Annotated in this window: 52 protein-coding genes and 1 pseudogene (1 of these 53 running past the window's edge); 26 read left to right on the forward strand and 27 right to left on the reverse strand. The window is 60.1% G+C overall.

The window, feature by feature from the left end; translation table 11 throughout:
• Positions 1-109 precede the first annotated feature (109 nt).
• The 5 genes from AGR7B_RS12290 to AGR7B_RS12310 are packed head-to-tail and all read right to left on the reverse strand — an operon-like array spanning position 110 to position 5,191.
• Complete coding sequence (locus AGR7B_RS12290; RefSeq protein WP_080856747.1) at positions 110-850, reverse strand: ABC transporter ATP-binding protein; 741 nt, start codon at positions 848-850, stop codon at positions 110-112.
• A complete protein-coding gene (locus AGR7B_RS12295) occupies positions 847-1,677 on the reverse strand; it encodes an ABC transporter ATP-binding protein (RefSeq protein WP_004443518.1) in 831 nt (276 codons plus the stop codon). Before AGR7B_RS12295 ends, AGR7B_RS12290 begins: the two co-directional genes overlap by 4 nt.
• Before the next feature lie 3 nt (positions 1,678-1,680).
• Positions 1,681-2,583: a nickel transporter permease gene (gene nikC / locus AGR7B_RS12300; RefSeq protein ID WP_004433196.1), complete on the reverse strand. Its 903-nt coding sequence runs from the start codon at positions 2,581-2,583 to the stop codon at positions 1,681-1,683.
• The gene (locus AGR7B_RS12305; protein ID WP_065656219.1) at positions 2,580-3,593 is read right to left on the reverse strand and encodes an ABC transporter permease; all 1,014 of its coding nucleotides are present in this window, start codon (positions 3,591-3,593) and stop codon (positions 2,580-2,582) included. Before AGR7B_RS12305 ends, nikC begins: the two co-directional genes overlap by 4 nt.
• A gap of 2 nt (positions 3,594-3,595) precedes the next feature.
• Complete coding sequence (locus AGR7B_RS12310; RefSeq protein WP_065656218.1) at positions 3,596-5,191, reverse strand: ABC transporter substrate-binding protein; 1,596 nt, start codon at positions 5,189-5,191, stop codon at positions 3,596-3,598.
• Between the two features lie 233 nt (positions 5,192-5,424).
• On the opposite strand from AGR7B_RS12310, the gene AGR7B_RS12315 reads away from it, so the two are divergent.
• Positions 5,425-6,465 carry a dipeptidase gene (locus AGR7B_RS12315; RefSeq protein ID WP_080857092.1) on the forward strand — a complete coding sequence of 347 codons (1,041 nt, stop codon included), beginning with the start codon at positions 5,425-5,427 and terminating at the stop codon, positions 6,463-6,465.
• Positions 6,466-6,520: 55 nt separating this feature from the next.
• Here the strand turns inward: AGR7B_RS12315 and AGR7B_RS12320 are convergent, their stop codons facing one another.
• Positions 6,521-6,814: a hypothetical protein gene (locus AGR7B_RS12320; protein WP_078051636.1), complete on the reverse strand. Its 294-nt coding sequence runs from the start codon at positions 6,812-6,814 to the stop codon at positions 6,521-6,523.
• Positions 6,815-7,088: 274 nt separating this feature from the next.
• On the opposite strand from AGR7B_RS12320, the gene mprF reads away from it, so the two are divergent.
• The 3 genes from mprF (at position 7,089) to telA (ending at position 12,621) form a co-directional block, all read left to right on the forward strand.
• Positions 7,089-9,689, forward strand: coding sequence for a bifunctional lysylphosphatidylglycerol flippase/synthetase MprF (gene mprF, locus AGR7B_RS12325; protein WP_080856748.1), 2,601 nt, complete (start codon positions 7,089-7,091; stop codon positions 9,687-9,689).
• Positions 9,686-11,071 carry a virulence factor gene (locus AGR7B_RS12330; protein WP_162934124.1) on the forward strand — a complete coding sequence of 462 codons (1,386 nt, stop codon included), beginning with the start codon at positions 9,686-9,688 and terminating at the stop codon, positions 11,069-11,071. The genes mprF and AGR7B_RS12330 overlap by 4 nt, the downstream gene beginning before the upstream one ends.
• Positions 11,072-11,292: 221 nt before the next feature.
• Positions 11,293-12,621, forward strand: a complete 1,329-nt coding sequence (gene telA, locus AGR7B_RS12335) for a telomere resolvase TelA (RefSeq protein WP_080856750.1) — start codon at positions 11,293-11,295, stop codon at positions 12,619-12,621.
• Between the two features lie 99 nt (positions 12,622-12,720).
• Here telA and AGR7B_RS12340 read toward each other — a convergent pair whose 3' ends face one another.
• From AGR7B_RS12340 to graD, 7 genes are all read right to left on the reverse strand, one after another.
• Positions 12,721-14,007 carry an MFS transporter gene (locus tag AGR7B_RS12340; protein WP_161987859.1) on the reverse strand — a complete coding sequence of 429 codons (1,287 nt, stop codon included), beginning with the start codon at positions 14,005-14,007 and terminating at the stop codon, positions 12,721-12,723.
• Between the two features lie 216 nt (positions 14,008-14,223).
• Entirely contained in the window at positions 14,224-14,562 is a 339-nt protein-coding gene (locus AGR7B_RS12345; protein ID WP_065656212.1) for a YciI family protein, read from the reverse strand.
• The gene (gene graB / locus AGR7B_RS12350) at positions 14,559-15,446 is read right to left on the reverse strand and encodes a hydroxyquinol 1,2-dioxygenase (protein WP_080856752.1); all 888 of its coding nucleotides are present in this window, start codon (positions 15,444-15,446) and stop codon (positions 14,559-14,561) included. Before graB ends, AGR7B_RS12345 begins: the two co-directional genes overlap by 4 nt.
• A 15-nt stretch (positions 15,447-15,461) precedes the next feature.
• On the reverse strand, positions 15,462-16,517 hold the full coding sequence (gene graC, locus AGR7B_RS12355; protein ID WP_080856753.1) for a maleylacetate reductase: 1,056 nt from the start codon (positions 16,515-16,517) through the stop codon (positions 15,462-15,464).
• Between the two features lie 3 nt (positions 16,518-16,520).
• Positions 16,521-17,504, reverse strand: coding sequence for a gamma-resorcylate decarboxylase (gene tsdA, locus AGR7B_RS12360; RefSeq protein ID WP_059755140.1), 984 nt, complete (start codon positions 17,502-17,504; stop codon positions 16,521-16,523).
• 46 nt (positions 17,505-17,550) lie between these two features.
• Entirely contained in the window at positions 17,551-18,780 is a 1,230-nt protein-coding gene (graA, locus tag AGR7B_RS12365) for an FADH(2)-dependent resorcinol hydroxylase oxygenase component (RefSeq protein ID WP_078051628.1), read from the reverse strand.
• A 93-nt stretch (positions 18,781-18,873) separates the two neighbouring features.
• A complete protein-coding gene (gene graD / locus AGR7B_RS12370) occupies positions 18,874-19,413 on the reverse strand; it encodes an FADH(2)-dependent resorcinol hydroxylase reductase component (protein ID WP_020810141.1) in 540 nt (179 codons plus the stop codon).
• A 205-nt stretch (positions 19,414-19,618) separates the two neighbouring features.
• On the opposite strand from graD, the gene AGR7B_RS12375 reads away from it, so the two are divergent.
• Together AGR7B_RS12375 and AGR7B_RS12380 are read left to right on the forward strand one after the other, a co-directional pair.
• Positions 19,619-20,050 (forward strand): MarR family winged helix-turn-helix transcriptional regulator, encoded by a 432-nt coding sequence (locus AGR7B_RS12375; RefSeq protein WP_004433168.1) that lies wholly within the window; start codon positions 19,619-19,621, stop codon positions 20,048-20,050.
• A 123-nt stretch (positions 20,051-20,173) separates the two neighbouring features.
• Positions 20,174-20,563 (forward strand): hypothetical protein, encoded by a 390-nt coding sequence (locus AGR7B_RS12380; protein WP_004433166.1) that lies wholly within the window; start codon positions 20,174-20,176, stop codon positions 20,561-20,563.
• Between the two features lie 132 nt (positions 20,564-20,695).
• On the opposite strand, the gene AGR7B_RS12385 is transcribed toward AGR7B_RS12380, so the two are convergent.
• The 4 genes from AGR7B_RS12385 to AGR7B_RS12400 form a co-directional block, all read right to left on the reverse strand.
• Positions 20,696-21,325, reverse strand: a complete 630-nt coding sequence (locus AGR7B_RS12385) for an outer membrane protein (protein ID WP_078051914.1) — start codon at positions 21,323-21,325, stop codon at positions 20,696-20,698.
• A 253-nt stretch (positions 21,326-21,578) separates the two neighbouring features.
• Positions 21,579-22,973 (reverse strand): sensor histidine kinase, encoded by a 1,395-nt coding sequence (locus AGR7B_RS12390; RefSeq protein ID WP_198939071.1) that lies wholly within the window; start codon positions 22,971-22,973, stop codon positions 21,579-21,581.
• Between the two features lie 35 nt (positions 22,974-23,008).
• Positions 23,009-23,683 (reverse strand): response regulator transcription factor, encoded by a 675-nt coding sequence (locus AGR7B_RS12395; RefSeq protein WP_078051626.1) that lies wholly within the window; start codon positions 23,681-23,683, stop codon positions 23,009-23,011.
• Between the two features lie 160 nt (positions 23,684-23,843).
• Positions 23,844-24,485 carry a TetR/AcrR family transcriptional regulator gene (locus AGR7B_RS12400; protein ID WP_162934125.1) on the reverse strand — a complete coding sequence of 214 codons (642 nt, stop codon included), beginning with the start codon at positions 24,483-24,485 and terminating at the stop codon, positions 23,844-23,846.
• Between the two features lie 141 nt (positions 24,486-24,626).
• Here AGR7B_RS12400 and AGR7B_RS12405 point away from each other — a divergent pair, with 141 nt between their 5' ends.
• On the forward strand, positions 24,627-26,663 hold the full coding sequence (locus tag AGR7B_RS12405) for an NADH:flavin oxidoreductase (protein WP_080856754.1): 2,037 nt from the start codon (positions 24,627-24,629) through the stop codon (positions 26,661-26,663).
• 75 nt (positions 26,664-26,738) lie between these two features.
• On the opposite strand, the gene AGR7B_RS12410 is transcribed toward AGR7B_RS12405, so the two are convergent.
• From AGR7B_RS12410 to AGR7B_RS12425, 4 genes are all read right to left on the reverse strand, one after another.
• Entirely contained in the window at positions 26,739-27,800 is a 1,062-nt protein-coding gene (locus tag AGR7B_RS12410; protein ID WP_080856755.1) for an ABC transporter ATP-binding protein, read from the reverse strand.
• Positions 27,797-30,028, reverse strand: coding sequence for an ABC transporter permease (locus tag AGR7B_RS12415; protein ID WP_080856756.1), 2,232 nt, complete (start codon positions 30,026-30,028; stop codon positions 27,797-27,799). The genes AGR7B_RS12410 and AGR7B_RS12415 overlap by 4 nt, the downstream gene beginning before the upstream one ends.
• An 85-nt stretch (positions 30,029-30,113) precedes the next feature.
• Positions 30,114-31,139: an ABC transporter substrate-binding protein gene (locus AGR7B_RS12420; protein WP_003492136.1), complete on the reverse strand. Its 1,026-nt coding sequence runs from the start codon at positions 31,137-31,139 to the stop codon at positions 30,114-30,116.
• Between the two features lie 113 nt (positions 31,140-31,252).
• Entirely contained in the window at positions 31,253-32,251 is a 999-nt protein-coding gene (locus AGR7B_RS12425; RefSeq protein ID WP_080856757.1) for an ABC transporter substrate-binding protein, read from the reverse strand.
• A 239-nt stretch (positions 32,252-32,490) separates the two neighbouring features.
• Here AGR7B_RS12425 and AGR7B_RS12430 point away from each other — a divergent pair, with 239 nt between their 5' ends.
• Together AGR7B_RS12430 and AGR7B_RS12435 are read left to right on the forward strand one after the other, a co-directional pair.
• Positions 32,491-33,225 carry a response regulator transcription factor gene (locus AGR7B_RS12430; RefSeq protein ID WP_080856758.1) on the forward strand — a complete coding sequence of 245 codons (735 nt, stop codon included), beginning with the start codon at positions 32,491-32,493 and terminating at the stop codon, positions 33,223-33,225.
• Positions 33,222-35,327 carry a sensor histidine kinase gene (locus AGR7B_RS12435; RefSeq protein ID WP_080856759.1) on the forward strand — a complete coding sequence of 702 codons (2,106 nt, stop codon included), beginning with the start codon at positions 33,222-33,224 and terminating at the stop codon, positions 35,325-35,327. The genes AGR7B_RS12430 and AGR7B_RS12435 overlap by 4 nt, the downstream gene beginning before the upstream one ends.
• Here the strand turns inward: AGR7B_RS12435 and AGR7B_RS12440 are convergent.
• Entirely contained in the window at positions 35,324-36,658 is a 1,335-nt protein-coding gene (locus AGR7B_RS12440) for an aspartate aminotransferase family protein (RefSeq protein ID WP_080856760.1), read from the reverse strand. The two genes, AGR7B_RS12435 and AGR7B_RS12440, sit on opposite strands and share 4 nt — an antisense overlap.
• A gap of 103 nt (positions 36,659-36,761) precedes the next feature.
• Between AGR7B_RS12440 and AGR7B_RS12445 the strand changes: the two genes are divergently transcribed.
• Positions 36,762-37,610 carry a LysR family transcriptional regulator gene (locus tag AGR7B_RS12445; protein ID WP_162934126.1) on the forward strand — a complete coding sequence of 283 codons (849 nt, stop codon included), beginning with the start codon at positions 36,762-36,764 and terminating at the stop codon, positions 37,608-37,610.
• 62 nt (positions 37,611-37,672) lie between these two features.
• On the opposite strand, the gene AGR7B_RS12450 is transcribed toward AGR7B_RS12445, so the two are convergent.
• From AGR7B_RS12450 to AGR7B_RS12460, 3 genes are all read right to left on the reverse strand, one after another.
• Complete coding sequence (locus AGR7B_RS12450) at positions 37,673-38,374, reverse strand: L,D-transpeptidase (RefSeq protein ID WP_245317704.1); 702 nt, start codon at positions 38,372-38,374, stop codon at positions 37,673-37,675.
• A gap of 80 nt (positions 38,375-38,454) precedes the next feature.
• Entirely contained in the window at positions 38,455-39,813 is a 1,359-nt protein-coding gene (locus AGR7B_RS12455; RefSeq protein ID WP_080856762.1) for an ATP-binding protein, read from the reverse strand.
• Positions 39,813-40,472 carry a response regulator gene (locus tag AGR7B_RS12460; protein ID WP_065656201.1) on the reverse strand — a complete coding sequence of 220 codons (660 nt, stop codon included), beginning with the start codon at positions 40,470-40,472 and terminating at the stop codon, positions 39,813-39,815. The genes AGR7B_RS12455 and AGR7B_RS12460 overlap by 1 nt, the downstream gene beginning before the upstream one ends.
• A gap of 125 nt (positions 40,473-40,597) precedes the next feature.
• Here AGR7B_RS12460 and dsbD point away from each other — a divergent pair, with 125 nt between their 5' ends.
• Positions 40,598-42,409 carry a protein-disulfide reductase DsbD gene (dsbD, locus tag AGR7B_RS12465; RefSeq protein ID WP_245317705.1) on the forward strand — a complete coding sequence of 604 codons (1,812 nt, stop codon included), beginning with the start codon at positions 40,598-40,600 and terminating at the stop codon, positions 42,407-42,409.
• 62 nt (positions 42,410-42,471) lie between these two features.
• Positions 42,472-43,080, forward strand: coding sequence for a DsbA family protein (locus tag AGR7B_RS12470; RefSeq protein ID WP_078051615.1), 609 nt, complete (start codon positions 42,472-42,474; stop codon positions 43,078-43,080).
• 208 nt (positions 43,081-43,288) lie between these two features.
• On the opposite strand, the gene AGR7B_RS12475 is transcribed toward AGR7B_RS12470, so the two are convergent.
• Both AGR7B_RS12475 and AGR7B_RS12480 read right to left on the reverse strand, forming a co-directional pair.
• Positions 43,289-44,314, reverse strand: coding sequence for an SAM-dependent methyltransferase (locus tag AGR7B_RS12475; RefSeq protein WP_080856764.1), 1,026 nt, complete (start codon positions 44,312-44,314; stop codon positions 43,289-43,291).
• Positions 44,311-45,099 (reverse strand): DUF1295 domain-containing protein, encoded by a 789-nt coding sequence (locus AGR7B_RS12480; protein ID WP_080856765.1) that lies wholly within the window; start codon positions 45,097-45,099, stop codon positions 44,311-44,313. Before AGR7B_RS12480 ends, AGR7B_RS12475 begins: the two co-directional genes overlap by 4 nt.
• A gap of 191 nt (positions 45,100-45,290) precedes the next feature.
• Here AGR7B_RS12480 and AGR7B_RS12485 point away from each other — a divergent pair, with 191 nt between their 5' ends.
• The 14 genes and pseudogenes from AGR7B_RS12485 to AGR7B_RS12550 all read left to right on the forward strand — a co-directional run.
• Complete coding sequence (locus tag AGR7B_RS12485) at positions 45,291-46,661, forward strand: NAD(P)/FAD-dependent oxidoreductase (protein WP_080856766.1); 1,371 nt, start codon at positions 45,291-45,293, stop codon at positions 46,659-46,661.
• Positions 46,658-47,476 (forward strand): DUF1365 domain-containing protein, encoded by an 819-nt coding sequence (locus AGR7B_RS12490; protein WP_080856767.1) that lies wholly within the window; start codon positions 46,658-46,660, stop codon positions 47,474-47,476. Before AGR7B_RS12485 ends, AGR7B_RS12490 begins: the two co-directional genes overlap by 4 nt.
• Positions 47,463-48,695 (forward strand): SAM-dependent methyltransferase, encoded by a 1,233-nt coding sequence (locus AGR7B_RS12495; protein WP_080856768.1) that lies wholly within the window; start codon positions 47,463-47,465, stop codon positions 48,693-48,695. Before AGR7B_RS12490 ends, AGR7B_RS12495 begins: the two co-directional genes overlap by 14 nt.
• Positions 48,696-48,724: 29 nt before the next feature.
• Complete coding sequence (locus AGR7B_RS12500; protein WP_078051609.1) at positions 48,725-49,102, forward strand: DUF2147 domain-containing protein; 378 nt, start codon at positions 48,725-48,727, stop codon at positions 49,100-49,102.
• Positions 49,103-49,171: 69 nt separating this feature from the next.
• Complete coding sequence (locus AGR7B_RS12505) at positions 49,172-49,600, forward strand: DUF2177 family protein (RefSeq protein WP_078051608.1); 429 nt, start codon at positions 49,172-49,174, stop codon at positions 49,598-49,600.
• Positions 49,601-49,740: 140 nt separating this feature from the next.
• Positions 49,741-50,283: a sigma-70 family RNA polymerase sigma factor gene (locus AGR7B_RS12510; RefSeq protein WP_065656274.1), complete on the forward strand. Its 543-nt coding sequence runs from the start codon at positions 49,741-49,743 to the stop codon at positions 50,281-50,283.
• Positions 50,280-50,990 (forward strand): anti-sigma factor, encoded by a 711-nt coding sequence (locus AGR7B_RS12515; RefSeq protein ID WP_065656273.1) that lies wholly within the window; start codon positions 50,280-50,282, stop codon positions 50,988-50,990. Before AGR7B_RS12510 ends, AGR7B_RS12515 begins: the two co-directional genes overlap by 4 nt.
• Before the next feature lie 124 nt (positions 50,991-51,114).
• Positions 51,115-51,412, forward strand: a pseudogene (locus AGR7B_RS26530) (hypothetical protein); the annotation flags it as partial.
• A 12-nt stretch (positions 51,413-51,424) separates the two neighbouring features.
• Positions 51,425-52,579, forward strand: a complete 1,155-nt coding sequence (locus tag AGR7B_RS12525; RefSeq protein WP_080856769.1) for an iron-containing alcohol dehydrogenase — start codon at positions 51,425-51,427, stop codon at positions 52,577-52,579.
• Between the two features lie 192 nt (positions 52,580-52,771).
• Positions 52,772-53,800, forward strand: coding sequence for a LacI family DNA-binding transcriptional regulator (locus AGR7B_RS12530; protein ID WP_080856770.1), 1,029 nt, complete (start codon positions 52,772-52,774; stop codon positions 53,798-53,800).
• Positions 53,801-53,832: 32 nt separating this feature from the next.
• Positions 53,833-54,786 carry an ABC transporter substrate-binding protein gene (locus tag AGR7B_RS12535; protein WP_080856771.1) on the forward strand — a complete coding sequence of 318 codons (954 nt, stop codon included), beginning with the start codon at positions 53,833-53,835 and terminating at the stop codon, positions 54,784-54,786.
• Positions 54,783-55,586, forward strand: a complete 804-nt coding sequence (locus AGR7B_RS12540) for an ATP-binding cassette domain-containing protein (protein WP_065656268.1) — start codon at positions 54,783-54,785, stop codon at positions 55,584-55,586. Before AGR7B_RS12535 ends, AGR7B_RS12540 begins: the two co-directional genes overlap by 4 nt.
• Positions 55,583-56,587: an ABC transporter permease gene (locus tag AGR7B_RS12545; RefSeq protein ID WP_080856772.1), complete on the forward strand. Its 1,005-nt coding sequence runs from the start codon at positions 55,583-55,585 to the stop codon at positions 56,585-56,587. The genes AGR7B_RS12540 and AGR7B_RS12545 overlap by 4 nt, the downstream gene beginning before the upstream one ends.
• 4 nt (positions 56,588-56,591) lie before the next feature.
• Positions 56,592-57,550, forward strand: the 5' portion of a protein-coding gene (locus AGR7B_RS12550; RefSeq protein ID WP_080856773.1) for a phosphotriesterase family protein. The gene runs 109 nt beyond the window's last position; only the first 959 of its 1,068 coding nucleotides appear in the window; its start codon is at positions 56,592-56,594; its stop codon lies beyond the right edge, outside the window.

Genomic DNA, 57,550 nt, shown 5'->3' on the forward strand with positions numbered 1-57,550 from the left:
CAACGGTAGAGATTTACGGGAAGCTTGCCCCCTCATCCCGCTGCCGCGGACTTCTCCCCCTCGGGGAGAAGAAACTCGTGGCGCCCGCTCGATCCTTGGTAGCGGGGACTCAGGCCGGCTCTTCCAGCCGGATGCTCAGGCTGCGCAGCTCTTCCGTATGCGGATGTTTCGTGCGGCCTTCGCGCAGATCGCCAGCGCTCAGTTGCTCCACCATTTCGCCGTTCAGCATCACGCCAACCCGCGGGCACAGATGCGCGATGACCGCCAGATTGTGGCTGACGAGAATATAGGTGAGGTTGCGCGCCGCGCGCAGGTCCTGCAACAGGTTCAGAATTTCCGCCTGCACCGAAACATCGAGCGCCGACGTCGGCTCGTCGAGCAGCAGCACCTGCGGATCGGCGATCAGCGCACGGGCAATGGCCACGCGCTGGCGCTGGCCGCCGGAAAGCTGGTGCGGGAAACGGAAGCGCACCGCCTGCGGCAACGCCACATCCGAGAGCGCCTGCTGGATGCGCTTTTCGATATTGTCCATGCCATGCACCAGCGGCAATTCGCTGAGAATGCGGTCGATGGTCTGGCGCGGATGCAGCGACCCGTAAGGATCCTGAAACACCATCTGCACCTGCCGGAAGAATTCCGGCGTGCGCTTCAGCGGCGCATCCTTGCCGGCAAAGGCGATGCGGCCTTCCCAACTTTCGTTGAGGCCGGCCATGGCGCGCAGGATGGTGGACTTGCCCGAGCCGCTTTCGCCGACGATGCCGAAGCTGCCGCCCTTTTCCACCGAAAAGGACACGCCCTTTACCACTTCGCGGTCGCCGAACTTGATACGGAGATTATCGACGTCGATCATTGGCTGGACCACGCTGCATCACGGTTGAGAACGGGAAGACGCTCGCGCGGATGCGTCAGCGAGGGAATGCAGTTCAGCAGTCCCTGCGTGTAAGGATGCTGGGCTTTCAAAAGCTCGGAAGCCTTCAGTTCCTCCATCACCCGGCCTGAATACATGACAGCGACGCGGTCGCAGAAATGCGACACGAGCGGCAGGTCGTGGCTGATGAGGATGAGGCCCATGCCGCGTTCCGATACCAGCTCCTCGATCAGCCGCAGGATTTCAGCCTGCACCGTGGCGTCAAGCGCGCTGGTCGGTTCGTCGGCGATCAGCAGTTCCGGATCGGGCGCGAGCATCATGGCGATCATCACGCGCTGGCCCATGCCGCCGGAAACCTCATGCGCATAGGATGAGGCAACCTGGCGCGGATTGCGGATCTTCACCTGATCGAGAAGCGCGATGGCCGCTTCCATGGCGGCACGCTTGCTGCCGCCCTTGTGGGTGCGCCAGGCTTCAGCCACCTGCGCGCCGATGGTCTTTACCGGGTTCAGCGAATATTTCGGGTCCTGCAGGATGAAGCCCGCCCGCTTGCCGCGGATCTGGCGCATCTGCCTTTCGCTGGCGGACAACACGTCGATGCCGTCGAAGGCGAGCTTGTCGGCGCGGATATCCGCATTGGAGGGGAGAAGCTTCATTAGCGCACGCGCCGTCAGGCTCTTGCCGGAACCGGACTCGCCGACGATGCCAAGCTTTTCAGTGCCGAGCTTCATGGAAACACCGCGCACGGCCTCGAAACGGCTGGTGCGGGTCTGGAAAGCGATCTTCAGATTTTCGATTTCGACCAGCATGGCTCAATGTCCCTTCGGGTCGAGAACGTCGCGCAGGCCATCGCCAAGGAAATTGAAGGCGAGCGAAACGAGGAAGATGGCGATGCCGGGAATGGTGGCGACCCACCATTGTTCGAAGATGAAGCGCTTGGCTGTCGCAATCATCGCGCCCCATTCCGGCGAAGGCGGCTGCGCGCCCATGCCGAGGAAGCCGAGGCTGGCGGCGGTGATGATGATCGAGCTCATGTCGAGCGTGATGCGCACGATAAGGCTCGGCACGCAGAGCGGCGCGATATGCCGGGCGATGATGCGCCAGGCGGAAGCACCGGTCAGCCTATAAGCCGCAACGAAATCGCTGCCGCGCACCGTCATGGTTTCGGCGCGCGCCAGACGCGCATAGGGCGGCCAGGCGGTGAGCGCGATGGCGAGAATGGCGCTTTCAACGCCGGGCTTCAGCGCCGCGACGAAGGCGAGCGCCAGAATGAGGCGCGGGAAGGCCAGGAATACGTCCGTCACCCGCATCAGCACCGTATCGACGATGCCGCCGAAATAACCGGCGATGCAGCCGATGGCGAGGCCAATGGGTGCGACGAGAACGACGACGGCAATGACCATGCCGAGCGTGACGCGGCCGCCATAGAGAATGCGCGAGAGAATATCGCGACCGAGCTCATCCGTGCCGAACCAGTGTTCGGCGCTCGGAAACGCTAAGCGATTGCCGAGGTTCTGCGTCGCCGGATCGTAAGGGGCAAGCAGCGGCGCCAGCAGCGACAGCGCGATGAAGAGAACGATGATCGTAAGCCCGATCACCGCCAGCGGGTTGGACTTGAGATTGAGCCAGATGCGATACCGGTTGCCCCAGGCAGCCTGTGTTCGCGAATGCGGCGTCTCATCCAGCGCCCAGTTTCTGAAATTAGCTAACATCATCGAACGCGAGGATCCATAACTCTGTAAAGCACGTCTGCGAGCAGGTTGAGGGCGACATAGATGAAGCCGATCAACAGGGTTGCTCCGACGACGGGGTTCATGTCCGCGTTCATGAGCGAGACGGTGAGATATTGGCCGAGACCCGGCCAGCTGAACACGGTTTCCGTCACCACCGCACCTTCGAGAAGACCGGCATAGGTGAGCGCGAGAACCGTGATGAGCTGCACGGCGACCGTCGGGAAGGCATGCCCCCAGATCACGGTCATGGCCGAAAGCCCCTTGGCGCGGGCGGTGATGACATATTCACCCTTCAGCGCGTCGATCATGAAGGCGCGCGTCATGCGGGTGATATAGGCCATGCTGAAATAGGCGAGGATGCAGACCGGCTGCACCATATGGGCGATGGCGTCGTAAAAGGCGTCCCAGTCGCCCGCAAGCAGCGTGTCGACCGTCATCAGGCCGGTAACCTGCGTGATCATGCCGTCATAGATGATGTCCTGCCGGCCCGGCCCCGGCGCGACGCCAAGCGTGGCATAGAACACCAGCAGCGAAATCAGCGCCAGCATGAAGACCGGCACGGAATGGCCGGCAAGGCAGACGACGCGGATGACCTGATCGGTCAGCTTACCCTGCTTGACGGCCGCCCAGACACCGAGCGGAATGCCGATCAGCGCAGCAAGGATGAGAGCTGCGGTGGCAAGTTCGAAGGTGGCGGGGAAAACGCGCTTGATATCGATCCAGACCGGATTGCGGGTCAGGATCGAATTGCCGAAATCGCCATGCAGGACCTGCGAGACATAATGGAAGAACTGCACGACCAGCGGCTGGTCGAGACCCATTTCGGCCCGCACCCGCACGATGACGTCTTCGGGCGCGTTATCGCCGACCGCCGCGATGACGGGATCGACGGGCATCACACGCCCGATCATGAAGGTGATGATCATCAAACCGAACAGCGTCAGAAGGACGCTGCCCAGTATCGACGATATGCTTTTAACGCGCTTGTTCAATGTCACGCTTTCTTCGCATCGTGGTAGGAATTGCCCTCGGAGAGAACGCCGAGTTCGAAGCCGGAAACACCCTTGCGGAAGGCTGCCGTCTTCGTGGTCTGGAACATGAAGACGAAGGGGCTGTTTTCCATGTGCTCGCGTTGCAGGGCTTCATAAAGCTCCACGCGCTTTGCAGGATCCTTCTCGTCACGCGCGGCTTCGGCCTTGGCGGCGAAGTCGTCGTTCTTGAAGCGCGAACGCCACAGGAAGGGCTTCGACTTGGCGTCGTCGCCATTGTCCTTGTTGATGTTGAAGACATCGGCGTTGGAATGCGGATCGAAATAATCCGTGCCCCATGCGGAAAGCGCCATCTGGTGCTCACGCGCGCGCATCTTCGTCAGAACCTGACGATTTTCAGCCGATTGCAGACGCACCTTGATGCCGATATCGGCAAGGTTCGCCTGAATGGCCTGCGCCAGATCCGGGTAAGGCTGGGCGGAATAGTGATCCATGCTGATCTCGAAACCATCGGCAAGACCGGCTTCCGCCATCAGCGCCTTGGCCTTTTCGACGTCGCGCTGGTACGGAATGTCGTTGACGGCGCCGGGGAAGCCCTTCGGCTCGAAGCTCTGGTGGATTTCGTGCGTCAGCGGCACGATGTTTTCCTGCATGCCCTTGTAGTCCAGCGCCCACTTGATGGCCTGCCAGACCTGCGGCTTGGCGAGGTTCTCATTGCCCTGGTTGAGCGAGATCAGCACCAGCGAGGCAATGGACTTGCGCTCCAGTTCGATATTCGCATCGTCCTTGACGGTGCGCAGCTGTTCCGACGTCAGGTCGCGGGCAATGTCGATATCGCCCTTCTGCAGCATCAGCAGCTGGGAAGACGGATCGGTGACGTGGCGCAGGATGATGCGCTTGATATTGCCCTTGTAAGGACCGTTCGGGTTGACGGTGAGCGCAACGCTTTCGCTCGGCTTCCAGGCCTGTAGCACGAAGTCGCCAGAGCCGGCGCTGTTCTTCTGCAGCCAGCCATTGCCGAGGTCTTCGCCCGACGCATTGGCGAGAACCGCCTTCTTTTCGACGATCGCGCCGATATTGGCGGAGAGGCAATAAAGCAGGAAGGAGATGGCGGTCGGCTTTGCCGTCGTCAGCTTCACCGTCTTGTCATCAGTGGCAACGATAGTCGTCTCGGCATTGTCGGGCGTGAAGCCGAACTGGCTGATGATGAAGGCCGGGCTCTTGTTCATCTTGATGGCACGCTGCAGCGAGAAGGCGACGTCTTCCGCCGTGACCTTGGCGCCGCTCGCGAAGGTCGCCTCGTCACTGATCGTGAAGGTGAAGACCTTGCTGTCCGCATCGGCTTCCCAGGATTTCGCGATGACCGGATCGACCTTGGTCGAATCCTCACGGTTGGCGCGCACCAGCTTCTGATACATGTTGGAGATGATTTCACCGCCGACGGCTTCGAAACCTTCATGCGGGTCAAGGCTCGTCATATTGTCCAGCTGCTGCGCAACAACCAGAATATCCTTCGGCGTCGCGGCAAAGGCCGGAATGCGCGCATAAGAAAGGAACGGAACGGCAGCGCCGGCAATCAACAGGTTGCGTCTTGAAATCATCGAAAATCCCCTTTCGGACCTTATTTTTCGGAAAATGGTGGGTTTGCCCCAATCCAGTCGTTTTTTTTATGTTTTCCCGCGATTACCACGAGCAAACGAGGCCCGACCAATTCCAAATTTGGCAGAGCCTATGCACGGATTGCATTTGCTCCCGCCTTGACCTTTCCTCTACCAATTCAGAAAACTCGTCCGCACGCGCGTCCGCGCAATCCCATTTCCGAAGGTGAATGACCATGACCGATCAAAAAACCGTACCCGTCTTCGACGGCCACAACGACGTGCTGCTGCGGTTATGGCGATCGGGCAATGTTTCCCCCGAAACGCTTCTCATCGAAGGGGATACCATCGGCCACATCGACCTGCCCCGCGCCAAGAAAGGCGGGCTGGCCGGTGGCCTCTGCGCCGCCTATGTGCCTTCGCCCAGCATGGACAAGGACGCCAACGGCGACTACCCGACGCCGACCGAGGCGGATGCGCTGAAGGCAACGCTTGCCATGGCCGGCCTTTTGTTCCGGGCCGAAAAACAATCCTCAGGCGCGCTCAAGGTCTGCCGCACGGCCGCCGATATCCGCAACGCCATGGCAGAGGACGCTTTCGCTTCCGTCTTCCATATCGAAGGTGCGGAGGCGATCGGCGCCGATCTGGATGCGCTCCACGTTCTCTACGAAGCGGGCCTGCGCACGCTCGGGCCGGTCTGGAGCCGCCCGAACATCTTCGCTTACGGCGTTCCCTTCCGTTTCCCCTCGACGCCGGATATCGGCCCCGGCCTCACTGATGCCGGCAAGAGGCTGATAAAGACCTGCAACGAGCTGAAGATCATGGTCGACCTGTCGCACATGAACGAGCAGGGTTTCTGGGACATTGCCGGGATTTCCGACGCGCCGCTGGTGGCGTCGCACTCCAACGCCTATGCGCTGTGCAATCACAGCCGCAACCTGACGGATCGTCAACTTGACGCCATCCGCGACACGGGCGGCCTCGCAGGCATCAATTTCGGCGTTCTGTTCCTGCGTCAGGACGGCGTGAAAAATCCGGACACCGATCTCAGCGAACTCGTCCGCCACGTGGACTATATCGTCAACCGCATCGGCATCGATCACGTCGCGCTCGGTTCGGATTTCGACGGCACCACCATTCCCGCCGCCATGAAGGACGCAGCCGACCTGCAATTGCTGGTCGAAGCCCTGCGCAAGGGTGGTTATGACGACGAGGCGCTCGCCAAAATCTGCCACGGCAACTGGATCCGTGTGCTCGAAAAAACCTGGGGCGCGTGAGGCATATTGCAATTTATCTCCGGCGCAAAGCGCCGGAGATGTGAGCGGCAGGCCCTTAAGCCTTTGCCGCTTTTTTCTTGCCGGTCGCCCGGAAAGCCAGAAGCCCGGCGACGACACCGATCAGCGCCCATTTCATCGGCAGCACATCCGCCGTCTCGCTGCGGATCGGCAACACAGTCACGGTGCCCGGACGGGATTCATAACCCATCTGCCCTTTTGCCTTGGCCTCCGCGATCTGTTGCGGCGAAACGACCCATTCGGCGCCGCGCATCTTATCCACCGCCATGTATCCGCCGCCCGCCACAAGGGCGACGACGAGCGAAACGACTATTCTTGTGGGCTTGTTCATTGGCATCTCCTTCAATCGAAAGGAGCGTGTAGTCGCATCAAACGGCACCACCAAGCAACCGCAACGGTCAATTTGGCGTCATTCGGAACAATACCGCCGATCATGCATTCCATAGTTGTATTTTCAGCGCCCAACCGGTGAAATTCACGCATGATCGGACATAAACTTCGCATCGACACTTCATGCTTTTCTGCTAATCACATTTCCTCAACCTAAACGAATTAGCGACACAATCCTGTGGTTCGCCAACAGGAACTGGCGCTGGGCAAAGTAAATGGCAGACAAGAGCGAAATTACACAAACCGATGTTACGGAATCTGCGGTTGAAAGCTTTTTTGCCAGAAACCGACCCTATCTGACCGCGATCGCCATCACGCTGGTCTTTGTGATGATGACTTTCGCCATCTATCACCTGACCTCCGAAGTCCGCTATGACGACGTCATCGATGCGCTGACACAGACCTCGGCCTCGGCGGTGCTGCTCGCCATCGTTTTCACCGCGCTCAGCTTTCTGGCGCTGATATTCTACGACGCCAATGCCATCGAATATATCGGCCGTAAGCTGCCCTTTCCGCCCATGGCGGCAACTGCGTTTGCGGCCTATGCCATTGGCAATACCGCCGGTTTCGGCCCCTTGAGCGGTGGCGCCATCCGCTTTCGTGCCTATTCCCGGCTGGGTCTGTCGCCCGGCGAAATCGCCCGCGTCATCGCCTTCGTCACGCTGTCCTTCGGGCTTGGGCTGCTTTCGGTCAGCGCCATCTCCACCTTCATCGTCGCACCGCGCATCGCCGCCATCATCGGCGTCGATGCCGTTATTCTCAGGGGTGCAGCGCTTGCCATAATCGCAATTCTCGTGGCGGCCGCCTATGTCGGGCGCAACGGGCGCGCCATCCGGCTCGGCGCATGGCGGCTTCGTCTCCCGGACAGCCGGACATCGTCGCGCCAGTTCCTGGTCTCCGCCTTCGATATCGCCGCCTCCGCCTCCGTGCTTTATGTCCTGCTGCCCGACACGCATCTCGGCTGGCCGACATTTTTCGCCATCTACGCCACCGCCGTCGGCCTCGGTGTGCTCAGCCATGTGCCCGCCGGCCTCGGCGTCTTTGAAACCGTCATGGTTGCGGGGCTTGGCAACGCCATCAGCGTCGATCAGCTGCTCGGAAGCCTCGTTCTCTACCGCGTGATCTATCACGTGCTGCCGCTGGTGGTGGCCATTCTGGTCATGCTCGTCTCGGAGATGAAGCAGTTCGCGGCAAAGCCTGTTGTCTCCGATATCAGCCAGCTTGCCGTCAGGCTCGCGCCGCCGCTGCTATCGACCTTCGCGATGATCCTCGGCACCATGCTGATCTTCTCGAGTGTGACGCCGACGCCGGACAGCAATCTGGATTTCCTCTCCAATTTCGTACCGCTTCCCATCGTTGAAGCGGCGCATTTTCTCACGAGCATTCTCGGCCTCGTGCTTGTCGTCGCTTCGCGCGGCCTCGGGCAGCGGCTTGACGGCGCCTGGTGGATTGCGCTGGTCGCCGCCTCGCTGGCGCTGGTCCTCTCGCTCCTCAAGGCCATCGCCGTGTTCGAAGCCGCCATCCTCGGCGTCTTCATTGCGGCCCTCTCCGTCAATATGCGCAGCTTCAACCGCCATGCCTCGCTGGTTAAGCAGGCGCTGGGCCCAAGCTGGCTCGCCGCCATGGCCGTCATCATTGCCGGCGCGGCGACAATCCTGCTCTTCGTTTATCGCGATACGGATTACAGCCAGACATTATGGTGGCAGTTCGAATTCTCCGAGGAAGCGCCGCGCGGATTGCGCGCCCTTCTCGGCCTCGTGCTTGCCTCCTCCACCATCGCCATCTTCAGCCTGATGCGGCCGGTGGCCTTCAGGCCGGACGCCATCAAGGCCGACGACGTCACGAGTGCGACCGGCATCGTCATGAAACAGGATGCGGCCGACGCCAATCTGGTGCGCATGGGCGACAAACACGTGATGTTCTCCGAAAGCGGCAACGCCTTCATCATGTATGGCATCCAGGGCCGCTCATGGATCGCGTTTGCCGATCCGGTCGGCGATGAGGATGATTTTCCGGATCTGGTCTGGCAATTCGTGGAAGCCGCCCGTGGCGCCGGTGCGCGCGCCGCCTTCTACCAGATTTCGCCTTTCCTCCTCTCCCATTGCGCCGATGCGGGCCTGCGCGCCTTCAAGCTCGGCGAACTGGCATTGGTCGATCTCACCGCATTCGAACTGAAGGGCGGCAAGCTCGCCAATCTTCGCCAGTCGCTGAGCCGCGGCGCGCGCGACGGATTGACCTTCGAGGTGGTCGAACAGGCGCAGGTGGCGGATATTCTGGATGAGCTGAAACAGGTCTCCGATGGCTGGCTCGCCCACCACAATACCCGGGAAAAGCGCTTCTCGCTTGGCGCTTTCGAGCCGGATTACATCCTGTCGCAACCCGTCGCCGTGCTGCGCAAGGATGGAAAGATCACCGCCTTCGCCAATCTGATGGTGACGGACACGAAAAAGGAAGCCACCGTCGACCTCATGCGTTTTTCGCCGGATGCGCCGCGCGGCTCGATGGATTTTCTCTTCGTCAGCATCATGCAATATCTGCGCGAGGCGGGCTACGAGAGCTTCAATCTCGGCATGGCCCCCATGTCCGGCATGTCGAAACGCGACGCCGCCCCCGTCTGGGACCGCATCGGCAGCACGCTGTTCGAACACGGCGAACGTTTCTACAACTTCAAGGGACTTCGCGCCTTCAAGGCGAAGTTCCACCCGAAATGGGAACCGCGTTACCTTGCCGTGCAGAACGGCGCAGACGCCGCTCTGGCGCTGATGGACGCGACGGTTCTCATCAGCGGCGGCGTCAGAGGAGTGATCGGAAAATGAGAAAACCCAGCATGCTGAAAGCGGTTCTTGCCGCCTCCGCCCTGTTCGCCTCCCCCTTGTTTGTTTCTGGCGCCGTTTTTGCGCAGGACAAGCCCGCTTACGAGACCGGCATGATCCCTTCCGAGCATATCATGGTGCCGGATGGCGAAATTCTCGCCAGCGTCTTCCTGATTTCTGATGCGGACGGATGGACGGCTGCCGATGAGACCCGCGCCAAGGCGCTGGTGGAAAAGGGCGCAGCCGTGGTCGGTATCGATTTCAAGGAATATCTGAAGGCGCTCGAGGCCGATGATGACGAGTGCATCTATATGATCTCGGACATCGAGTCGCTCTCGCAGCAGATCCAGCGCACCGCCGGCACGAGCAGCTATCGCCAGCCCATCCTCACCGGCATCGGCAAGGGCGGAACGCTGGCGCTGGCGATGATTGCGCAGAGCCCCGTCTCCACCGTCCGGGAAGCCATCGCCGTCGACCCCAAGGCCGGCCTGCCGCTTGAGAAAATCCTCTGCACCCCCGCCACCAAGGACAAGGCGAATGGCGAAACGGTCTATGGCCTGACCGACGGGCCGCTGCCCGCCCCCGTCAGCGTGCTGTTCACGCCTGCTGCGGATCAGAAGGGCCGCGATCACGTCAACGCGCTCGTCAAGCTGCATCCCGATATCGACGTGACGGATGTGGATGACAAGGCGGACGAGGTTCTGACCCAGACCCTGTCCGACCAGATCGACGCCGCGGGCGACACGGACAGCCCGCTCGGCCTGCCGATCAAGGTTCTGGAAACCAGCCCGGTGATGGACACCATGGCGGTGATCTATTCCGGCGATGGCGGCTGGCGCGATCTCGACGAGGAAGTGGGCGGCGCCTTCCAGAAGGAAGGCATACCCGTCATCGGCGTCGATTCGCTCCGCTATTTCTGGAAGGAAAAGAAACCGCAGGAGGTCGCCACAGATCTCGGCCGCATCATCGACACCTATCGCAAGGAATGGAAAGTCCGCAATGTGGTGTTGATCGGCTATTCCTTCGGTGCCGATATTCTTCCCGCCACCTATAATCTGCTGCCGGACCGCGACAAGTCGCATGTCGTGCAACTGACCCTGATGGGACTTTCGACCGAAGTGGATTTCGAGATTTCCGTCGAAGGCTGGCTTGGCGTTGCCGGTGAAGGCAAGGGCGGCAAGACGGTGGATGACATCGCCAAGATTGATCCGAAGCTGGTGCAATGCATCTATGGCACGGAAGAAGAAGATGAAGACCCCTGCCCCGGCCTGAAAGCCAAGGGCGTGGAAGCAGTCGGCATCGAGGGCGGTCACCATTTTGACGAGGACTATGAGGGACTGGCCAAGCGTATCGTGACGTCGCTGAAGACCCGGCTTCCGAAATAACCTGCATCCCCATCGGCCGAAATCCCGCGTCTAGGATGATCTTCGGCGGCGAATGCATCGCCGATGCTTCTTCGCGTCGCGGCCGTGCTTGCGGAATCGCTTAAACTATTATTCAAAAGAAACCGGCCTGCAGTGGATGTTCATCACATTTCCGCAACCGTGCTGCTGTTGATCGCCAACCATGGATTTTATATTTCCGGACGGGTTCAGGGAGCCGCCGCATGCCCGCTTCAAAGCGAAAGACGAAAACACCAGTCCTCGTGGAACGCATCGATCATTTCGTCGGCCAGGTCAAAGAGGCGATGAAGAGCGATGACACGCTGCGCAACAGAAAAATCCGCGATTTGTGGGATGCCGAGGTCCGCTACCATTTCGACAATGGCCGCACCGAAAAGACGCTTGAACTCTACATCATGAAATATCGCAATGCGCTGAAGGCGGAGTTCGGCGTCAAGAGCACGCCGCTTGCCATCTGCAACATGAAAAAGCTGCGCGAGCGGCTGAACACCTATATTGCGCGCGCCGACTATACGAAAACCGGCGTGGCGACCTCCATCGTCGAAAAAATTGAGCGGGCGGAGTTCAATACCGCCGGTCGCAAGCCGACCGTTCTGCTGCGCATCGCGGATTTCATTTCGGCGATGAACGGCATGGGAACGAAAGAAGAGATGCAGTCCCTGTGGAATGCTGAAATCAGCACCATGAAGGGCAGAGCCCAGACAACGATCATCTCCTACATCACCAAATATCGCAACGCCATCCGCGAGGCCTTCGGCGACGACCACCCGATGCTGAAGATCGCCACCGGCGATGCCGCGATGTATGACGATGCGCGCCGGGTGAAGATGGAGAAGATCGCCAGAAAGCACGGCGCGCTGATCACCTTCGAGAATTACCGGCAGGTTCTGAAGATTTGCGCCGATAAGCTCCTGTCCGCCGATCCCCTGATGATCGGCATCGGCCTTATCGGCATGACCGGGCGCCGCCCCTACGAGGTCTTCACCCAGGCCGAATTTTCGCCGGCCCCCTATGGCAAGGGCGTCTCCAAATGGAGCCTCCTGTTCAACGGCCAGGCCAAGACGAAACAGGGCGAAGGAACGAAATTCGGGATTACCTATGAAATCCCGGTGCTTGCCCGCTCGGAAACCATTCTGGCCGCCTATAGGCGCCTGCGCGAAAGCGGACAGGGAAAATTGTGGCATGGCATGTCGATCGACGATTTTTCGTCGGAAACCCGCCTGCTGCTCCGGGACACGGTTTTTAACCTGTTCGAGGATCTCTGGCCGAAGGAAGAGCTGCCCAAGCCCTATGGCCTCCGGCACCTCTATGCCGAGGTGGCCTTTCACAATTTCGCGCCGCCGCATGTGACCAAGAACAGCTACTTCGCCGCCATTCTCGGACATAACAACAACGACCTCGAAACCTCGCTGTCCTATATGACCTATACACTGCCGGAAGATCGCGACGATGCGCTGGCGCGGGCCAAACGCATCAACGAACGGACGTTGCAACAGATGGCGACAATAGCGCCGGTGTCCCGCAAGGCATGATGCGTTAACGTCATTTTCCGGGCGTAAAACTGCTCGGCAGCTTTGGCGGAAATGCTCCGGCCGCGGATTTCAGTTCTCCGCGGCCAGCCGTTTCATTCATCAAACCCGCGCGTCACCGGAGGTGCGGTAAAGCAGGGTCAATACCGTCAGCATCAGCCCCACAAGTGCGACCGAGCCGAAAATGTAGAAGTTCCACTCGGGCGCCAGACCCCGCTGAAGCACGAGGCCGCCGATCATCGGGCCGGCAATGCCGCCGAGCCGCCCAACCGCCAGCGAAAAGCCGAGACCCGTGCCGCGAATATGAACGGGGTAGAGCCGTCCCACCAGAACATTGGCGAGAATCTGCGTGCCGATGGTGCCCGCACCTGCAAGGGCGACGAAGGCATAAAGAAGCGGACCCTTGTTCACCGTCAGGGCGAAGATCGAGGCGGCGCCGATGGCAAACAGGATCGCCACGACCACCTTGACATTGCCCTTATCCGCAAACCGACCGCCGATGAGGATGCCGATCGCAGCCCCGACATTGAGCATGACGGAAAAGCTGAGCGCCGAGCTGATGTCATAACCCATCTTGTTCATGATGGTGGGCAGCCAGTTGACCATGCCGAAGGTGAGAAGCAGCGAGCAGAAGTGGATGCCCCAGGCATTCAGCGTCGAGAGCAACCGGCCTTCCGAGAACAGCGCGCCGACACCGCCCTTTTGAATTTTCGCATGCGGCACGATGCGTTGCAGACCGTAGCTGTCGCAAATGCCGTCAGCCTCCGCCTGCCGGCCCTTACTTGCCAGCCATTCGGGCGATTCCGGCAGGAACCGCATGAAGATCGGCAGAAGAATAAGCGGCAGGCCGCCGATCAGCATCAAGGGCCGCCAGCCATAGGTCTCCAGAAGGAGAATGCCCATGACGCCAGAAATGATGCCGCCGACAAGATAACCGAGGAAAGACAGGGAATTGGCCTGCGCCCTGCGATGCGGCGGCGAAAATTCCAGCACCAGCGCGGTGACCGTCGGCAACAGCGCGCCAAGCCCGAGACCCGCGAAGAAGCGCGTGATTTCGAAGGCGAGAAAATTCGGCGTCATGGCCGAGGCGATCATCATCGCCGAAAAACCGGCGAGGCTGAGAAGAACCACTTTGCGGCGACCGATGCGGTCGGCCATGGTGCCGGCAAAAAGCGCGCCCAGCAGCATGCCTACCAGCGTCAGCGCGGCGGCGCGCCCGACCATGGCCGGATTGAGCGCCCATGCTCCTTCTTTCAAGAGTGCCGGTGCGACGGCGCCGTAAACGACGAGATCGTAACCGTCAAACATGATCATCAGGCCGCATGTCGCGATAACGCCGGCCGGGTTCTTCGTCCGCGCTGACGCGGCGCTCAGATAATTCGTGGACATGTTCCTCCCTTTCACGCATGAACGCGCCATCCGGTATGGATAAGCGTCTCCCGTTCCTGCGATATCCTCCGTGAGTGCCCGGCGTGCTCCACACTGATATGTGCCCTGCTCCTGTCACGCACATATCGCCAGCATCCCGCCTTCGATTAAATGTTGCATTTGCAAAAATTGCAAATGAAATATTAACAAATGCCAGGCGAACCGCGCCGACGAAATTCAGCCAGGCTCCAGCCCGGAAATCGTCGACAACGTCGGCGTCCAGCTCAAAATATGAATGCGGTTATAAACACCGTGAATGACGAATGGGTCGGCATCGCTGAAGGCGATGACGTCTTCGATCGAGCGCGCCTGCGCAATAATGAGGGCGGCGGATGGGCCGTCGGCAACCGCGCTCATCGGGCCGGAGACAAGAATCTTGAACCCTTCCGCCATCGCCTCACCATTGCGCAGATGGGCCTTGTGAGCCTCTATCTGCGCCGCCCGTTGTGCGGCCGCGGCGGGATCGCTTTCGGCGAAACGCACGTAAAGCCGGGTTCGGTCGCTCCCGCCGCTCATCGGGCGAGCACGAAATCGTGGTTCACCGACCAAAACCAGTCGCCGATGAAACCCAGGTCCCGCGCCTTCTGCGCATCATCCACCCGCTGGAAATCGGCGAGCAGGCTCTCCTTCACGCCGAAGACCGCATCCGAACGGATATAGGGATCGTCGGGATCGAAGATATGGGTGACGAGCGTGGCGAAGCCTTCGGCCGAAACGATATAGTGCAGATGCGCCGGCCGGTAGGGATGCCGCCCCATGGCGCGCAGCAGCTGCCCGACCGGACCGTCATCCGGGATCGGATAATATTTCGGCTTCGCCGCCCGGAACCAGTAGCGCCCGTCCTCGCCGGTGATGAAGACGCCGCGCAGGTTGAAATCGGGCTGGATGCCCTTCTGCTGCACGTCATAAAAACCTTCGTCATTGGCCTGCCAGACATCGATGCGTGCGCCGGCGACCGGCGCGCCGTATGTATCGAGGATGCGGCCGGTGACCACCATATCCTCGCCCTTGCCATCGAGGCAAATATTCGCACCCATCGGCATTTCCGGCGCATCCGCGACATGGAAGGGGCCGAGAACGGTCGATTCCGACGCGCCGCTTGGCTTGCGATGGTTGATGGCGTCGACCAGCATGGAGACGCCGAGAATATCGGAAAACAGGATCCATTCCTGCCGCCATTCATTGCAGATCTGGCCGACCTCGGTGAGGAAATGAATGGCCTTCATCCACTCCTCCTCGGTCGGTTCGATTTCCTTCACCGCCTCATGCAGCTTGCGCGTCACCACCGCCATGATTTCCTTCAGACGCGGATCGTCACAGTCGCGCATGCGCGCGATCACGGTTTCAGCCGAACGTTCCTCGACGAAGTAACCGTCATCATTGCTCATCTTCATATCTATCGTCTCCTCCTCCCATCACTCCGGCCGCGCGCCCTCGAAGGCCCGTTGCAAAAGGTCGCGGATCGCAGTTTTTTCGATTGGCCGCGGGCACCAGTAAGGATTGGCCGTTGCAAGCTCCGCCATGCGGTCGAGATCGTCCGACCGAACCCCGAGAGCCGAAAGGCTCGACGGCGCGCCGAGCCGGGCGGCAAAATCGTAGAGCCCCGTCCCTGCCCTGCCGCCCACTAGAGAAGCAAGCGGCGCAAGCAGATCCGGCACCGCCTGTTCCACATAGGCGATGGTATGCGGCAGAAGCACCGCATGGGTTTCCGCGTGCGGCAGATCGAGACTGCCGCCCAGCGTGTGGCAAAGCTTGTGATGCAGCGACATGCCGACGGCGCCAAGCACCGTGCCGCACAGCCACGCACCATAAAGCGCGGTCTCGCGCGCTTTGACATCCTGCGGCGCAGCCTTCACGCCGGGAAGCGCCTCGATCATCGCCCGCAATCCCTCAACCGCCATCAGGCTGGCGATGGGATTGCGGTCCTGCGCGTAAAGCGCCTCCGCCGCGTGCGCCATGGCGTTCAGCCCGCTCGTCATGCTGATGGCGACCGGCAATCCGAGCGTCAGTTCCGCATCGTAAATCACCACTTCCGGCAGGATTTCCGGCCCGCGTATGGTCGTCTTCACCCCGTTTTCCGTCTGGCCGAGAATGGGCGTCACCTCGGAGCCGGCATAGGTGGTCGGGATGACGATCTGCGCCGCATCGGTGCGCAGCGCAATGGCCTTGCCGAGACCGGTGGTGGAGCCGCCGCCGAGCGCGACAACGCAATCCGATCCGGTGGCACGATAGGCTTCGACCGCGTTTTTCGTCACCTCGACCGGCGTATGCATGGCCGCATCGGAGAAGACACCCACGGCAAGCCGGCCGAGCCGGGCGGCAAGCGCCTCCGCGTCGCCCTTCTGCTGCGGCGTGGAAAGCACCAGCGCCTGCGACAGGCCAAGGCGGCGGATTTCCTCCGCCGCGCCCGCCGAGCTGCCCGCGCCGAAAACGATGCGGGCGGGCGCGGCCATATAGACGAACGGCTGCATGGTTCAGCGCCCGTCGAGCTTGAACAGGCGGCGCGCATTGGTGCGGCCGATCTTCACCCGGTCGGCCTCGGCGATGGTCGTCGCGTTGAACCAGTCGGAGGCGTGGTCGATATTCTCAAAGGGCCAGTCCGTGGAAAACAGGATGCGATCCGCACCTATTTCCAGAATGGCGTCGATCAGCGTCTGGGTGCGGAAATTGCCCGAGGTGGTGATGTGGAAATTCTCGTTGAAATAATCCACGAAACGGCGCTTGGCCGGATAACGCGGCGGCAGCTTCACCCAGGCATTGCGGTGGTCGATGCGCCACATCATGTAGGGCAGGCCCTCGCCCATATGCCCGAGGATGATGTTGAGCCGCGGATGTTCGTCGAACAGGCCGGACGCCATCAGGCGCAACGCGTGCACGGCCGTTTCCTGCGCGAAAGCCCAGGTGGGGCCAAGCAGCCAGGGATGGCCGTCATAGATGCGCGAATCCTGCGGCAGCGGGTTGCGCGGATGCAGGTAGAAGGGCACATCGAGCTTTTCCACCTCGCCCCAGAATGGGCGATATTGCGGCAGGTCGTAATAAAGCGGCGTCTGGCCATCGCCCTCCTGGCTGAAACCATTGACGAGCGCGCCGACGAAACCGAGATCGTTGACGCAGCGCTGAAGCTCCTGCGTCGCCGCGTCAGGGTCCTGCAATGGCAGGGCTGCGAAGGCGAGGAAACGATCCGGCCGCCTGGCGCATTCTTCGGCGAGGACGTCGTTCGCTCGCCGCGCGATCTCGATCGCCTTCTTCCTGTCGGGAATGGCCTGCACCGCCGGCGCGTTCAGCGACAGGATCATGGTTTCGATGCCATGCGCATCCATCAGCTTCAGGCGCGTATCCTGAATGTCGAGCAGGCGGTGCTGCAGTTCCTTCCAGTAATCGCCGGGCACGAACCCGGCCGAATCCTGAAGCGTTTCCGGGATTGCGAAATGCTCCTCGAGAGCGACCTTGCCTTGCATGTGGTTTCCTCCGAATTCACTCTATGATTTACCGCCCGAGAGGCGATCAATATTGGCCCTTGGGTTCCAGCCCGAGCATGCTCTGGCCGATCATGGTGCCCACGGCGTCCCAGTTCATGCTGATATGGCGGCCGACCGCGTTCGCATCCCGCCAAGCCCGCTGCACCGGGTTGGAAAGATCGAGCCCGACGCCGCCGGTGGAATCGTTGAGCGCCTGCACGGCGCGCAGGGCGAGAGACACCGCAAAGGACTGGCCGCGACGGCTGAGAAGACGGTCATCCACCGTAAATTCCGCCCGGCCTTCGATCCTTGCCTGCGAGAGCGCCTGTGCGCGGGCAACATCGCGCAGCAATATTTCGCAAGCCGCATCGACGCTCGCCGCTGCTTCCGCAACGCGCAGCTGGATGGTCGGAAATTCGGCCATGCGATTATTGCCGCCCGCCACCGCACCGCGCGTCACCCGGCCGCCGACATGATCGACGTAAGCCGCAAGCGCACCCCTGGCCGCGCCGACGCCGGCCGCCGCGAGACAGGAGGGAATGCCGGTCAGAAGCGGCATGTTGAACAGGCCTTCCTCGGCATAATATTTTCCACCGGGCGTCTTTCCGCTGGTGGCGTCCGGAAAGGTCAGAACCCGATGTCCGGGAACGAAGACATCGTCGAGAACGAGCGTCTTGGAACCCGTGCCGGCCAGCCCCACCACATGCCAGGTATCTTCAATGGTATATTCGCTCGCGGGAACGAGCAGGAAGGCCGGAACCGGCTTGCCCTCGCCCTGCGGCGGCAGAATGGCGGCGCAGAGAGACCATTGCGCATTCTCGCAGCCCGAGGCGAAAGCCCATTTGCCGCTGAGGCGGTAACCGCCATCCGCGAGCTCCGCCATCTTCACCGGCGCATAGGAGCCGCATAGCAGTGCATCGGGGTTTTCACCCCAGACATCGGTCTGCGCCTCTTCCGGAAACATCGCCAGCAGCCATTGATGGGCCGACAGCAGGCCAGCGACCCAGCCGGTCGACGCACAGGCGGCCGAAAGCTCGATATTGGCCTCGACGAGCTCGGCGAAGTCACCGCCCTTGCCGCCGAAGGCGCGGGGTTTGACGATATCGAAATAACCGATTCCACGAAGCGCCTCGATGTGGCTGGCCGGAACGCGCCGGGCCTCCTCCGTCTGTCTGGCGCTCGCCCGGAAAAGATCGGCTATGCCGGTAACGCGGCTTGCGAGGCGGGCACGCGGGTTCGTTTGCGCCGGCAGCGGCGCATGGCTCATATCGTTCATGATTGTCTCCTTGCGGACTTTACTGGCCGGACTTTACCGGCCGGATGTTGCTGGCCAGGCGTTATCTCGCCGGGATTATCTGGGCGGCAATGATCAGGCGGGCAGGCTCGCGGGGCTTGCGGCGCAATATTGGGCGTTTTCGTAAAGCAACGGCCGTGTCGTCTCGCTGACATCGGCCGAGACAACCTGCCCGATGAAGACGGTATGGGTTCCGTAAGGCATGGCCGCGACCCGGCGGCAGGCGATGGCGGCATGGGCCGTGGGCAGATAGAGAACGCCATTGTCGTGGCGCTGCCATTGACCGTCGCGGAAACGCTCTTCCGGCGACACCTTGCCGCTAAAGGCATCCGACAGGGCAATCTGATCCTGCGTCAGCACATTGACGATGAAATCGGGTCGGCACAGCAGCAGTTCATGCAGCAGGGTGCGATTGTTCAGGCAAACCAGCAGGGACGGAGGCTCCATCGAGACCGAAGTGACGGCCGTGACCGTCATGCCGTGATCGCGCTGATCACCCGAAGCACAGGCCGTGATAACCGTCACAGTCGCCGGAAAACGACGCATTGTTGAACGGAAATTCTGACCGACGCCTTCAGGCGCAAGGCTGCTCAGGCCAAACAATGCTGATGTCATGAGATCCTCCCAAATCCTGCATTCTATTTATTTGCGTTTGCAACGTTTGTCAATGCAAATGTTGTTTGTCATTTTTTGTGCAGGGGAGAACGCCGCATTCCCCCGTCTTAGGGGGCGAAGCTATTGAAACGGATGGATTGTGCCGGTACAGCCGATAGGCGCACATCAGCATCTGCGCAGATGGTTCTCAAACGGGGATTTGCTCGTGTCCTATCAATTCACCGATTCGGTACCCTACCTGCTCAACTGGGTGGGCGTTCGGCTTGGCGAGCGCTTTTCGGTAAGACTGGCCTCCTATGACATCACCCTGCCGATGTATCGCGTGCTGGCGACGCTGCGGCAGCAGGAGAGCAAGACGCTGACCGAGCTTTCAGACATGGTATCGGTGGAGATTTCCACGCTGTCCCGGCTTGTGGGGCTGATGGTCCGGCGTAACCTCGTCAGCCGCGAACGGCCGCTCGACAATGCGCGCATCGTGCGCATCACCCTTACCCCGAAGGGCGAGGAACTGGCCGATGAACTCATGCCCATCGCCGCCATGTTCGAAAAAACCGCAATCGAAGGCCTCGACCCGGCCGAAGTGAAACTCTTCAAAAGCATCCTGCGCCATATCGGCCGCAACATTGCCGGCCTCTGATAGCGGCAATTCGGGCATCGACGCTTCGGCGGCAGCCACCCGCCTCGCCCGGCGTTTCCCGTGCAATGTACTTGCAATAACCGGTTTCTATCCCTGCGAACGTCACCGCAGAAAGGAACTTCCATGTCCAACAGATCGTCCCTTGCAGTCCCGGCAGCAATCTTCCTTATCGCCGGCGCATCGATACTGCTTACGGCCTGCGCCTCAACTGTCATGAAAAGCTATATCGGCGCGCCCATCACCAGCGTGATGCTGGACTATGGGCCACCGGACAATATCTATAGTCTGGGTCCCGGCCAGCAGGCCTATCAATGGCGGAAAAACAAGACGCAGGCTGTCGCCGGATCGTCGAGTGGCGAGGTGCGGACAACACGGCGTGGCGAACGTTACGAAGTGTCCGAAACGCCGGCCTATATCGAGCGCATCGACTGCTTCTATACCTTCTACACCCGCAACTCCGGGAGCGAATGGTATGTTACGAGCTTCCGGCAACCTTCGCTCGAATGCGAATGACCGATCCGGGATTCAAATTTTGGCCCGGTTCCGCATGTGCCGCGCCCCGCCCTTTTTCACCGCCGCTTCCAGACCGAAAGCGGCGGCGTTCTTTTGAAAATTCTCCCTGGAATCTGTCATGGGAAGGGCCGATCAGAAGCGATAATTCAGGCCGGCCTTGATGACATGATCGCTGACATCGGTTTTCGATTTGCCGCTGGCGGTCGTCGTGGCCACATTTCCAGTGCTCACATAATTATATTCGAACTTCGCCGACAGGCCGCCGCCGAAACTCTGTTCGACGCCTGCGCCGACCAGATAGCCCTGTTTCCAGCCATCGGGACCTGTCACGCCGTTTCCGTCCCTGAACTTTGTCGTGGTCAGGCCGGCGGTGCCGTAAACCAGCGTCTGGTCGAGCGCCACGCCGGCCTTCGCCTTGGCCGCGCCCCGGAAACGCTCCCGCAAACGACCGTTCGGCACACGCGCCTCATTCCCGAGATAGGAACCTTCGAGTTCCGCACCGACCACGCCGGAACCGAACTGGAAGTTATAACCGGCCTGAACACCGCCCGTCAGGCCGCGGCCGCTGGCCAATGGGTTGAATTTCGGGGAAGCGACGCCACCATGCGCACCCACATAGGCCCCGCCCCAGGAGAAGGCCGGCGGACTGCCGTAATCGAAGGATTGCTGCGTATTGTAGTTGGTAAGATCGGCGGAATAGGCATTGCCTGCAACCGTGACGGCGATGGCCACGGCGACAAGCGATTTCTTGACGATCGACATGAATGACTCCAGACGAAACCGATGCGCCATCTTCTGGCGCAGCCAAGTTTCAGTTCGCGTTGAAGAACCGGAAACCGGCTCCCGTTAGTCTGCTACGCCAGCCGACATGACGTGCGGATGCGTTCAGCAGATAAGGGAATTTTCCCCGCGAGAATTGCGCCTGCATTGCATGGAATGAATTTTATTAGAAATTATTTAGTAATTTAAATAAGTTAGATCTATTTTCTTAACCGAATCGCAAGAAATTTCATTATCAGAGAGCGGTCGCAGGGCCTTTCGAAACTATAGATCGAATTTCGAGCCGGACACAAAAGCCGGGATTGAGATCGACAAACAGAACACGGCCGCAATGAAGCTCCGCCGCCTTCTGGACCAGATTTAACCCAAGGCCTGCTCCGGGCGAGTTCGTATTGATGCGGTGAAACGGCTCGAATACCTGCGCGCGCTCCGGGAGAGGTATGCCCGGCCCTTCATCGCAGACCTCGATGGCCCCCGCCGGATCGACCCGGATCGTAATTGCGCCCTTGCCGCCAGCATGGTCTATCGCGTTGCGCACAAGATTGACGACCGCCATCTCGATAATCGACGTCTGCACCGTGAAGACGACTTCGCCCTCACCGGGCTCGAAATCGAACTCGTAACCGGCATCCATCGCAATCGGGGCGAGATCGGTCGCGATGCGCTCGACAAGCCTATTGAGATCGCGCGGCTCCGCCGGCAGTTTCACCGCACCCACCGCCTGCATTTCCAGTAGTTGATGCGCAACGCGGGTCAAGCGGTCGATATCGGCCCTGATCTGCCGGCTCAGCGCGTCATCGGGCAAGAGGTCGGCTCTGGTGCGCACGATTGCGATCGGCGTCCGCAGTTCATGCGCCGCATCGGCGAGAAAGCGGTTGCGGCGATTATACCCGTCATCGAGCCTCGACAGCGCAACGTTGAAGGCATCCACCAGCGGGATGATTTCAAGGGGAACTTTCGAACGGTCGATACGCTCGGAACGGTTCTCGAAATCGATGGACTGCGCCTGTTTGACGGTTTCCATCAGCCCGCTCAGGGAACGGCCCACCGCCCGCGGGGTCACGAGCAATGTCGCAATGCCCGTCAGGATCAGCATGGGCACGACGGCGATGAGAATGATGAAGCCCAGCGCCGGCAACACGGTCAGCCAGCGGATGGCGCCCTCGGCATCCTTTTCCAGATCCAGCTGAACATTGATCCAGATGCTAAGCCCGTCATTGGGAATTCCTTCCTCCGTTCCGGCAATGAACTGAAGCCGCCCGGCGGCTGTGTCGCGGTTTTCAACGGTGGCACGGAGCGTTCCCGCCGCCTCCAGACGCGCACGGTCAAAACTTCGGGGAAATACCGCCGACAGGGCAGGCCCCGGGACAGCGCCATATTGCAATACGATGTCATCGGCGTCGCGCACCACAAACCAGAGTTTCGGATAGCGCCGTTTCAACTCCGCCAGTTCCGGCGTCGCCGACAGTTGCGGCCTGCCCTGTCCGTCCTTCGTCACGCTCTCCGCGACGATGCGGGCAGCCTCTTCATTCGCACCTTCGAGCCGTGGATCGATGATCCATATCCAGCCGATGAGAAGGATGACAAAAAGAACGAGCAGGAACGCCTGCAATGCGAAAAGACGCTTCATCAGCCCCCATCGCAGGGATCGATTGCGCTCCTGTCTCATGTCTTCAACCGGATGAGATAACCGATATTCCGCACGGCCCTTATCTCCACGGTGGCTTCAGCCTGCGCCAGCTTCTTCCTGATACGGGAAATATGCGCATCGAGAGCGTTGGACTCGATCTCGTCATCGAGCGTATAGACCGCCTCGATCAGGTTCGACCGCGTAACGATGCGGTTCGGACGCCGCATCAGCGCCTCCAGCACCAGATATTCCCGACGCCGCAACTCGATGATGGAGCCGGCAATGCTGACTTCATTGCTGCGCGGATCGATGCTCAGATTTCCGAAATGCGCATATTTGTCGGAAAGAGAAGGGCCGCGTCTATGGAGAGCCCTGAGGCGGGCGAGCAGCTCCTCAATTGCAAAGGGCTTGGCAAGATAATCATCCGCTCCGGCATCGAGCCCGTCGACACGGTGATCGACACTTCCAAGCGCTGTCAGAACAAGGATCGGCACGGAATGCCTGCTCCGCCGAAGCGAAGCCACCAGGTTCAGCCCCTCGCCATCGGGAAGGCGGCGATCCAGAACCAGAACATCGTAAGACCCGTCCCGCGCAAGGGCGTCAGCATCGCTGATGGTGCGGACATGATCGGCAAGCACATCGCGCCGGCGCAGGGCTTCGAGAAGCGCGCGCGCCATTTCGGGTTCATCCTCAAGAAGCAAGATTCGCAACGACTTCCCCCGGAAACGGATCCTTGCCATCCCCACCACTGGTCGAGAAATGTTGCAGCTACATTGCAGGAGGGCGGGCAGACAATTCGACTTCTACCACCTTGCAGCAGATAATCCGACGGCACTGCGTGCGTTTTACGATGACCTCACTCTGGAAATGTCACGGTTGCGCCGTTGCAGGCCTGTACCCGTGTCTCGCATAAAATCGGTCAAGCTCACGCTGCTGCGGCATCTCACCGGTATAGATGGCGATATAGTCCGGAATCCTCTGCATCCGCACCGCCACATCTTCCTCGGACTGCATGGAAATGTAGCCGATCTGCACCAGATAGGTGGTCCGGGCACGCACATCCGCCGTGTTTTCATTGTGGCCGAACCGCACGAACATACGTGCAAGCGCCGTCATTCTCATCTCGTCGGCCTTGCGAACCTCCGCAAGAATCTCGTCGGACTGAAGGGCCCAGCTTCGAACGGCGAATTCAAATCTGCTGTCGAAAAGCGCGGGATCCAGCCAGCAGTCGAAAACATTCAGCATGGCTTCGGCCAGCGTCTCGGCATAGGCTTCGGATTGCCGGACGATGCTTCCGGTATTTTTTTCCCGCCAGCGGGCGAGAAGCGCGGCCAGCAATTCCTCCCGGTCCTTGAAGAACCAGTAGAAGCTCGTGCGCGACAGATTTAGCTTTTTCGCCAAAGGCAGGATTTTGACGGAATCCACGCCCGATTCCAGCAAAGCCTGATAGGCGGCCTCAAGCCACCCCTCCTGCGATCCACGCCAGCCGGTGTCGTTCAATGTCGCGTCCATGACGCGTTCGTAGCAAATCGGTCTCTTCGCGACAAGCGGGATGTACACCCATGTCAAAAGGAAAGACAATTGTGTTTTGTAAATTGACACAAGTGTACATTCCCGCTTAGCCTTGAGACAGAAACCCTTTTGGAGCAGGCTATGTCGAGCGATCCCCTTCTTCAGCCCTACCAGCTAAAACACCTCACACTGCGCAACCGCATCATCGTCACCTCGCACGAACCCGCCTATCCCGAGGACGGCATGCCGAAGGGGCGTTACCGCGCCTACACGGTGGAGCGGGCGAAGGGCGGCGTTGCGCTCACAATGACGGCCGGCTCCGCCGCTGTCTCCAGGGACAGCCCGCCCGTCTTCAACAACCTGCTCGCCTACAAGGATGAAATCGTCCCGTGGATCCGGGAAATGACCGACGCCGTGCATGAACAGGGTGCGGCGATCATGATCCAGCTCACGCATCTCGGCCGCCGCACCCGCTGGGACAAGGGCGACTGGCTGCCGATCCTTGCGCCGTCCCATCACCGCGAAGCGGCGCATCGGGCTTTTCCCAAGAAGGTCGAGGACTGGGATATCGAGCGTATCATCAAGGACTTCGCCGACGCCGCCGAACGCATGAAGGCGGGCGGAATGGACGGGGTGGAGCTGGAAGCCTATGGCCATCTGATCGACCAGTTCGTCTCGCCACTGACCAATGAACTAGACGGCCCCTATGGCGGCCCGCTTGAAAACCGCATGCGTTTCTGTCTCGACGTTTTCAGGGCGATGCGCGAACGCGTGGGCGACGATTTCATTCTCGGCGTCCGCTACACCGCCGACGAATGTCTTGAGGGCGGCACCGGGAAGGCAGAAGGCATCGAAATCGCCAGACGCCTGAAGGACAGCGGCCTGATTGATTATCTCAATGTCATCAGGGGCCATATCGACACCGACCCGGGCCTGACCGACGTCATCCCCATTCAGGGCATGGCCAATGCGCCGCATCTCGATTTCGCCGGTGAAATCCGCGCCGCGACGAGTTTCCCGACATTCCACGCCGCCAAGATCCCCGATGTCGCCACCGCGCGCCACGCCATCGCCGCCGGCAAGGTGGACATGGTGGGCATGACCCGCGCCCACATGACCGATCCGCATATCGTGCGCAAGATCATGGAAAAACGCGAGGAAGATATTCGCCCCTGCGTGGGCGCCAATTATTGTCTCGACCGCATCTATCAGGGCGGTCTCGCCTTCTGCATTCACAATGCGGCAACGGGCCGTGAGGAAACCATGCCGCACGAGATACCCAAAGCGGCGGAACGCCGGAAGGTGGTGATCGTCGGCGCCGGACCGGCCGGGCTCGAGGCCGCGCGCGTCTGTGCCGAACGCGGCCATGAGGTCGTCGTGTTTGAGGCCGCCAACAATCCCGGCGGCCAGATCCGGCTGACGGCGCAAAGCGAACGCCGCCGGGAGATGATCAGCATCATCGACTGGCGCATGAGCCAGTGCGAGAGACTGGGCGTCACCTTCCACTTCAACAACTGGGCCGAAGCGGACACGGTTCTTTCGGAGAACCCTGACGTGGTCATCATCGCCACCGGCGGCTTGCCGCATACCGATGTACTTTCCAGCGGCAACGATCTCGTCGTCTCGGCATGGGATATCATTTCAGGAGACGTCAAGCCGGGAACGAATGTGCTGGTTTTCGACGATGCCGGCGATCATGCCGGTCTGCAAGCCGCCGAATTCCTTGCAAAAGCCGGGGCGAAAGTGGAGATCATGACGCCCGACCGCGCCTTCGCCCCGGAAGTCATGGCCATGAACCTCGTTCCCTATATGCGCTCGCTGCAAAAACGCGATGTGACTTTCACCGTTACCTACCGGCTGGAAGCGGCGGAAAGAAACGGCAACCAGCTTGTAGCCCATGTCGGCAGCGATTATGGCGGCGTGACGAAATCGAGAACCGTCGATCAGATCGTCGTCAACCACGGCACCATCCCGCTGGACGACCTTTATTTCGAACTCAAACCCGGTTCGAAAAACCTCGGGGAAATCTCCTACGACGCCCTGCTTGCAGGAGCGGCCCAAGCGGTCGAGCGCAACCCGGAAGGCGCCTACCGGCTCTTCCGGATCGGCGATGCGGTCGCCGCGCGCAATACCCATGCGGCGATCTACGATGCGCTTCGTCTGGCAAAGGATATTTGAGGCGGGCGTTCCCGGCAGACAGAGGCAGAACAAATCTGCCTCTGTCGCGACAGGAATGCGGGATCGGCAGCGGCCTCAAGCCTGAATCAAGGCAATGCCCCGGTTCTTGAACCCCAACGTCACATCGCTCGCCGCCGGCAGGCTGGTCTCCACGGCATGGTCTACAATGAAAAGCGTACCGATATCGGTTTCCACCTCATATTCAACGTGACCGCCGAGATAGGCGCTGTGCAGCACCCGCCCGGCAAGCCCCGGCCCGCCCGGTTGTCCGATGGAAATCGAGCCTGGGCGGACCGCAAGCTCTGCGGGACCCGGCCGGGCGTTGCGGGCCGCGACCCGATGATCGATCCCCCCGACGCGGATCAGCGCATCGGCGCCCTCAACGGCAATGACCTCGCAACCGACGACATTCGCCTCACCCATGAAATCGGCGATGAAGGCGGAGGCCGGCGCTTCATAGAGGTCGCGTGGCGCACCCGACTGGGCGATTTCGCCGTCCTTCATCACGATGATCCGGTCGGAAACGGCCAGCGCCTCATCCTGATCATGCGTCACGTAAACCGCAGTGAAACCCAGCCGCTGCTGCAAGTCGCGGATTTCGGTGCGGACCCGGCGGCGGAGGCGGGCATCAAGGTTGGAAAGCGGCTCGTCCAGCAGCAGCACCTGCGGCTCGAGCACAAGAGCGCGGGCAACCGCCACGCGCTGCTGTTGGCCGCCGGAAAGTTCGGCAGGCAGGCGGTGGCCCATGCCGGCAAGGCCGACGAGCTTCAGCCCCTCTTCCGCCCTTTCCCGCGCTTCCGCCTTGCGCAGCCCGGAGGATTGCAGACCATAGGCGACATTGTCGAGCGCCGTCATATGCGGGAAAAGCGCATAGGACTGGAAGACCATCGAGACATCGCGCTCATTGGCGGGCAGCATGGTCACATCCTTGTCGCCGATGAGAATACGGCCCGAGGTCGGATGCTCGAGGCCCGCCAGCATGCGCAGCGTCGTCGTCTTGCCGCAGCCGGAGGGACCGAGCAGGGTTACCAGCGTGCCGGGCTCGATGGTGAGCGAAAGGTCGGGAATGGCGGTGAAGGCGCCGAAGGTCTTGCGGACATTCTGAAAGGTAACGGAGCCGGGCTTTACGGAAATCATGCGGTTTTCTCCTGAGCGAGAGGAACGGAGGAAGCGGAAGGCAGGCCGGCGACGCGGTTTTCGCGCCGCAGGCGACGCTCGCCGACAATGAGCTGGAAGCCGGTAATAACGGTGATCATCACCACGATCAGCATGGAGGAATAAGCAATCGCCACCCCATATTCACCGTTCTCGACAAGGCCGACGATATAGGAGGTCGCCATGTTGTATTCGGCGCTGACGAGGAAGATAACGGCGCTGATGGAGGTGATGGCGCGCACGAAGGAATAGACCAGTGCGGCCGTGATTGCGGGCCTCAAGAGCGGCAGGATGACCTTGCGGATGGTGCGGAAACTATTGGCCCGCAGCGTCAGCGAGGCCTCGTCGAGGCTCTTGTCGAGCTGGCTCATCGCCGCGATGCCGCCGCGCACGCCGACCGGCATGTTGCGGAACACGAAGCAGGCGATGAGGATCAGCGCCGAGCCGGTCATTTCCACCGGCGGCAGGTTGAACGCCATGATATAGCTGACGCCGATGACCGTGCCGGGAATGGCAAAACTCATCATCAGCGCGAATTCGAACAGGTTCCGCCCGGCGAATTTCTGCCGCACGATGATATAGGCGGTCAAAAGACCGACGGCGGCGGTGAGCGGCGCGGAAACCAGCGCGATCTTCATGGTCGTCCAGAACGAGTTCCAGGCAACGCCCGTCCAGGCAATCGAGCCATTGGAGAAGCTGACGGAAAAGGCGCGGATGTAGTGGTCGAGCGTCAGGGAATTGTCGAGACCCCATGTCTTCACGAAACCGCCCACAAGGATCATGCCATAAACAACGATGGTGAAGACCATCCACGGCACCACGACGGCGTGAACGCCGATGGACAGGCCGCGCGGTAGCGCGATATGCGCGCCGCTGTCACCCTTGCCCGTCACCGTGGCGAAATTCTTGCCTGCCAGCCAGAAGCGTTGGGCAAGGAAGGCCGAAAGCGTGAAGCACAGGAGGATGATCGCCAGAACCGCAGCACGCGACGGATCGTTCTGCGAGCCGACGACGGCAAAGAAGATTTCCGTCGACAGCACGCCATGGGTGCCGCCAAGCACCAGCGGATTGCCGAAATCCGCCATGCTCTCGATAAAGCCGATGAGGAACGCATTGGCGAGACCGGGTTTCATCAGCGGCAGCGACACCCGCCAGAAGGTGCGCCAGCGGTCGGCGCGCAGCGTCTGCGAGGCTTCTTCCATCGACGGGCTGACGCCTTCAACCACGCCGATCAGCACCAGGAACGAGATGGGCGTGAAGGAAAGGACCTGCGCGATCCAGATGCCGGTCATGCCATAAAGCCAGCGACCGGGCTCAATGCCGAAGAGATAGGAAAGCCATTCGGTGACGACACCGGCGCGACCGAAAAGCAGTGTCAGGGCAAGGCCGATGACGAAAGGCGGTGTGATGATCGGCAGAACGGTGAGAAGCCGCAGGCCCTTCTTGAAGGGAAAGCGCGTGCGGGTGGCGATCAGCGCAAAGCCGAGACCGAGCACGGTCGAACCGAAGGCGGTCATCAGCGCCAGAAACAGCGTCCGCCAGGCAACGCCACAACGCTCTTCGCCCGCCACGCAGCCAAGGCTCCAGATGCCGGGATCCTGAATATTGCGGATGAAGCCATCGGCATTGAAGGAGCCGTCGAAATCCTGAACGGAGGCGACCAGCATGCTGCCGATCGGATAAAAGACAAAAACCGTGACGAGGAAAACCAGAACGGAAATGGCACCGACGACGAAGGCGTCGCCTTTCATGACGCCGCGCTCGGCGAGACCGAAGGCGAAAAGCAGCACGAAGACGAACGACATTACGACGGCACCGGCACCCATGGAAGGTTGGCCATCGGCAAGCATGCCGAAGAGGTTTTCGCTCACCGTCCAGCTCCAGCCGCTAAAGCCGATGGCCAGCCCCTGCAAGGCGAGGAAAACGAGCCCGGCAGCGCCGACGGCGGCAAGCAGACCGCCGCGCCGCATCGGATCACGGATGGACCGGACAAGGCATGCGGCGAGGAAAAAGATAGCAACGCCGACCAGCCATGGTTTTCCATAGGACAATATTTGCAGCACACCGGGCGCATTGCTGGCGGAAGAGAAAAATCCGGACAGCCAGCGGAAGCTGAAAAAGCCGCCTTCGATGCGATACCAGGGAAGAAGAATGAGGGCAAAAGCCCCGAGCGCCAGGACGATGTCCAGCCTGCGATTGCCACGTGTCATGGCCGACCTCGCTTGTTTCATGCCGATGAAAGAGTGGCGGACACCCCGGCTTAAAAAGCCGGGATGCCTGTCGCCGGAGTTAAGATCAGTTGGCGACCGCACCGACCTCACGGTCCCAGCGTTCCAGCAGCGCCTTGCGCTTGGCCGGATCGCCATAGGTCTTGAAGTCGTAATCGATGAGCTTGATGTCTTCGAACTTCGGCGCTTCCTTCGGCACTTCCGCCGTCTTGTTGGAGGGAAGCTGGAAGGACTTGGCATCCTTCATGCGCGACTGCACCTCCGGCGTCAGCGCCCAGTCATACCAGGTCTTCGCATTGTCGAGGTTGCGGGCGCCCTTGATGATCGACATGGAGCCGATTTCATAACCCGTCCCTTCGCAGGGCGCGATGGACTTGACGGGGAAACCTTCCGCCGTCTGCGCCACCGCATCATGCATGAAGACGATGCCGAGCGCCGTTTCGCCGCGCGCCGCCGCCTTGACCGGTGCGGAGCCAGACTTGGTATATTGAGAAATATTGGCGTTGAGCTTCTTCAGATAATCAATCGCCTGATCTTCGCCCATGATCTGCACCAGCGAGGCAAGCGCCGTATAGGCGGTGCCGGACGAATTCGGATTGGCGATCTGGATTTCGCCCTTCAGTTCCGGCGCCAGCAGGTCGGCCCAGCACTTCGGCTCCTTGTAACCCTTGGACTTGAAGATTTCGGTGTTGTAGCCCCAGCCCAGCGCGCCGGCATAAACGCCGACCGTCCTGTAGCCGGTGCTTTCCGCCTGCTTCACGGCCCAGTCCTGCAACTGGTCCAGCATCGGCGACTTGTATTCGAGCGTCAGGTTCTCGGACGCCGCCTGCATGTGCGGATCGCCGGTGCCGGCCCACCAGATGTCGGTCTTCGGGTTGCGGGCTTCCGCGCGCACCTTGGCATAGGTCTCGCCCGAAGACAGGCGCACCATATTGACCTTGATGTCGTGTGACTTTTCAAAATCGCCCTTCATCTGTTCGCAGATGACGACATCGGCCGAGCAGATCAGGTTGAGTTCGCCCGCCGCCTGCGCGGAAACGGCACTGAGTGCCGTACCGGCAAAAAGCAGGGTGGAGAGTATCGTCAGTCGCATGGTTATCCTCCTGTAGCTTGCGTCTGAATTCTCGGGCCGCGCGCAGACATGGCGCTGCCGGTCGCGGCGCCTGCGGCGCGCGCGCTGTCTTTTGCGGGATGTGGGTTTTGGCCCTACTGGGTCTGGCTCGGGTGGATTTCGCTGTCGAAGCGGCTCAATAACCGACTTCGCTCTTCCGGCTGTCCGAAGGTGGCAAAATCGTAATCCACCATCTTGATCATCGATATGTCAGGCGCCGTGAGCGGCAATGTCGCCCGGGCGTTGGAAGGCACCTGGTTCTGGCCGGCCGCGGCCCCGGTCGCCTGCCCTTCCGGGCTCAGCGCAAATTCCACGAAATCCTGCGCAATTGCCGTATTGCGGTTGCCCTTGACGATGCTGACCGCCCCGATCTCGTAACCGGTGCCCTCGCAGGGGGCGACGATAACAAGCGGAAACCCTTCGGTCTTCTGGGTGACGGCATCATGCATGAAGGAAATTCCGATCATTATCTCGCCCCGCGCCGCCGCCTTCACCGGTGCGGCACCAACCTTGGTGTAGCCCACGACGTTCTGGTTGAGCTTCGCCATGAACCCGAAAGCTTCCTCCTCGCCGAAGAGCTGGACGAGAGTGGCCAGCATGGTGAAGGCCGTGCCTGAATAGTTCGGATTGCCGGTCAGGATATGGCCGCGATAGACATCCTTCGCCAGATCCTTCCAGCAGGTCGGCCCCGGCAGATTGTTCTTCGCAAGCAGTTCCGAATTATAGGCAAAGCCCAGCGCGCCGGCATAAATTCCCGCAGACCGCGATCCCGACATCACCGAGAAATTCTGCGCCCACGGCAGCAAATCCTGCTGGTGGACAGGCCGGTATTCATCCAGCAACCCTTCAGACGCCGCCTGCAAATGGGTATCGCCAGTACCGCCCCACCAGACATCGACAGTGGGATGGGATCGTTCGGCACGAATCTGATCGAGGATTTCACCGGTGCTCTTGCGCACCATCGAAATCTCGAGACCGGCCCTGGCTTGAAAAGCCCGCTGCATGGTCAAGCACCAGGCCTCGTCGACGCCGCAAAGGACGTTCAACTTCGGCTCGGCCATGCCATGCCCTGCGCCGCACAGCCATAAAGCCATGCTCGCCGCAAGTGCGGTCAATGCTTTCAATTAAGCCTCCCTGCCCGGAACCTCCCCGTTCCAGTCTCCACCTACAGCATGTCACATCCTGTCCGCACCGCAATCGAAGAATGGTTACCAATCTTTCACCGCACCGCCGAACAAGATTACAGATATTACAATTATGACAGGGGCGATAACCAGCGAGCCTTTGAAGATCGCCGCCGCAATGCCTATGATGATGGCGGGAGGAAAGTGCAGTGCTTAATCAGAAGGTTCGCATTCTGATCGTCGAGGACGATCCGGATATGGCCGAGCTCATCTCGGACCTCATCGAGGCGGAGGGCTGGCTGCCCACCTGCGCGCGCTCCGCCGAGGAGGCGGACGAGATATTGGCAAGGGACAGGATGCAGCTTGTGCTGGTCGATCACAATCTGCCGGGCACATCCGGACGCACCTTCGCCCAGCGGCTGCGCAGCCAGATCGACATCGGCATCGTCATGGTCACTGCCGCCGGCAGCGCCGCCGACCGGGTTCTCGGGCTTGAGACCGCAGCCGACGATTATGTGGTCAAACCCTTCGAACCCATCGAACTCACGGCCCGGATCAAAGCCGTACTGCGCCGAACGATCCCTTCGCTGAAACAGGAGAAGGACAGCGATCATGGGCGCGGGGCGCTTCGCCTCGGCGACTGGGCAATCGATCTCGATGCACGCCGCGCCGTCTGCCTCGCGGACCGTAGCCGTACACTGACCACCGCCGAATTCGCGCTTCTGGAAATACTGGCGGAAACACCCAACCAGCCCGTCAGCCGCTCCCAGATTCTCGACAGGCTGGGTTCGGAGAGCGACCGTTACATCGACAGAAATGTCGACGTGCTGGTGCTGCGGCTCAGGCGCAAGATCGAGATCAATCCCGACCTGCCGCGCCATATCAAGACGCGGCGCGGCAAGGGTTACGTGCTCCACACCGATGAGGGCGAGCTTTCCCCGTGATCAGCCGCTCCTTCCTTTCCTCCATCGCCTTTCGCCTGCCCTTTGCGATTGTCTTTACCTGCCTCCTCGTCTTCAGCCTTTCCGCCATCGCCATTTATGGCCTGCAGCGCGCCCGCGATGAAATGGCGGCCTATGGGTTGCAGGCCTTTTCAAGCCTCGCCAAGGCGTCGCTGGTCTCGCGGCAGGTCTCCGATCTCGTCTCCAGCGCACCGTTCCTGATGAACGCCGCCTCGCCCTATCGCGTTTCCAGCGAAAGCCGCTCGGTGGTCCAGCAGGTCGATATTTTGCTCGAAATGACAGGACCGGACAGCGGCGAACGGATCACCCGTGGCTTTGCCAGCGAACGCATCGTCGAACTCCTCCAGATCATCCGGGAACAGACGCTCGATCTTGCGAAGGATGCCGATGCGGCACAGGGCCACAAGGCGGAAGCGGCAGCGGCGCTCGGCGAAATCGCCACCGGTCAGGGCATCCTCGATCCGGAACTGCGCCGGCGAATGAACGGCATCGTACAGGCCGCATCCGCATCCGACAGCCTCTTCCAGCTTGGCGAACTGCGCCGCCGTTACGTGGCGGAAACAACGGCGCGCCAGCAGGGCTATCCCGGCGAGCGCCTGCCCGTGGCCGAGCTGCAGCCCTATGAGCGGGTCTTCGAAGCCCAGAGCCGTTACCTTCTGGAAATGTTCGCGATCCGCGCCTCGGTCTCCCGCCTTCACACCGTCTCGCGGGATCTTTCCCATGTGACCGAAACCCAGGGCGATGCGGTTGCGCGCAGCCTGAACGAAGACCTGATTTCGACTTCCGATGCCCTCAATCGGCTGCTGATCATTGTTGCCGTCGCCTCGCTTCTGGTTCTCATCGTGGCGATCTTCTCGATCCGCTCGGTAATGCGTGTCTCGCGCGGGATCGTGACGATCTCCAACGGTATGAACGCCCTTGCCAAGGGGGATAAGGATGTCGGCCCGCCCTCCTATACCGGCCCCGAGACGGAGTTGATCCGGCTGCTCGATGCGTTTCGCGCCTTCCATGACAGCGTCGACCGCGTCTCGCGCCTCAGGCGCACGGCGGAAGCGGCGGCCCGCACCATCCGCTCGACCTTCCGCACCATGAACGAGGGAATTGCGCTCTTCGATCCGGCCGGCCGGCCCATCACCATGAATCGTCGCATCATCGAACTCGTCGGACGCTCCGGCTCATCGCGAAAACTGCCGCTTCGCCGGTTTGTCGAACCGATCCCGGAAATCGACCCGGCTCTGCTGCCCTTCGATGCAGAGCCCGGAGAATTGCTCGACCGCGCAGTCCTGCGCCATCGCACCGACGATCAGCGGGTGATCGAAGTATCGATGTCACGCCAGCCGGATGGCGGCATCGTGCTGCTCGCCCGCGATGTGACCGCTCTCGATCGCCAGGAAGCGGAAGCCGTCAAAGCCCAGAGACTTGATGGCATCATGCGCATGACCCATCAGGTCAGCCACGAGGTAGGCAACATGATCGGCATCATCACCGGCAGTCTAGGACTTCTGGAGCGGGAAGCCGGTTTCAACGATCGCCAGAAGCGGCACATCGCCCGCATCCGCAAGGCGGCAGACCGCGGCCGGTCTCTGGCCAGCAGCATGCTTACCATCGGCAGCCAGCAGCCGATTCATCCAAGCGTCATCAATGTCGCAAGCCTGCTGCGCGGCATGGCCGATATTCTCGAAATCGCCGTCGGCCCCAAATGCCGGATCGCGCTCTATATCGACGACGATCTTCCCTCGATACCGCTGGACCCGGCCCTTTTCGAACAATCCATCCTCAATCTATGCCTGAACGCCGCAGCCGCCATGCCCGATGGCGGCCTGATTTCGATCGAGGCCGCTTCGGGCAAAGATACGCTGGTGATCGCCGTCACCGACGAGGGCATCGGCATGACGCCGGAGGCCGTGGACAAGGCCTTCGAGCCCTATTTCACCACGCGGGGCGACCATGGCGGTGCAGGTCTCGGCCTCGCCATGGTCTACGGGTTCGTTCGCCAGAGCGGCGGCGAAGCGCATATCAGTTCCAGACCCGGCGAAGGCGCAAGGGTTGAACTGACATTCTCGGCAAATGCCGGTCACACCTAGCGGGCAAGCTGTGCGGATTCGATCGAATCCGCCAGTATCTCCAGCCCAAGGTCGATTTCCGAATCCGATACCGTCAGCGCCGGCGCAATGCGGAAGACGCCGCCCATGCCGGGCAGCTTGACGATGTTCATGCTAAGACCGCGCAACATCGCCTCCTGCATGATGCGCGCACCGAGTTCAAAACCCGGGGCTTTCGTATGCCGGTCGGCGACGACTTCAAGTCCGAGCAAAAGCCCGCGCCCGCGCACATCTCCAACGCATTCGAACCGCTGCTGCAGCGAGAGCAGCCCCTCCTTCAAACGGTTTCCGCGGGCAATTGCCTGTTCCACCAGACCATCTCGCGCCACCACATCGAGAACCGTCACGCCGACAGCCGCCGGCAGCGGATCGGAAACATGGGTCGTATAGAACAGGAAACCCCTCTCGAAGGCCTTCTGTTCGACGTCTGCGCTCGTCATCACCGCCGCAAGCGGCAGGCCGGCGCCGAGCGTCTTCGACAGCGTCATGATATCGGGCGTCACACCGTCCCGCTGGAAGGCGAACATATGCCCGGTCCGGCCAACACCGGTCTGGGCTTCATCGAGAATGAGCAGCATGCCGCGCTCCTCGCACTTTTTCTTTAGCGCAGCGAGATAACCGGCCGGCAGTTCGAGGATACCGCCGCTCGACAGGATCGGCTCGGCAATGAAGGCGGCAAGATTGCCGGTCGACTGGCGATCTATCAGTTCGAAAGCATCGTCGAGTTCCGCCTGCCAGTCATTCGATCCATCGGGATTCTTGAAACGCGGACGATAGGCATTCGGCGCGGGAATGACGAGTGAACCGGCCGTGGCCGGGCCATAACCCCTGCGGCCGGCGCTATAGGTGGCGGAGGCCGCAGCGCCGGTCATGCCGTGCCAGCCCTGCGCGAAAGCGACGATCTCATGCCCGCCGGTCACAAGCTTCGCCATGCGGATCGCCGCCTCGTTGGATTCAGCCCCGGTGGTCAGCAATTGCACGCGATCAAGACCCGGCGCGAGCGCCGCCAGCCGCGCCGCCAGGTCGACGACAGGGCGGGACAACATGCCGGAAAAGAGATGGGCGACCGATGCCATCTGCCGGTTGACGGTGGCAACGATATCCGGATGGGTATGCCCGATCAAAGCGCTCATCTGGCCGGAGGTGAAATCGAGAATGGCGCGCCCATCCGCATCGTAGACGAAACTTCCCTCAGCCCGTTCGACGATGATCTCCTCGAAGGCCGGTCCGTAGCGGGTCAGATGTTTATTGGCGGCCTCCCAGAAAGCCGGTTCGTCATTGAGCGAGGCGAAGTTCTTCGCAAGCTTGTCCATGGCATATTCCCCAAGAGTTTATCTTGCGGAAACATAACAACCCATTGCCACCTCAGTCCAATTGATAGTATTTTACTCCGATATCGATAATTTTGATATCGCCATGCTCGACCTTACGCTGCTGAAGAACTTTATCATTGTCGCTCGCGCCGGCTCCATCAGCGTCGCCGCAGCGCAGATCGGACGCACCCAATCCGCGCTCAGCACCCAGATGCAGCGGCTGGAAGAGCTGGTCGGCCATACCCTGCTGCAGCGAACGGGTTCTGGAGTGCGCGTAACTGCGGCGGGCGAGAGACTGCTTGCCCATGCCAGCGCCCTGCTTGCCCGGCATGATGAAATCCTTGCCGATATGGGTGAGGCGACTCTGCAGGGAACCGTGAGCCTTGGCTGCCCTGAAGATTATTCCATCGCCTTCCTGCCGGAACTGCTGAGAGGCTTCTTCGGCACCTACCCGAAAGTCGATCTGCGCATGGTCTGTGCGCCCACGACGGAACTGCGCCCCCTCCTGCAACGCCGCCAGATCGACATGGCGCTGGTTTCGCAATCCGATCCGGATCACCGCGACGTGCTCCGCAGGGAAAGCTTCGTCTGGGTGGCGGACAGGCCGGAGCCGGATCTCCTCGCCAAGGATGTGCTGCCGCTGGCGCTCTCCGCGCCCGTGACGCTGGATCACCGCGCGGCGTGCGACGCCATGGAAGCCGCCAATCGCCGCTACCGCGTCGCCTTCGCCAGCAACAGCCTTTCCGGCCTCATCGCAATCGCGCGCTCCGGCCACGCCATCAGCGTGCTGACAAGGACAGCCGTTCCAGCCGACCTTCATATCGTCAAAAGCGGGCTACCACCCCTGCCGACGATCGGCATTGCCATCGAGTTTGCCGATACGCAGACATCTTCGGCAGCCAGGGCGCTGGGCGATCACATCCGCACCGTTCTTCCAAGTCTCAGCCTGTAGCGTCAGGTTAATCCGGGCTTCGGAATCCTCTGGAACTTCGTCAGGCTATCAAGCGGCTTCACCTATCCTTGTACAACGATCCGGGCACCGGGCTTTACCCGGTTGTAGAGGTCGATGATATCCTGATTCAGAAGACGAATGCAGCCGGCCGATACAGCCTTGCCGATTGAGCCTGGATCATTCGTGCCGTGAACACGATAATATGTATCCCTGCCATCCTTATGCATATACAGCGCTCGGGCACCCATCGGGTTCGATGGGCCGCCATCGACTCCATCCTTGTTCGGGCCGTAATGCGCGGGGTTCCTTGCGACCATTTCAGGTGTTGGGATCCAGCGAGGCCAGGCAGCTTTTCGCGCAATAATCGCGTCGCCACCATCGAAGGCGCGCGCAACAGGGCCGACACCCACGGCATATCGGATCGCCTTACCGCCGGGTTGAATCAGATAAAGGAAACGTGCTCGTTGATCGACGATGATCGTACCGGGCTTTTCGTCCGTGGCATAGCTTACGACCTGCCTCACGAAGGCAGGATTCATTTTTCCGGTATTAACGCCGGCAATATGAAAACCGGCATCGGTCTTTTCGCCATACATAAGCACCGGGTCGGTTCCGATTGGGGCTGCCTCCCGATCTTCGACACGCTCATTGGAAGGGCGCGGCGTAGCGCCGGGAATACGGTCGGCATTGCTTGCGCAAGCGGTGAGGAAGATTGTCAACGCGACGGCCATCGGCCTGCGAGGAGAAACAATTGGACGAATCATGGGAGCCTGCTGGAATTGGTTGGAGCCTATAAAACTTGGCTGAAGCTCCAACCTTAAGGCTGCCTTAAACGCTAGTCCGGTCACTCCTGCGGCAGAATGAGCGCCACGACGAAACCGGAATCACCCTGACGAAAATCAAGTTCCCCGCCGAGCTTTCGCATCGCCATGTCGACAATCGCCAGGCCAAGGCCGCTGCCTTCGCCACGGGCCGAATGTCCTCGCTTGAACCGCTCCCTGGCAGTCTCCTGATCTTCCGGATTTATGCCCTGCCCTTGATCCGTCACGTCGATTTCGACCTTGGGACCGTTCTTCAGTGCACAAATCTCAACGCTTGAGCCCTCCGGCGAATACTGAATCGCATTCTCGATGACGTTGCGCAGGGCCAGACGCAGGAGATTGACGTTTCTCAAGGTCACCATTTCATCCGATTGCAGGCGAAGCTTCACGGAGATGCCACGCCTGCTGCTCTGGGCTTCAAGATCGGACCGAATGTCCTCCATTATCCCTGCGAGCCGCACCGTCTCGATCCCGTCGCCGCGATCCGCCGAATCGACGAGCGCCAGGTCGATAAGCTGGCGGACAAGACGCCCGGTCCGGTCAACGCTCGTCGAAATATGCGCCAGCGCCTTGTCTCGAACATCATCCTCCTTACTCCGCAGCGCCACCTGAGCCTGGGTCTTCAATCCGGCAAGCGGGGTCTTCAACTCGTGGGCGGCATAGGCGATAAACGTCTTCTCACGCTCACGGGCTGCCTCCACCCGCAGGAAGAGGGAGTTCAGCGATCTAAGCAATGGCTTGATTTCACTGGGCGTGTCCCTGTTTTCGATGGCGTGCAGTTCATCCGCAGACCTCAACCCCAGTGACATAGCGATCCTGTTGAGCGGTCCCAGCCCCTGTCCAACACTCAGCCAGATCAGCACCGCAAGGATCGGCAAAATGGCAACGGCCGGAACGAGCTGCCCCTTGACCACATCGGCAACCAGCCTGTCGCGTATCTCCAGACTGTCGCCCACAAGAACACGGGCATTGAGGTTCGGATTCACAACCGCAAAGACACGCCATCGGACACCATCGACGATGGTTTCGCTAAACCCGTCGCGATTGTCTGTTAGCGATTCACGCGGCGCACTTTCCGACCGGCTGACGAGTTGCCCCTGAAGCGACCATATCTGGCAGGAGAGCTGTCGTCGGTAGTCCCCCTGGAGATCGAACGACGAGGCGGCGTCGGTGGCTTTCGTGTCGTCCACGGCGGCAGCCACATCGATATGGTGATCGGTAAGGAGCGAGCTGACCATGCGGGCGGCTTCCATCAGTCGCGCGTCCAGCACCCGCTCGACCTGATGCTGCACACTGAAATAGGTCCACATGACGGCAAGCAGCCAGAGGGCTCCCGTCGTCGCCAGCAGGATCGCAAAAAGCCGCAAACGGATCGAACGCATCAGGGCATCCCCAATCTGTAGCCAACCCCGCGCACCGTTTCGATGGCGGCACTTCCAAGTTTGGCGCGCAGCTTATGCACATGCACCTCGATCGTATTGCTCTCCACATCCTCCTGCCAGCCGTAGAGACGCTCTTCCAGTGCCTGTTTGGAGTGAATTGCCTGGGGACTTTCCATCAGCGCATGAAGGATCGAGAACTCGCGGCGCGACAGGATTACGGTCGACCCATCCCGAAGAACCTGCATCGAAGCGGGATCCAGCGTCAGCCCTCGCAGGCTGATCTGCGCACTCGCCCGCCCGGCCGCACGGCGCATGATCGCCCGCAGACGGGCGGCAACCTCATCCAGATCGAAAGGTTTGCCAAGATAATCGTCGGCGCCCGCATCCAAACCATCGATGCGGTCTCCAACCTCGTCCTTGGCCGTCAGGAGCAGGACGGGAATCCGGTTTCCACTGCGACGCAAGCCGTTCAGGACATCCAGCCCGGAACCGTCCGGCAGCATTCGATCAAGAACGACCGCATCGAAATTATCCGTCGCCAGCGCCTCCGACGCATCGGCGGCCGTTGTCACGCCGTCCGCGACGAAGCCGCTCAGCTTCAAACCTTCCCGTAACCCGTCGAGCAGGATCGGATCATCTTCGACAATGAGAATTCGCAATCACGCCTCCGCAAGCGGTCCATCCAATCTTGCCATGCGCGCACCAGCTTAAGCCTGCCTTAAGCTCCCGGCGAGATCAGTCCCGGCATGGAAGAATACATGAAAGGATATGCCGGATGCGCATATTGGCGTTCACATTTGTGATCCTGGCGCTTTTCAGGGTCGTCTCCCCGGCGGCCGCGATGGAAACACCACTTGCCATGGACCAGGCGTTCAAGGCAACGGTCGAGCGAGGAAACGACGGCCGCGCCATCATTCGCTGGGCGATCAATGACGGCTATTATCTCTACCGTGACTATCTGAGCGCAGAAGGCGAGGACGGCCGCAAACTGGAAATCCAGTCCCTCCCCGGAGAGATGAAAGAGGACCCCAGTTTCGGCTTTACCGAGATTTTCTACAAGACTGCAACGGCATCGGTCGCCGAAGCGCCGGCAAAATTCCGCCTTACCTATCAGGGTTGCCAGGACAGGGGGCTCTGCTATCCGCCGACCACCAAAACGGTCGATATGGCAAGCCTGACCGTGGGCGCTGAAGGTGTGTTTTCCCAAAACAGCTTCGCCAAAGCCGCACAGGCTTCGGCCGGCGTCTCCATGGACGCCACACAGGAAGGATTTTCACTGGCGGAGGATAGCGCGCAGATGGCGGTCGATCTGCTGCTGGCGGATGGCGGATTGATCCTGCTTCTTGCCGGATTTCTCGGTTTCGGATTGCTGCTCGCCTTCACGCCATGCGTTTTCCCGATGTATCCGATCGTTGCGGCCATGCTCGCCCGGGAAGGGGGAAAATTGACCGCGCGTCGCGGCTTCCTGTTGTCCCTGTCTTATGCGCTTGCGCTTGCATTCGCCTTTGGGCTGATGGGAATGGCCGCCGCATGGTCAGGGCAAAACCTGCAGATCGCGTTGCAATCGACCTATGCCGTAGCTGCGATATCCATCCTGTTCGCCGTGCTCGCGCTCGCAAATTTCGGCCTTTTCCAAATTCAGCTTCCAGCCGTGATCTCTGCCCGGTTTGCGAAATCACCGCAGGGCGCGAGCACGATTCCCGGCGCGATGCTGCTCGGCTTCTCCTCGGCATTGCTCATCGGACCTTGCGTCACGGCTCCCCTGGCAGGTGCACTTCTCTACATTGCCCGCACCGGCGATGTCGTCATCGGTGCCGCCGCACCATTCGCCCTTGGACTGGGCAAGGGGATTCCACTCGTCATCATGGCGACCGCAAGCGGCAAGGCGCTGCCGAAAGCAGGGTTGTGGATGGAAAAAGTGCGCCAGATTTTCGGCTTCATGTTTCTGGCCACCGCGCTTTGGCTGGCAACGCCGCTCATTCCCGAACGGCTGACATTGCTCGGATGGGCAATACTTGCCCTTTCCTTCGGCGTTTTTGCCTTCGGTGCAGGGACCGGCGATCCGAAGTCCGGTGTGAGCGTGCTTTCCCGCACGACGGGTCTCGCATCCGTCATCTGGGCAATCTTGATCTTTGTCGGTCTCGGCATCGGTGCAACGGATCCGCTCTCTCCCCTGAAGCCGCTGAGTTCCGCCACTGGTTCCGGATCTCTCGCATCGATAAAGAAAAGCGACTTCGAGAAGATTTCCTCCATCGCAAGCCTGGAAGCCCGGCTCGACAGCTCGCCGCCACAGGAACCGACACTCCTCTATGTCACAGCCGACTGGTGCGTGACCTGCCGCACGATCGAGCGCTCACTTTTAACCGCACCCGATGTGGTTGAAGCGTTGAAGGGAGTAAACCTCGTCAGCCTGGACCTGACAAAACTGGACGCGAATAAACAGGCGTTGCTTTCGACATTGAAGGTAGTCGGCCCGCCCACGATGGTTTTTCTCGATAGCAACCGAAAGGAGCCGGAAGCAACGCGGCTGGTCGGCAAATTCTCGGCCGCAGATCTGGCAGCATCCGCTCGCAGGGCGCAGGGATCGCCTCCGTGAACGAGGTCGCGATCAATCCTGCCGCATTACCGGTATCCAATAATCCAACAAGGAGAATTCTGATGTTTTCACGACGCGATTTCATGGCCGGCGGACTGGCGGCTTTTAGCGGAGCGCTGGTGTCTGCAGGAGACGGCTTCGCACAGCAGGTCAGCACGGACGAGGTGTTCTTCGACAGGGACGCACCCGTGCTTGGAAATCCCAAAGGCAAGGTCACGATTGTCGAATATTTCGATTATCAATGCCCCTACTGCAAGACTTCACATGCCATGGTGAAAAAGGTTGTCGCCAATGACGGCGACGTCAGGCTTGTTTTGAAGGACTGGCCGATCTTTGGTGGCGCATCAGTCTTCGCGGCGCAAGCGGTACTGGGGGCCGCCCAGATCGGTCAATATGAAATCGCCATGGAAGCGCTGATGAAAACAAAGGCGCGTATTTCCGAAAACGATGTCGAAAAGGCTCTGACCGGCGCCGGATTGGCGATGAAAGACATCGCCGCGGCGGTGAACAGCAACAACAGGAAAATCTCCGCGCTGCTCGATCGAAATTATCGCCAGGCGCTCGCCTTCAACTTTGTCGGCACGCCATCCTTCGTCATCGGCAAGACGATCTATCCCGGTGTTCTGGATGAGAAAGGCCTCAAGGCCGCGATTAAACAGGCCCGGTCATAATTCGGAAATCTCGCCCGGAACAACGCCCCTCCCTGTCATCTCGATTGTCAGGGAAGTTGCCAGTGAAATCGTCATAAGGACCCCCTCGATGCCCCATTAGAATCCTCGCTTCCGGTCTGCACGCCTCACTGAGAGAAAACGTTCGTTTTGGCAAACGTTTCGAGCGCGGGTTTTAGAACGTGACGCCGCCGATTGTGTGGGGGTAACACTAAACCCTCTTAAAAAAGTAGTGCCCCACACCCCACACGTCACCGCCCTCATGCCCAAAGAGCCCCGCGGTCGCCAGGAAGAACAATCGCCATCGCCTTTCCCACAGCCGGGCGTCGGCGCCATAGGTTTGCTGCAGAATGGGTCGGATACGGTCAATTTTTTTGTCGAAATTTTCGAGCCAATCGAGCGCTGTCCGACGATAGTGCGACCCTGACCAGCGCCACTCCTGCTCGACGGTGAAAAGCTGACTGAAGCGATGGGGAAGGTCGAAGGCCGGCATGATGCCGCCGGTGAAGAAGTGCCGGGCGATCCAGTCGGCAGGATTGTTGTGGTCAAAACGATAGGATCGGTCGCGGTGGTTAAACACATGCAGGAAAAATCTGCCGTCCGGCTTCAGCCACGAGTGAACATGCTCGAACAACACGCGCCAATTCGACATATGCTCGAACATTTCCACCGATACGACACGGTCGAATCGATCTCCCGTCGTAAAATCATTCATATCGGCCGTCACGACAGAAAGGTTTGAAAGCCCGCGTTCTCGGGCACGACCGATTATATATTCGCGCTGCGACACGGAGTTCGAGACTGACACGATGCGCGCATTTGGGAAGCGGCCGGCCATATAAAGGGATAACGAACCCCATCCGCAGCCGAGTTCCAGAATATCCATGCCGTCTTCTAGGCCGGCATGGGCCGAGGTCTGGGCCAAAGCAACATTTTCAGCTTCATCCAGCGTCGTCGTCGCATCATCATAATAACAGCAGGAATATTTGCGCTGCTCTCCCAGAACGAGCGCAAAAAATGCCGCTGGCACTTCATAATGCTGTTTGTTTGCATCGTCGGTATGGCTGGCGACGGGAAAATTCACCATATCCGCCGCGAAAGCCTCTTCCGCATCCGCTGGCGTAACGGCAAGCCGCCGTTTCGTCCGTGCGCAGAGCATATCTATTCCGGCGAGCGTCACGCTGTCGCTGAGCGGCGCGCGCTCGGCGGCGTTGATGGCGAGTGCGAGCATGTTCATGGCCTGTCCTCGTTCTTGCGCGGCCCCGGAAAAAAGGCGTTGACGCGTTGTTGAAGGGCGCGGAATTTTTCCCCGCGCGATTGGAGCATATGGTCTTCAAGCGGCGGAATGCCGGAGACATGGACAAGCAGCCAGTACATCATCGCCGGTGCGGCGAGCGATACCCATGACAAGGGCTGCCCCTGAATGGCCAGCAGCGGAAAACCGCACCAGAAAAGCCATTCGAAAAAATAGTTGGGGTGACGGGAATAACGCCACAGGCCGGTTTCGCAGACACTGTTTTTTGCCGCTGCGGTCTTTCTGAATTTCGAGAGCTGGGCGTCGGAGAGCGCTTCGCCTGCCAGCGCGCCGAGGGAAACCACCATGGCGATAACGTCAACCATACGCGGAAACACATGGGTGTTGCTTGCCGCAAGATAGACCGCAAGAACGAGCACGAAAGCGGCGATTGCCTGTATCTGCAGGAAGATGAATAGCCGCAGGGCGGCAGCGCTTCCCCTTTGCTCCATAAGCTTTGCATAGCGGGGATCTTCCCCGCCTCCTCGCGTGCGCATGCCAATATGGCCGGCAAGCCGCAGGGACCAGACAACGACCAGGAAAAGTATAGCACCGCGCCGCCAGCCGTCTCCACCAGCGAAAACAACGGCAAAAATTCCGCCAAGCCCGACAGTTGCCGCCCAGACCGTGTCTATCCAGCCGCTTGAACCGGTTGCTCTCTGCAACGCCCAAGCACCCGCCATCAGAAGCGACATGAGAATGGCAAGCGCCAGGACTACAGAAAACATCACTAATTCGCTCGCCATTTTGAATGGTTTGAGGTCGGGTTTCGTGATGGCAAATACGAGCGGACCCGCAAAATAGTTTCAGGCGCCGGACAAAATTTCAAAAAATCGGTGCGCCGGTGAAACTGATCGGGCGGCCTCCTCGTACATGTCGCGGTCCCAGGACTGGATTGGCAGTGCGACAGCGAGGAAAAATGGTCGACACCGAAGCGAAAAGAGAACAAAGCCGCCGCATCGCCGTGGTCGGAACGGGAATTTCCGGTTTGTCGGCGGCCTGGCTTTTGTCGCAACGACACGATGTAACTGTTTTCGAAGCGGCTGACCGCATCGGAGGCCACACCAATACCGTGACGTTCAGCACGGACCACGGACAAGTCCATGTCGATACCGGATTCATTGTCTATAACGAGCAGACTTATCCCAATCTCACCGCGCTTTTCCAGAAATTGGGCGTGGCGACAGCGGCGTCGAACATGTCTTTCGCCGTTTCTCTGGATAATGGCGGTTTCGAATATTCCGGCGGAACCGGCCTTGGCCTGCTGGCCCAGAAGTCCAACATCCTGAGGCCACGTTTCTGGGCGATGCTTGCGGACCTTTTGCGCTTTTACCGCAACGCCCCACGCGACCTGCATTTGATGGGCGATCTGTCTCTCGACGAATATCTCAACCGCAACCGGTATGGTTCAGCGTTCCGCGACGATCATCTTTACCCCATGGCTGCGGCCATCTGGTCCACGCCGGCCATGGAGGTCGGCCGTTATCCGGCGGCGCATTTCATCAAATTCTGCCGCAATCACGGCCTGCTGTTGCTGCGCAATCGGCCGGTCTGGCGCACAGTCATCGGTGGCTCGCGCGAATATGTGAAACGCATTACGGCGCCGTTTGCAGATCGAATTCTCCTCTCGACGCCGGTGAAGCGCATCCACCGCCTGCCGGACGGCGTCGAAATCACCACTGCGGACGGCAAAGCCGTGCGCTTCGATGACGTGGTGATAGCAACCCATGCGGATCAGGCGCTCGACATGCTCGCCGATGCAACACGCGCCGAACGGCGCATTCTTGGCGCTTTTGCCTACACCCAAAACCGCGCCGTGCTTCACACCGACAGCCGTTTCATGCCGCGCCGCCGCGCTGCCTGGTCAAGCTGGAACTATGTGGCCGACACGCGCATTAAAACGAGCCTGCCGAGCATTACCTACTGGATGAACAGACTTCAGCCGCTGGGTGAAACCCCGGACATTTTCGTAACGCTGAACCCGGAGCGAGAACCGGATCAAGGAAAAATCATCGCCGAGGAAACCTATCACCATCCGGTTTTTGATGCTGGCACCGAACAGGCGCGTCAGGAGCTATGGGCCCTGCAGGGTCTGCGAAACACCTGGTTCTGCGGCGCTTATTTCGGATCCGGTTTTCATGAAGATGGTCTTCAGGCCGGCCTTGCCGTCGCCGAAGATCTTGGCGGCGTATCCCGTCCATGGAAGGTTGCTGACGACAACGGCCGGATCATCCGCCTGGATTTGGCGACGATTGCGACAGACACGGAAATCATGGAGGCGATGGCATGACGCCTCCCCTCACCTCGGCGCTTTTTCCCGGCCATGTAACGCATGCGCGCTTGAAGCCGAAAACCCATAAGCTCGCCTACCGGATTTATTCGCTGCTCCTCGACCTCGATGAGTTGAACGTGCTCGACCGGAAATTGCGATTTTTCTCCGTAGACCGGTTCAATCTGTTCTCGTTTCACAGCAGGGACCGCGGCAACCGCAGCGCCATCGGGCTGCGCCAGCACATCGAGTCAGCCATGACGGCGGCAGGCATGGCAGTGGATGGCGGGCCGATACGTCTGCTCACCATGCCGCGCGTGCTCGGCTGGGCCTTCAACCCACTCAGTGTCTTCTTCTGCTACGGGCGCGACTTGTCGCTCAAAGCTATCCTCTGGGAGGTGGACAACACGTTTGGCGAGAGACACTCATACCTGATCCCGGTGGAAGCCGGCAAATCGACCGAGATCGTCCAGCAATGCGACAAGGCCTTTTATGTCTCCCCATTCATGGACATGGATCTCCACTATGTTTTCCGCGTCGCCCCGCCCGGCGACAGGCTGAAAATCGTCATCGATACTTTCGACAAGGACGGCCGGATCCTGACCGCCCGGCATCTGGCCCGGCGTGTCGAATTGACGGACGGTGCGCTTCTGAAAGCTTTCTTCACCATTCCCCTCCTGACGCTCAAGGTCATTCTGGGCATTCATTGGGAGGCCCTGAAAATTTGGCTGAAAGGCGTGCAGCTCAGAAAACGGCCGCTGCCGCCTGCCGGTCCAGTCTCCTTCCATCATCCTTCATCGTCGCAAATCGAGGCCAAAATTCATGACCCCGTTTGACAATCTCACGGAATTATCGGCGAAGAATACGCGCCTGAACGACCGCATCAGCCCAGGCATGTGGCTCATCAACCGGCTGTTGAGCAATATCGACAGGGGAAGATTACATGTCATTCTTCCCGGCGGCGGCATCATTGAAAGATCCGGCGCAACGAATGGCAGCGAGGCGATCCTTGTCCTGCATAGCTGGCGCGCGATCCGGCGAATGCTGCTGAACGGCGACATCGGCTTTGCCGAGGGTTTCATCGAAGGCGACTGGACCACACCAGATCTGACGGCGCTGATCCGCTTTGCGGCCCAAAATCGCGAGGCGTTCGCAAGGTCAATGCGCGGCAGCCTGCCGATGCGCCTTCTCAACCGCACTGCGCACGGGTTGAATGCCAATACCAGACGCGGCAGCCGCCGCAATATCGAAGCGCATTATGATCTCGGCAACGAGTTTTACCGGCAGTGGCTTGATCCTTCCATGCTGTATTCTTCGGCGATTTTCGATGACACGGCGTCTACGCTCGAAGCCGCACAACTTAAAAAACTGGAACGTATCGTCGATAAACTGCAATTGAGCGGCGGCGAGAACATATTGGAGATCGGCTGCGGCTGGGGCGCACTCGCCATTCACCTTGCCACGCAGGCCAAAGCCAACGTCACCGGCATCACACTCTCCCCCTCCCAGCTAAAATGGGCAAAAAATGCGGCGGAAAAAGCCGGCAGCACAGACCGCATCGATCTGAGGCTGCAGGATTACCGCGACCTGAACGGCCAATTCGACAGGATTGTCTCCGTCGAGATGTTCGAAGCAGTCGGCGAGGCCTATTGGCCGAGCTATTTCGAAACGCTGAAAAGATGCCTGAAACCGGGCGGCAGCGCGGTGCTGCAAATCATTTCGATTGAAGAAAGCCGCTTCGATACATATCGGCGCAAGGCGGATTTCATTCAGAAATACGTCTTTCCCGGCGGCTTTCTGCCCTCAGATGCCGCGCTCGAAAAAGCGGTCGACAAAACCGGCCTTAAGCTCACCGATAAAGAACTTTTCGGCCAGTCCTACGCGCTCACGCTCGCCGAATGGCGCCAGCGTTTTCACGCGCGGTGGCAGGCGATTTCCCTGCTTGGCTTCGATGACCGCTTTCGACGGCTTTGGGATTATTACCTTTGCTATTGCGAGGCAGGCTTTGCCGAGGGGAGCATAAATGTGGGCTTCTACACGATCGAACACAGATAAGGCGGGACCAAACTGCGGAGAGAGAGACAATGATGATCAACGGATTGACGGTTGCTTCCGTCCTATGGTCACTGCTGGTCGCGTCCAGCGCGACGGCGGCCGATATCGACGGCAACTGGGCGCGCGGAGACGGCAAGGCGAAAGTACTGATTGCGCCCTGCGGTGAAAATATCTGTGCCACAAACACCTGGATCAAGCCGGGCACCCCGAAGGAAAAGGCCGGGGACCGGCTGATCATGGACATAAAGCAGACAGAGGCAGGCAGTTATTCCGGCACCGCTTTCGACCCCCAGCGGGATAAATCCTACAGGATAACAGTGACAATAAACGGCAACGGCATGACAACGAAAGGCTGTATCGTCGCCGGTCTGCTGTGCAAAGGCATAAATTGGACAAGGATCGACTAGCCACATCTACACGTTGCCTCGACCCGCCATCGTCGCTCCCTTATCGAGGCCCTGCAAAGGAAAACACCAATGAAAACCTATGTCGCAGCCTACCTTTTTACCCTCGTCGCCTTTCTGGTGATTGATTTCATCTGGTTGAGCACGATGGCGTCGCGCCTTTACCGCCCGGCCATCGGCGATCTTCTGGCAGAAAACTTTCGGCTTGCTCCGGCGGTCGTCTTTTACCTCATCTATGCCGCCGGCCTGACCTTTCTTGCGGTTCGCCCGGCCTTTCAGACAGGAGAATGGACGACCGCGCTGCTCTATGGCGCAGTGGTCGGCTTCATGGCCTATGCCACTTACGACCTGACCAATCAGGCGACGCTCAAAAGCTGGTCCACGACCCTGACCGTCGCCGATCTTCTATGGGGAACCTTCGTCTCCGCGGCAGCGGCTACAATCGGCTATTTCCTCACGGTGCGGCTGGTCGGCCCGCTGGAAAATCCGACGGGCCTGTGATGACGACATCCCCTCTTACCGGCCGCTTAAGTGCGATAACCCTGCGGCCCAGTCGTTGCCAGGTTCGCAGCATGAGCATGCATCTCTTGTCTTCCTGCGAAATACGATCCTATAAAGGAGGCGCAGCAAGGAAGGTTCGAATGCAGGGCACAGAGATCGCAAGCCTTATTAACCGCGTCGGCATGGGTGATCGTTCAGCATTCGTCTCGCTTTATCAGGCAACCAGTCCGAAGCTTTTCGCGATCTGCCTGAAAATCCTGCGTGACAGAACGGAAGCCGAGGAGGCGCTGCAGGAAATCTATATCAAGGTCTGGCAGCGGGCCCGGACATTTGCCGCCAGCGCCGGCAAACCCGCCACATGGCTTGCCGCCATTGCCCGCAATCATGCAATAGACACGATCCGCGCCCGCAAGCCCATAACCGACGACATCGAAGAAGCCTACGATCTTGCCGACGAGAGCGCCCGCGATCCTGAGCAGCAGATCGTTCTCGCCGATGAAGGCCGCAGGATCGAAGCCTGCATGCGCGAGCTTGAGACCGTACACGCGCAGGCGGTGCGTCGGGCCTATGTCGAGGGCTTGAGCTATCTCGAACTCGCAGAAGAATTGCGCGTGCCGCTCAACACGGTCAGAACCTGGCTGCGACGCAGTCTTCTCAAACTCAGAGAGTGCATGCAGCGATGACAACGGGCGAACAGAGCGGCGGCAAGCATTCGCACGACGACATCCTCGCCGGTGAATATGTCCTGGGCGTGCTGCCGCTCGAAAAGCGCCGTGAACTGGAACGACGCATGCAGGACGACGCGGCCTTCGCACAGCTGGTGCAGCGCTGGGAGGCGGAATTTTCCGACTTCAATGCCGATTACCAGGAGCAGGCACCGAGCGCCGCTGTTCTTGCGCGTATCGAAGAACGCCTGTTCGGCGGCAGGACCGTCAATACCAATGGCAGCCTCTGGAATTCCGCGTCCTTCTGGCGCTGGATCTCGGTTGCCACCAGCGCAACCGCCGTGGCCGCCATCGTTTACGCCGCCTTCCCCGAAAAATGGCAGGGCGCCACTCCGTTGGTGGCCGAACTTGCAACGACCGACAGCCAGGTTAATCTCCTCGCCTCCTACGATGCGGAATCCGGACGGATGCACATTGTGCCTGTCGCAACCGGCAAGACCGACGAAAAATCGCTGGAACTGTGGCTGGTGATGGATGGCGGCAAGACCCGCTCGCTCGGCGTCTTCCAGCCCGGCACGAATGGCGATCTTATAATCCCCGCCGACATGCGCAACAGCATCACCGAAGGCACCACCTTCGCGATCAGCGTCGAACCTTTCGGCGGCTCGCCGACTGGTCAGGCAACCGGCCCTGTTATCGCTGTCGGCACGGCGCGATGGGGATGAAGGTTTAACGCTTCCCGATTTCTAGGCGAGTCCCCGATGAACGCGTCACGGATACGAGATGGGTCGTAACGGTCAATCTCCGAAGCCGACGATGCCCTTGATTTCGGTGAACTCGTGCAGATCGATCCCGCGCGGGCGCAAATCGCGCGCGGCCGTTGCCCAGTTCGCCCCTCCTCCGTGGTCGCAGACAACATCGCCCGCATCACCGCACTGGCCAGAGAAGCAAAGGCGACGACAGCGCCGGACATTCTGGTTTTCCCGGAACTTCGCTGACCGGGCTTGAGGCTGCCCACACCCGGGTGGAACCGCTTTCTACCACCAACCTCGATACACCCTACCCGACGAACATTGTCCGGCGAAAGGATCTTGTCGTCATGCGTCAACCACATCACTATCAGCCTCTCGTCAAATGGCATCAGTGAGAGACCGATAAGATGTCCACGTTCACATTCGCGACTGTCCCTCAGATAATCGCAGGCCCCGGCAGTATCGCAAGGCTTTCGGAGCTGAAGACCGGGCTCGGGTCGCGTGTTCTGGTAATTTCAGACGATGGCGTCGTCAGGGCTGGGCTTGTTCAACCCGCCCTTGCGAGCCTTTCGGAGGGCGGAGCCGAAACATCGATCTTCACCGGCGTTGTCGCGGATCCTCCGGAAACCGTCATCCACGACGCTGTGGCGCGTGCAATCGATTTCGGTGCCACCGGCATACTGGGCATCGGTGGCGGCTCATCGCTCGATGTCGCGAAACTCGTGGCCCTGCTGGCAAGGAGCGGTGAAGCACTCGGCGATATTTACGGCGTCGGCAAGGTGACCGGGGAACGCCTGCCCCTCGTGCTGGTGCCGACGACGGCAGGTACCGGATCGGAAGTCACGCCGATTTCCATCGTTACCACGGATGCACATCAGAAAAAGGGCGTGGTGTCGCCAACCCTGCTACCGGATGCGGCGATCCTCGACGCAAGCCTGACCGTCGGCCTTCCTCCAGCGGTGACTGCGGCGACGGGAATTGATGCCATGGTCCACGCCATCGAGGCCTTCACCTCCGCAAGTGCGAACAACAATCCTGTTTCCCGCACCCTTGCCAAAGAGGCGCTCCGGCTTCTTGGAGCGAATATCGAGATCGCCGTGAAGAACGGGGCCGAGATGGTTGCCAGACAGGCCATGCTGCTGGGTGCGATGCTGGCCGGTCAGGCCTTTGCCAATTCGCCGGTTGCGGCCGTTCATGCTCTCGCCTACCCGATTGGCGGCCTCTATCATGTTCCGCACGGGCTCTCCAACAGCCTGGTCCTGCCGCATGTGTTGCGTTTCAACGCAACGGTGTGCGGCGATGCCTATGCGGAATTGGCGCCATGTCTTTTTCCTCAGCTGGAGTCTGCCGACAGGTCCGGCCGACTTGCCGGCTTCCTGGAAGGGCTGGCCTTGCTCCCCGGGCGCCTGAACCTGCCGGTGCGACTGAGAGATGTTGGGATACCAAAAGACGGGCTTGCCTTGCTGGCGGAAAGTGCGATGGAACAGACCCGCCTGCTGGTTAACAATCCACGGACGGTGCTGCTGTCCGATGCCGCCAGAATCTACGAAGATGCTTGGTAGGCAAAGGTAAGCGCCGCCTTATCTCCACTTCGATCCGGCTCCGGTGAAACAGACAAATTTTAAAGAGGTTATAAAACCGTGTTGACTCGGCCGAGCTTTTAGACTTCTTTGTAAACCGGTTTAGTAAATCGCTTTACAAGCCGGACAGAGGTCGAAAAGACCCGATAGAGTGGAACAGAAAGCGGGAGTGTGATGGCGCGGAACCATGCGACCAGCCTCAAAGATGTCGCCCTGGCGGCAGGCGTTTCAGTTGCGACCGTATCGCGGCTTCTGAACGGCACGCTGGAGCTGCCGCCAGAAACGAAAGCGCGCATCGAGGCCGCTATCCGTGAACTCAATTACGTGCCCAATCCGCATGCCAGACGGTTGAGCCGAGGGCGCTCGGACACGATCGGTCTTGTCGTTCCCGATATTGGAAACCCGTTTTTCGGCATGCTCGTTGCGGCCGTGGAAGAAGAAGCCGACAGGCGAGGACTTGCCCTCTCGCTTTTCGCCACGCTGAACCGTACGGGTCGGGAATTGTCCTATCTTCGTCTGCTTGCCCGCAATCATGTGGATGGGCTCGTTTTCATCACGAACCACCCCAATACCGACGAACTGGCGGAGCTGATCAATACCACCGGCAAGGTCGTGGTGGTCGATGAAGACGTGCCCGGCGCCACCGTGCCGAAACTCTTCTGCGACAATGAGCAGGGCGGTCGCCTGGCTGGCGCGCATCTGGCTATGCATGGGCATAAACATGTCCTTTATGTCGGGGGACCAGAGGACATGATCAGTACGGAGCGTCGTTTTCGCGGCCTCAAATCTGCTCTCACCGAGCGGGTGGCGGAGGCAGAGCTTTCGATTTCCAGATATTGCGGCGCATATACCGTGGAATTTGGCCGGGCTGCCGCGCGCCGCTTTCTGGACGAGGGGCGCCCGGCAACAGCGGTTTTCGCCAGTTCGGACGAAATCGCCATCGGATTTGTCGAGGTTCTGCGTTCCGAAGGCGTGCGCATCCCGCAGGACGTGTCGATGATAGGTTTCGACGACGTCGGGCCGCTGCATCTTTTTGCGCCACCGCTCACCGCCATTCGCCAACCCGTCAGTGCGATCGGCCAGCGCGCCCTGTCGCTTCTGCTTGAAACCAACTGGGACCAGGATTCTTCCTTCCTGTCGGAGGAATTGCTGCCCGTCGGAATCGTCGTGCGTGAATCCGTTGCGCCGCCCGCGATCAAATAAAAAGCAACGAAACCAACAGAGGAAGAACGATAATGCTGAATTTCAAACGTCGATATTTTTCCGCAGCTCTGGCTGCGACCGTCCTTGCCGGCGCGACTTTGTCTGCTGGTCTCGCCAACGCCGCCGAAAAGACGATCGCCCTGGTTCAGATCAACCAGCAGGCGCTGTTTTTTAACCAGATGAATGAAGGCGCGGAAAAAGCCGCCAAGGAAGCCGGCGTCAAGCTGGTGATCTTTAACGCCAACAATGACCCCGCCGCTCAGAACAGCGCGATTGAAACCTATATCCAGCAGAAGGTGGACGGCATTGCCGTGGTCGCCATCGATGTCAATGGCATCATGCCGGCCGTAAAGCAGGCGGCCGCCGCCAATATTCCCGTTGTCGCCATTGACGCCATCTTGCCGGAAGGTCCGCAGAAGGCGCAGATCGGCGTGGATAACGGCAAAGCGGGCGCCGACATGGGAAAATTCTTCCTTGACTACGTGAAGTCCGACATGGGCGGCAAAGCCAAGATTGGCGTCGTCGGTGCGCTGAACTCCTTCATCCAGAACATCCGCCAGAAGGGCTTTGAAGACACGATCAAGGACAAGACCGGCATCACGGCGGCAGGTGTCGTCGATGGCCAGAACGTTCAGGACACCGCACTGTCGGCAGCGGAAAACCTCATCACCGGCAATCCTGATATGACCGCAATTTATGCCACCGGTGAACCGGCTCTTCTTGGAGCGGTCGCCGCCGTTGAAAGCCAGAGCAAACAGAAAGACATCAAGGTGTTTGGCTGGGATTTGACCAAACAGGCGATTGCAGGCATCGATGCGGGTTATGTCGCAGGCGTCATCCAGCAGGATCCTTCCGCCATGGGTGCAGCGGCGGTCAAGGCCCTCAAGACCGTCTCCGATGGCGGCACCGTGGAAAAGACCATTGCCGTGCCGGTCACCATCGTCACCAAGGCCAATGTCGAACCCTACCGTGCGGTCTTCAAATGATTGCGGCCGGACAGCACACAGGCGCTGTCGACGGCGCCGGGGGAGATCTTCTCTCCCGGCAGCCCGATCGTGAAGCGCGTATCTCCCTGCGCAATATCCGCAAGACCTTTGGCTCGCATCAGGCGCTTCGCGGCGTCGATCTGGATATCTTTCCCGGCGAGTGCCTCGGTCTCGTCGGCGACAATGCGGCCGGTAAATCTACCCTCACCAAGGTGATTTCCGGCACCTATATCCCTGATGAAGGCACGATCACAATGGAAGGGGAAGCCATTCGCTTCTCCGGCCCTGCCGATGCCCGCAACCGCAACATTGAGATGGTTTTTCAGGATCTGAGCCTGTGTGACCATATCGATGTCGTGGGCAATCTCTTCCTCGGGCGCGAAATTACCAAAGGTCCGTTTCTCGACCGGCCGACCATGCTTTCAGAAGCTCGCAAGATGCTGGATGCACTGGAAATCCGCATTCCGCGTCTCACCTCCAAGGTGGAGAAACTGTCCGGCGGCCAGCGACAGGCAATCGCGATCGCGCGCGCGGCCTCCTTCAATCCGAAGGTTCTGATCATGGACGAGCCGACCTCGGCGCTTGCCGTTGCGGAAGTGGAAGCCGTGCTTTCGCTCATCAATCGCGTCAAGGCCAAGGGCGTGTCGGTTATTCTCATCACCCACCGGCTTCAGGATCTCTTCCGGGTCTGCGACCGCATCGCCGTCATGTATGAAGGCACCAAGGTGGCAGAGCGTCAGATCAACGACACCAGCCTCGAGGATCTCGTGCGTCTGATCGTGGGAGGGCAACGTCATTGACCGTCTATACTGAACGCGCCAAAGGCTCGCCGCTTTCGGACTTTTTCGCCGAAAATGCGCAGGTGCTTTCCATCGCCGCCTTTTTTGCCCTCTGCATGCTGTTCTTCTCCGCAACCACCGATACGTTTCTGACGGCCGGCAATCTTCTGAACGTGGTCCGTCAGGCCGCGCCCATCCTGATCGTCTCAGTCGCGATGACATTCGTCATCATCACCGGCGGTATCGATCTGTCCGTCGGCTCCATGGTCGCCCTGATCAATGCCGTCGGGGCGATCCTGCTTGCGGCCGGTTACCCCTGGCCGCTGGTTGTCGTCGCCATGCTCGTGCTCGGCGGCGCGCTCGGCCTCGTGCAGGGCTGGTTCATTGCCTATCAGGGCATTCCAGCCTTCATCGTGACGCTTGCCGGCCTCTCCATACTGCGCGGCGTCGCCCTCTACATCACACAGGGATATTCCGTGCCGATACCGGAAGCACCCGGGTTCTTTTACCTCGGACGGGGTGATTTCCTCGGCATGCCCGTCCCTGCCCTGATCGGCATCGTCGTCACAGTGATCGCCTATATCGTTCTTTCAAGCACGCGGTATGGTCGTCGCGTCGTCGCCGTCGGCTCCAATCCCGAAGCGGCGCGCCGCGTGGGGATGCCAGCCAAATGGATTCTCGCCTCGGTCTATCTGGCCGCGGGCGTGGCCTCGGCCATTGCCGGCCTGATGATTGCGGCGCGGCTGGGGTCGGGATCCTCGAATGCGGCGGTCGGTTTCGAGCTTCAGGTGGTTGCGGCGGTGGTTCTGGGCGGCACATCGTTGATGGGCGGTCGCGGCACCATTCTCGGCACGGTTCTGGGCACCATGACTATCGCCGTCATCGGCAATGGTCTTATCCTCATGCATATCTCTCCCTTCTTCACCCAGATCGTGACGGGCGCCATCATTCTCGCAGCAATCTGGCTCAACACACGCATCTTCACCGCCAACTTCCGCCTCGGCGCGAAGAGAAAGGGATGATGCGATGGCCACGGAACTGTCAGAAGGGCATATCCTGTCGGGAAAGATCATGACCGTGCAAGGCGCAATCGCTGCGGACCAGCTTGGCGTCACCCTGATGCACGAGCACATCCTCAACGATTGCCGATGCTGGTGGCACGCCCCCAGGACACCGGAGCGGCAATATCTCGCCGAAGGCTTCGTCTGCATGGAAATCCTGAGCGAGCTGCGTCAGGATCCCTTCGTCAACAAGCACAATATCACACTCGATGACGAGCCGCTGGCGATTGCGGAACTGAAGGATTTCGCCAGGGCGGGGGGACAGACTGTCGTGGAGCCGACCTGTCAGGGTATCGGCAGAAATCCGCTGGCGCTGCGACGGATTTCACAGGCGACGGGGCTCAACATCGTCATGGGCGCTGGTTATTACCTTGCATCCTCCCACCCCGAAAAGGTGGCGGGGCTGACCGTCGAAGCCATAGCCGACGAAATCGTGCACGAGGCGCTCCACGGTGTCGATGGGACCGATGTTCGCATCGGCCTGATCGGCGAAATCGGTGTTTCCGCGGATTTCACGGCAGCGGAGGAAAAGTCCCTGCGGGGAGCGGCGCAGGCGCAGGTCCGCACCGGCCTTCCCCTGATGGTTCATTTGCCGGGATGGCTTCGGCTGGGACACAGGGTTCTCGACATCGTCGCGGATGAAGGCGCCGATCTAAACCATACGGTTCTTTGTCACATGAACCCGTCCCACGCGGATATCACCTACCAGAGCGAACTCGCAGATCGCCGCGCCTTCATCGAATACGACATGATCGGTATGGATTTTTTCTACGCCGACCAGCAGGTGCAATGCCCCAGCGACGAGGATGCCGCCCGTTCGATTGTCACGCTGGCGGAGGGCGGTTACCTCGACCGCATTCTGCTGTCTCATGACGTCTTCCTGAAAATGATGCTGACCCGATATGGCGGCAATGGCTACGCCTA

This window comes from Agrobacterium deltaense RV3 (genome assembly GCF_900013505.1).
Classification (GTDB): domain Bacteria; phylum Pseudomonadota; class Alphaproteobacteria; order Rhizobiales; family Rhizobiaceae; genus Agrobacterium; species Agrobacterium leguminum.

Coding starts and splice junctions, on each gene's coding strand:
- AGR7B_RS12290 (WP_080856747.1), bottom strand. CDS start 850: ATGATCGACGTCGATAATCTCCGTATCAAGTTCGGCGACCGCGAAGTG.
- AGR7B_RS12295 (WP_004443518.1), bottom strand. CDS start 1,677: ATGCTGGTCGAAATCGAAAATCTGAAGATCGCTTTCCAGACCCGCACC.
- nikC (WP_004433196.1), bottom strand. CDS start 2,583: ATGATGTTAGCTAATTTCAGAAACTGGGCGCTGGATGAGACGCCGCAT.
- AGR7B_RS12310 (WP_065656218.1), bottom strand. CDS start 5,191: ATGATTTCAAGACGCAACCTGTTGATTGCCGGCGCTGCCGTTCCGTTC.
- AGR7B_RS12315 (WP_080857092.1), top strand. CDS start 5,425: ATGACCGATCAAAAAACCGTACCCGTCTTCGACGGCCACAACGACGTG.
- AGR7B_RS12320 (WP_078051636.1), bottom strand. CDS start 6,814: ATGAACAAGCCCACAAGAATAGTCGTTTCGCTCGTCGTCGCCCTTGTG.
- mprF (WP_080856748.1), top strand. CDS start 7,089: ATGGCAGACAAGAGCGAAATTACACAAACCGATGTTACGGAATCTGCG.
- AGR7B_RS12330 (WP_162934124.1), top strand. CDS start 9,686: ATGAGAAAACCCAGCATGCTGAAAGCGGTTCTTGCCGCCTCCGCCCTG.
- telA (WP_080856750.1), top strand. CDS start 11,293: ATGCCCGCTTCAAAGCGAAAGACGAAAACACCAGTCCTCGTGGAACGC.
- AGR7B_RS12340 (WP_161987859.1), bottom strand. CDS start 14,007: ATGTCCACGAATTATCTGAGCGCCGCGTCAGCGCGGACGAAGAACCCG.
- AGR7B_RS12345 (WP_065656212.1), bottom strand. CDS start 14,562: ATGAGCGGCGGGAGCGACCGAACCCGGCTTTACGTGCGTTTCGCCGAA.
- graC (WP_080856753.1), bottom strand. CDS start 16,517: ATGCAGCCGTTCGTCTATATGGCCGCGCCCGCCCGCATCGTTTTCGGC.
- tsdA (WP_059755140.1), bottom strand. CDS start 17,504: ATGCAAGGCAAGGTCGCTCTCGAGGAGCATTTCGCAATCCCGGAAACG.
- graA (WP_078051628.1), bottom strand. CDS start 18,780: ATGAACGATATGAGCCATGCGCCGCTGCCGGCGCAAACGAACCCGCGT.
- graD (WP_020810141.1), bottom strand. CDS start 19,413: ATGACATCAGCATTGTTTGGCCTGAGCAGCCTTGCGCCTGAAGGCGTC.
- AGR7B_RS12380 (WP_004433166.1), top strand. CDS start 20,174: ATGTCCAACAGATCGTCCCTTGCAGTCCCGGCAGCAATCTTCCTTATC.
- AGR7B_RS12385 (WP_078051914.1), bottom strand. CDS start 21,325: ATGTCGATCGTCAAGAAATCGCTTGTCGCCGTGGCCATCGCCGTCACG.
- AGR7B_RS12390 (WP_198939071.1), bottom strand. CDS start 22,973: ATGAAGCGTCTTTTCGCATTGCAGGCGTTCCTGCTCGTTCTTTTTGTC.
- AGR7B_RS12400 (WP_162934125.1), bottom strand. CDS start 24,485: ATGGACGCGACATTGAACGACACCGGCTGGCGTGGATCGCAGGAGGGG.
- AGR7B_RS12405 (WP_080856754.1), top strand. CDS start 24,627: ATGTCGAGCGATCCCCTTCTTCAGCCCTACCAGCTAAAACACCTCACA.
- AGR7B_RS12410 (WP_080856755.1), bottom strand. CDS start 27,800: ATGATTTCCGTAAAGCCCGGCTCCGTTACCTTTCAGAATGTCCGCAAG.
- AGR7B_RS12415 (WP_080856756.1), bottom strand. CDS start 30,028: ATGACACGTGGCAATCGCAGGCTGGACATCGTCCTGGCGCTCGGGGCT.
- AGR7B_RS12420 (WP_003492136.1), bottom strand. CDS start 31,139: ATGCGACTGACGATACTCTCCACCCTGCTTTTTGCCGGTACGGCACTC.
- AGR7B_RS12425 (WP_080856757.1), bottom strand. CDS start 32,251: ATGGCTTTATGGCTGTGCGGCGCAGGGCATGGCATGGCCGAGCCGAAG.
- AGR7B_RS12440 (WP_080856760.1), bottom strand. CDS start 36,658: ATGGACAAGCTTGCGAAGAACTTCGCCTCGCTCAATGACGAACCGGCT.
- AGR7B_RS12445 (WP_162934126.1), top strand. CDS start 36,762: ATGCTCGACCTTACGCTGCTGAAGAACTTTATCATTGTCGCTCGCGCC.
- AGR7B_RS12450 (WP_245317704.1), bottom strand. CDS start 38,374: ATGATTCGTCCAATTGTTTCTCCTCGCAGGCCGATGGCCGTCGCGTTG.
- AGR7B_RS12455 (WP_080856762.1), bottom strand. CDS start 39,813: ATGCGTTCGATCCGTTTGCGGCTTTTTGCGATCCTGCTGGCGACGACG.
- AGR7B_RS12470 (WP_078051615.1), top strand. CDS start 42,472: ATGTTTTCACGACGCGATTTCATGGCCGGCGGACTGGCGGCTTTTAGC.
- AGR7B_RS12475 (WP_080856764.1), bottom strand. CDS start 44,314: ATGAACATGCTCGCACTCGCCATCAACGCCGCCGAGCGCGCGCCGCTC.
- AGR7B_RS12480 (WP_080856765.1), bottom strand. CDS start 45,099: ATGTTTTCTGTAGTCCTGGCGCTTGCCATTCTCATGTCGCTTCTGATG.
- AGR7B_RS12485 (WP_080856766.1), top strand. CDS start 45,291: ATGGTCGACACCGAAGCGAAAAGAGAACAAAGCCGCCGCATCGCCGTG.
- AGR7B_RS12490 (WP_080856767.1), top strand. CDS start 46,658: ATGACGCCTCCCCTCACCTCGGCGCTTTTTCCCGGCCATGTAACGCAT.
- AGR7B_RS12495 (WP_080856768.1), top strand. CDS start 47,463: ATGACCCCGTTTGACAATCTCACGGAATTATCGGCGAAGAATACGCGC.
- AGR7B_RS12500 (WP_078051609.1), top strand. CDS start 48,725: ATGATGATCAACGGATTGACGGTTGCTTCCGTCCTATGGTCACTGCTG.
- AGR7B_RS12505 (WP_078051608.1), top strand. CDS start 49,172: ATGAAAACCTATGTCGCAGCCTACCTTTTTACCCTCGTCGCCTTTCTG.
- AGR7B_RS12510 (WP_065656274.1), top strand. CDS start 49,741: ATGCAGGGCACAGAGATCGCAAGCCTTATTAACCGCGTCGGCATGGGT.
- AGR7B_RS12515 (WP_065656273.1), top strand. CDS start 50,280: ATGACAACGGGCGAACAGAGCGGCGGCAAGCATTCGCACGACGACATC.
- AGR7B_RS12525 (WP_080856769.1), top strand. CDS start 51,425: ATGTCCACGTTCACATTCGCGACTGTCCCTCAGATAATCGCAGGCCCC.
- AGR7B_RS12530 (WP_080856770.1), top strand. CDS start 52,772: ATGGCGCGGAACCATGCGACCAGCCTCAAAGATGTCGCCCTGGCGGCA.
- AGR7B_RS12535 (WP_080856771.1), top strand. CDS start 53,833: ATGCTGAATTTCAAACGTCGATATTTTTCCGCAGCTCTGGCTGCGACC.
- AGR7B_RS12540 (WP_065656268.1), top strand. CDS start 54,783: ATGATTGCGGCCGGACAGCACACAGGCGCTGTCGACGGCGCCGGGGGA.